The following is a 47,810-nucleotide window of genomic DNA, read 5'->3' as shown; positions in this document are numbered from 1 at the left end:
GGGACTTTTTGTATATACTTAAAAAGGCTCCATAATCTCCACGGTGGTTTTACCCACTACAGAAATTATAGAGCCAAAATATCTATGCCCCTCTCCGCTTATTCCACACTCTTAATCCGTTTCTTAATCTTCTGACCAAACTCCATCATTCTCCGCTTTTCTTCCGGCCAGATTTTAGTCACGCGGTCCACGGCTATGATAAAAATTACCACTACTCCGTAATCTTTGGCACTGGCAATCACACCTAGGTTTTCCAAAATCGTCAAAAGCAGGTAAAAACTAAACAAGATGGTCCGTTTGGGCAGAGCCATCAGGAATTCAATGCCAGCCTTATAGCCCAGATAAATCTGCCGATTAAGTCCCTTGGCACGTTCCAACCGCCGATTGAGAAAGGCACGAATGCGGCTATAAAACCAGTCAGAAGTAAAAAATAAAGACTGGATGGCTATGGCAATTAGGGATAAATTGTTGGCATGCTTCTCCGTCATACCAGACACTCTGGCAATGATGTAGGTCCAATCCCCATTATCAACCCACATCCAAATCGAAAAATAAACAACTGCTCCCGCCACTACAATCAAGGGAAGGGCACGAAAAATTTTTTCAATATTTCTCATAATTCCACACCAAAGACTTCTAATTGCTTTAATTCGGCAGCAGTCAACCTGCGGTATTCCCCAAGCGCTAATTTTGGATCTAAGCGAAGAGGCCCCATGGTCAATCGTTGCAAGTCTGTCACCGTCTTTCCACAGGCCTGCACCATGCGTTTGACCTGGTGAAATTTCCCTTCTCGGATGGTGATGTCAACGAGTGAGATCTGCTTAGCTTCATCTGTAGAGAGGATGGTCAACTGGGCTGGCTGACAGGTAAAGTCTTTCAACTCAATTCCTGCCGCAAATCGTTCGACATCCTCTTGGGTCATAATCCCGTCAACCTGTGCACGGTAGAGTTTATCAACATGTTTTTTCGGAGAAAGCATGGCATGAGCCAGCTGACCGTTGTTGGTCAAGAGGAGCAAGCCATGGGTATCGATGTCCAAGCGCCCAACTGGAAAAACTTCCTTATGGTGAGCTGTATCGTCTAGCAAGTCCAAGACAGTCCGATGACGGTCATCCTCGGTTGCTGAAATAACTCCCTTGGGTTTGTTCAATACATAATAAACAAAGGTCTCATGGCTCAAGACCTGGCCTGCTACTGTAATCTGGTCCGTCTTTTCGTCAATCTGTTGCTTTGGGGACGTCTCTACTTGACCATTGACTGTGACTTGCTTGTTTTTCAGGACTTTCTTGACTTCTGTTCGACTGCCGACACCACAATCCACTAAAAATTTATCTAATCGCATACGAGTTTCTTTTCCATTTTGATATAGTCTGCTTGCTGTTCTCTTTCTGTAAATCCAAGAGCATGAAAGAGGGTTTGAGCTGCTTGATGAAAGGTGGCAACTGTCAGTGTGATACTAGCTGGCTGAACATGTTCCACTATGTAGTCTTCAATAGTCTGATAGAAAGCTCTGCCATTTCCCTGACCTGTCAAAGACGGTTTCATGCCCAAACGGATGTCAACGGTCTCGCCATCTTGGTCAATACAGAAATAGCCCATGAGGGCGGCATTGCGGATGACTGCAAAAAAGCGATCCCCACGCGCCTCTGGTGAAATCATCTCAGCATAATCCTCGGGGTTTGCACTGATTGTATAGGCATCCAAAGGTGGTTGATAGCGCCATTGGTTAGCAATGTCCAATGCCAGATCCTGGGGCAGGGGCATGATGTAAAAGTAATCCATCCTCCGAAAATTTTTTGCCAAATTTTTAATCCGACGGTTTTGGGTGGCGTAGTTATCTGTCTGATAGACATAATCCACATAGCCCAACTGATAGGAGGGAATCATGTCCTTAAAAATCAACTGAACATCCTCGGGAAAACGTAGTATTAATTCATTTAAGCGGTTGTTTTCTAACATAAAACCATTATAGCAAAAAAGAAACGGAAATCTGCTTCTATTTCTTCATTTGTTGGTAAATCAAGCCAGCGCTTATCAAGGCACAGCCGATGGCGTAAATACCAAAGGCACCTGTTGGGGTTGGGTTGAGTTTTTCCAGATAAGTCGGCAAGATGGCAGATGTCGCACCGCCGATATTGCAGCCCATAAGGACGATTGTCATGACCGCATTGAGCAAGGCCTTGGGTGCACGGTCTGTTACCTGACTAAAGACAATGGTTAGAATGATGCTGTAGAAAAATCCTGACACCATACCACCGAGCCCCAGCACCCAGAGATTATCCGCAAAGGCAATGCCGACAACCGCGAGGCCAAAGACCACGTAGGAAACAGCTAAAAGCCAGTCCTTCAAACGACCAACCAAGCTACTAAAGACCGTCCCTGCCACAATCCCCATGACCTGCATAAGACTGAGAATGAGACTGGCTTGCTGAGCAGTACCGATGCCCTTGGCTAAAACAATCTGAGGAATGCGAATGGTCAGGAAGGTATTGACATTGATAACAAAGAAGGCTAGAAAGGCTAGGTAAATCCCCATCATCCACATGGTCTTGTCCAGTTTGACCTTGGGCGCGTTCTCCTCAACCTTTACCTCCATGCGAGCCAGCAATTCTTCCTTGGGTACGAAAATAAGGAAGAGAACCAAGATGACCAAGGCAAAAAGGTAGACCAAGAAGGCAGGTTGCCAACCAAACTGGGTCAACCAACCGACAAGGAGGGTAAGCCCTGCGCTTCCCAAAACTTCTGCTGAACCACGCAAGCCCATCATCTGCACCCGTTCCTGACCGGTGAAAAAATTACCGATGATATTAATAGCACGCGCATTGATTAAGCCAATCCCTAAACCAAGCAAGATACGAGCCAATAAAATCAGAGGATAAGCAGTTAGAAACACAGGCAAAGCTCCGCCGATGGCCATAAGAAAAAGCCCTGCAATGATAATGTTTCGTTCAGACAAAAAACGGACAACTAGACCATTTGCCAATAGAGCAACCATAATAGCAAAAGAGGTCACCGTAATCAAATTTTCCACCTGAGCTGCGGCAATTCCCTGTTGAGCAAAATGCTCAATCATCTGTGGAATAGCTGGCGAGACAGCAAATGTCGAAACCAGCATGGTGGATAGGGCCAGCAAACTGGCTTTTTCTAAAATTCTTTTCATTTTTCTCCCTTTCAACGTTCGTCTTTTACTAGTATAACAGATTTGAAAGCGAATGGATAGAAAAGTCCGACTTTTATTCTCTCCCATTTCATGCTATACTTATCTTAACTATATTCAAAGGAGAGAATCATGTCTGTTATTGAACGATTGACAAAAGCTGCCCATTTGATTGACATGGATGACATCATCCGTGAAGGGCATCCAACCCTACGCCAAGTTGCCGAAGAAGTTGCATTTCCTCTATCTGATCAGGAAATTATTTTAGGCGAAAAAATGTTGCAATTCCTCAAACATTCGCAGGATCCTGTCATGGCTGAAAAAATGAAACTCCGTGGCGGAGTTGGTCTAGCAGCACCTCAGATTGACGTTTCCAAACGTATCATTGCTGTCTTAGTCCCAAATCCAGAAGATGAGGAAGGCAATCCACCTGCCCAAGCCTACTCCCTTCAAGAAGTCATGTACAACCCTAAAATCGTGGCACATTCTGTCCAAGAAGCGGCTTTGGAAGGGGGCGAAGGTTGCCTATCTGTTGACCGCGAAGTCCAAGGCTACGTAGTCCGCCACGCGCGTGTGACTGTTGATTACATGGACAAAAACGGAGAAAAACACCGTATCAAACTCAAAGGATATAATGCCATCGTGGTCCAACACGAAATCGACCACCTCAACGGTGTCATGTTCTACGACCGCATTGACCCAGAACACCCATTTGCCGTTAAAGAAGGCATGTTGGTAATTGAATAAACACAAGAAACTGACTGAAAAATTTTCAGCCAGTTTTTCTTTTTTTATGAAAATAGCAGAGCTAACTGCCTAAAAATTTCCTGCCCATCCAAGACTAGATCTTGAAAGAGGAGGTAGTCCAGCAGAGACAGCAAACCAGCTAGTAGGATGAATACCACTAAACGGTTTGAAAATCGAACTTGCAAAAGATGGTTGAGGCTGACTAGAACAATTTCCAAAACAAGCAAGCCAAGCACCATCCACAAGAGATAAGGAGCATTGGGCAGGAACCAAGCCCAGAGTTCTTGCCCTCTCAATAGTTCAAGAAAAATACCCCTCTCCGAATGCGAAAGCAAGATAAGTCCATCTTCCAGATAACCGATTCCTCCGACCAGGCTATTGACTAGGAAAAGGCTAACGAGAAAGAACACTGTAAAACCTAGTGCCTGGCCCAGTCCCAGCAACCATTTGGTAAATAGAACCTGACGCAAATCCACAGGCTGGGTCTGATAGAGACGCCAGTTTTTTCCAGCAACTTCCACCGCCTTGCCCCGACTGCCAATCCAAACCGCCAGCAATAGCACCACCAAATAGGCCGGACCATCAAAAAGAGAGCGCAGGCTGCCGATACCTGACAGATCTCTGGAACGGTCCCAAGAGGGATCGTCTACCGGAACAAAGGCATCATTGATGTCAAAACGATTTTCCAAGCTGGGCAAAATGACATCCTTGCCCCGCTTAGTTGCTGGCACCCCAGCCTCCATCAGCTGCTTCCAGTAATACTGACTGACCTGATTGCGGGTCTGGTAACGGCGAAGATTATCCACCGTCTGGCTGGCCCCAATATCACCATTGGCAAAAGCTTTCTCCTCTCTAGCCCATAGATAGACCTGCTCTGCCTCCAGCATAGCAAGGTGACTAGTCGGCAGGGCCTGAGGTTTTTCCTGATAAACCTGCCACTGCTTGACATAGAGGTCCTTATAGATATGGTATTCCTGCAGAAGCTCCACTCTCAGCTCCAACTCCTCCTGATAACTTCTATCCTCCTTGACCAACTGCCTCAGACGGCTGATTTCCGACTGCAAAATCTCCACATAGGCCCCATCCTGCTCATAGGACTGGGCAACCAACTCCATCGAAACCCTCTCCTCCTGGGCAACCTCTTGCTTTTGTAGGCCTGTTACTAGGGAAAATAGCAGAGCTAGGAGCAAGTTTACTAAGACGAGCCCTTTCCAAGTCTTGAGCCGACTAAGGATGAGTATTTCAAAAGACCAAACCTTGTCCAAAGGACCGGTTTCCCATTCTTTCTGATGACCAACTGACAAGACCAGCCTTTTCTTTTCTGTCAGCACATAATAAGCAAAGAAAAGTCCAATAGTCAGCAGGAGAAAGACATCCACCGCTACAAAGACCTGTGAAAATGCAGCTGTGTCTAAAAAACTCGGAAAAGCTAGCAAAGGCAAAACTTGACCTGACCAACCAGCTACTGCACCTGCCTGATAGGAAAGCCCCAGAGCCAATAGTAACCCCGTCACTACAAAAATCAGCCGACTGGCTAACAAGTGGTCCAAAAATCCAAAAAGTAGGCGAACAGCTAGAAGCAAGACCAGCCAAAAACCAAGCAAGATAAGCCCGTAAAGCCAAGAGCCTATCAACTGACTCTGACCCAAAATCTCAAGAGGAGCTTGAAAACTAGATAAAGCCAACTGACCTGTCAGCCCATCATAGACCAGGATAAAGAGCAAGCCCAGCCCAACTGCAAAGAGTAGCGATAGCATGGAGGCACACAAACGCCTGATCCCCTGCAAACTCAGACTATCCCATTGCCGCAACTGCCAAACTTGATGAGCCAGTGTCTTTTCCGCCAGCTGATTGGCAAGCAGAAAACCAAGCACTAAAAATACAGGAAGAAAACCAAACAAACTTTCTAAGTAGGCTTGAACAATAGGCCCTGTTGACCAAGCCTTATTTTCAGGACCATCAGGCAGTTGATACTCAATCAGCCAGTCATTCCATCTGGCCAAACGTTCGACTTCCGTTTGCGTCAAGGATTGTCGCGTTTGAAAGAGCTGTCGATTGCGACTGATAAAATAGTCCAAATCCTGATACATGAGTTTGCGATAGTTGGGGATAGCTTCAAACTTTCCCTCATCTAAGGCCTGACCGACACTTTCTATGTCGGATTTCAAGCCCAGCATCCGCGGTGCTTCTTCTGAGCCCTCCTCAATTTTTATCTCTGCCAAGACACTGGCCAAGGCATTCAGTTCTTCTTTATAGGTTTCTACATAGGTCACTTGGTGGACTTGGCGCTGAGAAATAGGAAGATAGGCCAGACCTAGAAAACCCAGCACGAGCAGGCAATAGAGAGGCGACCAGAGAATTTTCTTGATTTCAAAGTTCAGCCTCATGTTCCCTCACCACCTTCCTCCACATAGAGATCACGGTAGAGAGACTCCATATAGTCGCTGGCTTTTGTAATCCCAGCCACCTGCTGGATTGGAATACAATCCAAACAGTCTAGTAAATCTCGCTCGGGCAAGAAGATTTCCACCAGACCCTGCTCTGCCTTTTTCCACAAGAGTTGAGGATAATCCCGTAAAAATTCCTGAACCTGCTTGGAGTTTTCCACAGCAAGATGGTAATCATAATCCGCCGTCAACTCCACTTCTGTGGCAATCAACTTGCTGGCCTTGAGGAAATAAACCTGATTGGTCAGCTTCTCAATCTCCGACAAATGGTGGGAAGAAAGCAAAATCGCAACCCCTTCTGCCTGTAAATTCAGAAGAAATTCCCGTTGCTGGATGATATTTGTCGGGTCTAAGCCGATATGGGGTTCATCCAGCAACAAGAGCTTGGGCTTGGGAAGGACAGCCATGGCAAAGAGCAGCTTCTGCTTCATACCCATGGAATAACCAGCCACTCGCTTTTTGACATAGTAGCCCATCCCCAATTCTTCCACCAACGCATCCACTTCCTTTTTCCCCAGCTTGTGGGTGGCAGCCACATAGGTCAGATGGTCATAACCCGTCAACTGTGGATAAAGGGCTTGGGCATCCAACATAACAGACATGTCCTGAAAAATCGCTCGGTCACTATTGGGCCGACCATTAATGGTTACCGACCCTCGCTCAGCGGTTTCTGTATTGCTGATGATATTCAACAGAGTGGATTTCCCCACACCATTGGGACCTACTAGGGCAACCAAGTCCCCCGCTTGCAACTCAAAGGACACATAGGATAAGACCTGGTGGGCACCGTATCGCTTGCAGATATCGACTACTTTCAGCATAGAAACTCCTTTCTTGGGGAAATGGCAGAGCGGAACAAGAGCCTTTCATCAGCTTATTATTAGCTAGACTACTTCTTGAAAGCCTTGTATAGCAGATAAAGCCCCATAAGAAAACCTAGACTAGCAGCAGGTTTTAAAAATAGCACATGAATAAATGAATGTAGCCAGAGCCAAACCTCTCTATCTACAATCCGAATCGGGTCCATATGAAATAATAGGACACTACACGAAAGAACAATAACTGCACTTAAAAATAAGGTATTTTTATCAAGCTGTTTCATTAGGTTACTCCTTTTCATAACTGACTAATTCCAATTCAACTCTACACTCTAGTTAATCATTCAATATAATAATAACATTTTTTGTTTATGCAAACAAGTAAAAATAGGTATTGCTTTGACAAAAAGAGAAGACTGTAACAATCTTCTCTATCTGGGTATTGCATTTTCTATTCTTATTAAAACTACATTCCTTTTACAGGTCTTCCATGCGAACTACTACATCTGCTTTTTCCCAAACAGCAGGATTATGTGTAGCGATAATAATGATCTTATCCTCTGTTTTGAGTGAAGTCAAGAGTTCTATAACTTCTTGAGAATTGACAGGATCTAAGGAGGCCGTGGGTTCGTCTGCCAAGATTAAAGGAGGATTTTTTAGAAAAATTTTCGCCAAGGCAACTCGTTGAGCTTCGCCACCTGACAGTTCATATATTTTCTGATCTAGGGTTAGATGTGAGAGGTTTACCTTCTCTAAAACTTCCAATTTGCGAACTAGCTTATCCTTTTTGGATAGCTTTTGTCCAATAAATCCTAATTCTAAATTCTGGCCAATTGATTCATTTTCAATTAGACCAAAATGTTGAAATAAATAACCTAAGTAATCACGATAAAACATATGCTCGTTGATCTTTTTGATATCTTTTCCACCATATTCAACCACTCCATCCTCGTAAGGGATTAGCTTGGCAATGATATTCAGTAGTGTTGACTTCCCACTCCCGCTTTTGCCAATAAGAGCGTAAATTTTTCCGTCCTCAAAGGTCAAGTTGATTTTCTCCAATATCATTCTATTGGAAAATTGCTTCTGTAAATTTCTAATTTCAATCATACTATCCTCCTTGTAAGACTGTATAGGCTATCTTACTTTCTTTTCTTTCTTGTAGAAACAAAATCAGGAATAAATTGCTGAGGAAAATTGCTCCGGTCCCTGCACTCAATCCCAGCTCATTCGTTACGAAAAGTAAAACCAGCATTCCTACCCCAAGCACTAAGAGTTGGGTAATTAGATAGATAAAATGAAGTTCTATGAATGTCATACCAGCTAGACGACGAATAAAAATTTCTCTACGAAATTGTTCAAAATAAACCAAATTCATTGTATTAAATAACAGTATGGAGGTTGCAATGCCAATTAAAGCTCCCAACAAAAGAAAGAGAAACTGATTCCGAATAGTATTCAAGTTTTCATAGTAAGTAGCCTTACTATTTAGCAAATAGGAAACCCACTGATAAACCCCCTGCTCTTTCAGTAACTGGATACTCTGCTGATAATCTACCAAGAAAAGAGATTGAAGGGAAGTCCCCCACAGTATTTGCGATGCTGGAGTATCCCCGGTTGATTCTGGCGTTACGACTACAATAATCGGGTCTATCAGATGTTGTTCTAGTACATAGGGTACTGTATTGTAGAGAAATCTACTCTGATTACTCTCTACATAGCTTGTATAAGGTTTAAACTCAAACAATTGCGGACTATCTATATCAAGCCCCTCACGACCAAATGTATCCAAGTAGTCTATATAGATGTGAACAAGTGTTTCTTCTTGTCCTTTCAATTTATCAGGAATAATCAGCCCAAACTCCCCTTTTTGTAAGGAGTACATTTTACTCCTAAATTCTTCTGAAACCTGTATATTCTGAATATCTAGATAGTTGGGAGTTACAAAGATAGTATGACCAGAAGGAGCGTAATCATACTTGCTGATTCCATCCGATTCATCACCTTGTAAATACCTATTCAAATTATTCTTAACAAATAAGGCACCCTGGTTTTGTATAGCCGCCTTGGTAAACTGATACCAACGACTATTTTGCTCTTCTTTACTCATTTCTCCACTAAAAGCAGCGCCATAACTGTAAGAAGCTTGGTAGTAGTCCTTATTCCTATCCCATCCTTCAACACCTTTCTCTACCATTTGCAATTCATTAAACTGCACTATCGTTCGATTAACTGTCCAGCCAACCACCAATATCGAAGCTAATTGACCTAACAACATGAGAGCCAGCAAGCGTTTTAACGGAAGTTTCCCTTTTAAAACTTCAATCATAGAAGTTGCTTTCAAACCCACCATATATATGAACGTTAGAAAGACAGAGAAAATCAGTAAACTCAACAAGTAGAGAAAAAGTCCTGCCAGCAAGAGACTGAAGGTCAAACTCTGAAATAAGTTTAAAATGAGAAGTGTGAGACTACCTAGTAAAAGGTTAACTGCATAAACCCCTATAAAGAAGAGAATATCATCCACTATAGGGGAGAATAAAATTTCTAAATAAGACTTTCCAGCTACCCGCCTTATGCCTGCACTTCTCAAATCCTTGATACGGTAAATTAATGTTAAACAAATAAACGTCAAGAAACAGAGAGACATGTTTATACGAAACTGTTCACTAAATAGGAGAGAGTAAAGCAAATAGGGCAGAGAGTACGCCGACATAATTACAGTTCTATAACCCAACTTCTTCAACGTTTGTGAAAGTTCTTCCCCTGTTAGATTACCAGAAGTGATGATATAGCTATTGACCAAATCGCTAGCTTGGGCACTCTCAATAGAAGCCTGTTCCAAATCTGAGGGTAATTTTCCTTTCCCATAGCAGTCATAGACAAACTTAACTTTCCCACTTTTTTGAGGCTCGACAATCCTTCGGGCAATGACACTGTTTGTACGGATAGCTAAATTACTTAAGGAAGTTGTAAATTCCTCTCGATTCGCCACTTTAACCGCTTCTTCTGTCCCAATTAAATCTACCGCTTCATAACTGAGAAATTGAAGCTGTTGATTTTCATTTTGAATATTTACAATCATAAATCCCGTTAACAGTAGTGTTGACAAAAATACGAACCACTTTCTCATCTTACACCTCCTTAAATGTTTATCTATATTTATTCAGGTTTCTACCATAAATATAATTACAGTATTTTGCGTATTGATATTAGATAAAATGAGAGGATTTGAGCTCCTCTCATTGTTAAATTACCAACTTAATCATAGTCATAGTAGAAAGCTGCTTTCTCATCCTTTACGATTTTAATAGTTGCATAGGATGTTTTAGTAGCTTCCGCTTCACCTCTTGAAGAATCAGCATCTTTACGACTAATTACAGAGGAATAATGATATTTTTTTCCATGGTAGTAGTTTGAATATGCCTCTCCACTTCTATAACCATAAGCCCAAACGCCTCCATCAGGATATTGTGTCCAAGCCGCTACTGTTGGAATCACTGTAAACATTGTTAAAATAGCACCGAGTAAAGCGAATGATTTTTTCATGATATTTTCCTTCTTTCTATTTCTACTAACCAAAAGTACATCCTACCCCACCAGATGAGTTGCCGGTTGGGTTTCGTAGATATCTTCTTCCGGCAGACCAAAAGTGCGAATGATCGAGATAAGTAAGACCAATATAACGATTGTCAAGTATGCAACCTTCTTTTTCATCCTTCCCTTCCTCCTCTCTGACGGGATTTTTCTTGTATACCTCAATTCCTACCAAGAATATCGTTTCCGTTCTTCCTTTTCTCCTTTCTACCTGATAGAAATCTCTGTATATTTTCTATTATTATGATATACTATTTTTATAAAGTTAATTCGTTTTGTTGCAAATAATCACATTTTACAAGGAGTAGGTTATGCGGTGGGATTACGGAAGCGTTTATAAGAGCATTCGGGAAAGTAAACGTTTGAGTCAGGAGCAGATTTGTGGGGATTATCTCAATCGGGCGACCTTGTCACGTTTTGAGAAAAATCAGAACATTCCTAGCTATGAGCTCATGCGGTTCTTGCTCAAGCAAGTGGATATGACCTTCGAGGAGTTTGAATACCTCTGTAACTACTATCAGCCCAGCCAACGCCAACAGTTACTCTATGATATTGATAATCTCAGAAATCCGACCACGAAGACCTTGGAGGATTTGATAAAGCGTTGCCAAGACCACTTAAATAAAGAACCAGATGATGTTCCTATCCGTCGAAAATGTCAACTTTTAGAAACTGTAGTAGCAGTTCGAAACAGTATTTCTTTCAATCAACTTTCCGACGAGGCTGAAACCCTGTCCAAACTCCTCTGGTCCCAACTAGAAAGATACGATAACTGGTATCATAACGATATTATCTTGGTCGGCACTCTTCTGTCTAAGATTTCTTCCCTTGATAGCCTTGAAGAAACTGCCAATCTTCTTCTTAAACGATTGGAAAAATACAAGGATTACAAGAAAATTCAACCCACTATACTGTCACATTATCGATCACTTTCTTATTTTTTCTTGGAACAAAAACAGTACAGCAAGTCTACTTTTTTTGCTACCAAACTCATGGAACTAGCCAAGCAAGAAAAACGCTATGACCAACTAGCCCGTGCCTATGTCTATCTAGGTATAACCCAAAACAAGCAGGAACTAATTGACAAAGGGTTACAAATCTTAGAACTGACAGACGAGAAAAGGATAGTCGACAACCTCAAATCACTTATCAAACAGCACCAAACTGACTGAAATCTCGGTCAGTTTTTTATGTACGAAAAAACGACCCTTTCGGATCGTTCTACTTTATATCTTAATAGTATTCACCTTGTCTATAGTCCCAAGAGTTGAAATGGTCAGACAAGTGCATCATGATTTTATCGATGTCCAGACCCTTACGGATGACAACTGGGCATGGGCTGATAGAACGGCTATCTGCACCTTGTTCTGGAATCAGTTTACCATCTTTGTCTACCATTGACACCATAACCCCTTGCTCATATCGGGTTTCAACGGTCTTATCTGGCTGGATAGAAGCCACATAATCATCCGCCTCGATGATCAAGTCCACCTTAGAAGCGATTCGCTCACCGATACCTTCTACCTTACCACGATTTCCCTTTCCTGACGGGTTAGCAGATGAAGCGTAGACCATACGGCCTTCTTTTTCCCACATTTCCTTGGCAATCTGCTCGCCAGCCACGCCAAACTTGATAACAAAGCAAGAAGTACCACGAACGTCGGTCATCAACTCTTCACGACCATCGCCGTAAGCTTGCAACTTGGCATATGCCTCTGGTTTCCACGGCAGGATACAACCTAACAAAATGTCCTCATCCCAATGTTTTTGGTAGAAGGCATCAATCTCAGGAGTCAACTGCGCCAACTCACGAAGCTCCTCCATGCTACCACAAAGGACCACGCCCGGCTTATTACGCTTACGCTCTTTGGCATCAAATTTCCGTTCCAAACCAGCCTTGTCAGATGTCATGATGATGTAACCAACCTTAGTCGGGCAGACAATCACGCCCCCCTCACCCTTGATAATGTCAAAACCTTCTTGTGAAAGTGCTCCATCCCAGTGAATTTGTTTCGTCATAATAGTTTCCTCTTTTCTTTTGTTTCATAGCAGAGCGAACTGCTTGTTTTCTAATATTTCGTAGAAGTCTTTCAGTTTACTTTTAGTACTAGCTCTAACTGTCTGGGAGACAGTTAGAGGTTGGAGATAAAACGAACATTGTTCGTATCAACGAGCTGCAGACAGCTTCAACAGTCAGAGTAGTGACTGTTGAAGTTTAGAAATCATACTTACGATAGTAAGTAACGCTTGTAAAGTACGGCAAAGCGAGTTCAAATAATGATGAAATTATTTGAAGTTGGAAATAGGGAAACGGAGTTTCCTCGTTCGTCGCAGTAATAAAAGATAAAATGAAAGACTCTAGTTTTGCCAGTAGCTTGGGCGATTCCCCTCATACTCAGCAATCAAATCCTGATACTGTAAGGTAATACCAATATCATCCAAGCCATTGAGCAACTTATGTTTCCAGTCCTGTTCGATGTCAAATGGGAATTCCCCAAAAGGCGTCCGTATCAACTGATCTGCCAAGTCAACCGTGATTTCTTGGTCAGGAGCCAGCTGAGCTAGTTGGTCCCTGACTTCTTTGGGCTGGATAATAGGCAGAATCCCATTGTTGAGGTCATTGTTGTAATGAATATCCCCAAAGGAGCCTGCAATGATGACCTTGAAGCCATAATCTGCCAGAGCCCAAGCAGCGTGTTCCCTAGAAGAACCTGCTCCGAAGTTATCCCCAGATATGAGGATACTAGCGCCTTGATACTCAGGCTGATTGAGAATGAAATCAGGATTGTCCGTGTAGTTATCATCCAAGTACCGCCAAGCATAGAGCAGATACTTGCCGAAGCCCTTTTTGTCAATCAGCTTGAGAAACTGCTTGGGCAGGAGCTGGTCGGTGTCAATATTATCATTCATGAGCGGAACAGTCGTCCCTGTCCATGTGGTAAATTGGTGCATTAGACTCCCTCCTTGAGAATATCTAGCTGTCTAGTGTCAACAAATCGTCCATAAAGCGCAGCTGCGGCAGCCATAGCAGGACTACACAAGTGGGTCTTGGCCCCAAAGCCCTGTCGGTCTTCAAAGTTTCGATTACTTGTAGAGGCGCAGTGGACACCCGCAGGGACCTTGTCTGGATTCATACCCAGACACATGGAGCAACCTGGATCCCGCCACTCAAAACCAGCCTCCATAAAAATCTTGTCTAGACCAAGCTTTTCTGCAGCTCGCTTGACAGGGCGACTGCCTGGTACGACAATAGCCGTAACCTGCTCTGCTATTTTCCGCCCCTTAACAATCCTAGCTGCCAGCTGCAAATCGCTGAGGCGAGCATTGGTACAGGAGCCTAGGAAGACATAGCCAACGGGAATGTCCGCAGCCTTTTGGCCTGGAGCCAAATCCATGTAGGCGTAGGCCCGCTCGTCGTTGTGGTCACGGATGGCTGGGAAGATTTCGTCAAAGCTAACCCCCATAGCAGGTGTGGTCCCCCAAGTGACCATGGGTGCCAAGTCTGACACATCAAGGACCAGGTGCTTGTCATAGACGGTGTCCGCATCCGAGTAGAGCTCCTTCCAGTCTGCCACCGCCGCATCGAAGTCCGCTGGTGCACACTCCCGACCTCGCAGGTAGTCAAAGGTGGTCTGGTCTGGAGCCATGATGCCCATTTTGGAGCCGAACTCAATGGACATATTGCAGATGGTCATCCGCTCTTCCATACTGAGTCGGTCGATGACTGGACCAGCAAACTCCACCACATGACCCAGACCACAATCCACGCCGTAGCGGGCAATCAGAGCCAGGATAAAGTCCTTGGCATAGACGCCTCTTTGCGCCTGACCGACAAACTCCACTAGGAGTCGCTTAGGTTTGACCTGCCAAATGGTCTGGGTAGCCAGGACATGCTCCACTTCGGAAGTACCAATCCCAAAGGCAATAGCTCCAAATGCTCCGTGAGTCGCTGTATGGCTATCTCCGCAGACAATGAACTTACCTGGCTGGGTCCTGCCTGTTTCTGGTCCAACCATGTGGACAATCCCCTGATGTTCCGAACCGTGGGCTGCGTGGGGAATGCCGAAATCTTCTATATTCTTAGCCAAGGCATCCATCTGAGCCTTGGAAATGACATCACGGATATTGTGAATATCAACGGTTGGCACGTTGTGGTCAAAAGTCGCAAAGGTCAAGTCTGGCCGCCGAACAGGTCGCCCTGTATCCCTCAATCCTTGAAAGGCCTGGGGACTGGTCACCTCGTGGACATAATGTTGATCAACATAGAGGAGCTGAGGCTGTCCTTCCTGACCTGTAATCACATGGCGATCCCAGAGCTTATCGAAAATGGATTTGCCACTCATGGTGACCTCCTTTCAAGCTGTTCAATAATAGCCGCTGTCATTTCTTTGGTAGAGGCAGTACCACCTAGATCTTTAGTAAAAATCCCCTGTGTAAAGACCGCTTCAACGGCTTGGCGAATGGTTTGACCAGCTTGGACCAAATCAAAACTTTCTTCCAGCATCATGGCAACAGATAGAATCATACTGACAGGATTGGCAATGCCCAAACTGGCAATATCTGGTGCCGAACCGTGAATAGGTTCATAAAGACTGGGACCTGCTACCGCATGACTAGCAGAAGGCAGAACCCCTAGCGTCCCTGTTAATACGCTGGCCTCATCCGACAAAATATCTCCGAAAAGATTTTCCGTCACCAAGACGTCAAATCGACTAGGATTGGTAATCAAGAGCATGGCTGCGCTATCCACCAACTGGTGCTCCAAGACCACATCTGGGTAGTCCTTAGCCACCTCATCCGCTACCTTACGCCATAATTTTGACGTCGCCAGTACATTTTGTTTATCAATGCTGGTGACTTTTTTTCGTCTTTTTTGGGCTAGGTCAAAGGCAGAGCGGACAACCCGTTCAATCTCTTCTGCCTGATAGGTATTGCTATCGCTGGCTTGGTCTGTCTCCAGAATGTGCTCTCCAAAATAAATCCCGCCTGTCAACTCCCGTACCATGACCAAATCCACACCATCCAGCCGGTCGGCCTTCAGAGGAGAATAGTCTTTCAGGCTATTAAAAATTTTCACCGGACGGATATTGGCAAAGAGACCCAATTCCTTCCGAAGTTGAAGAAGACCTTGTTCTGGACGGACCGCCGCATCATCATATTGAGGGCTACCGATAGCTGCTAACAAAATCGCATCCGCCTGACGGCAGGCTTGTAAGGTAGCATCTGGTAGAGGATGGCCAGCCGCATCAATACCAGCGCCACCAAAAGCTCTCTCCTCAATCTCATAATCAAATCCTACTTGCCCAGCAACAGCTTCGAGGACTGCTAGGCTAGCCTCCATAATTTCAGGACCGATTCCATCACCAGCCAAGGCTACAATTTTTTTCGTCATATTTCCTCCTAGATGTGGGGCATGTCCTTCTCAGATAGTTTCTTATCCATCTGACCACTATTTTCTTTTTGCACCATGATATTGGCATGAATATAGGCAATTGCAGAAGCTTTCAATACGTCAAAGTCAATACCAGAGGCGTTAAAGACGGTTTCCGTTGCCTTGTTTTCTACGGCGACAAGCACACGCGCTTGGGCATCAATTCCATCGGTAATGGCGTCGATATGGTAGCGTTCCAAGCTAATTTCTTGGTGGAAGAATTGGTCAATAGCATTAAAGACAGCCTCAACCGAACCCTTGCCTGACTCCACAACAACCACTTCTTCCCCATCCTGATTGATAAAGATGACCTGAGCCTGAATACTTCCGTCAGACTGACTATCCAAACGCAAATCTTTAAATTGGAAACCATCACGATTGCTAATTTCAGTCCCAGCTACCAAGGCACGAATATCTGCGTCCGTAATTTTTTCTTTCTTGTCCGCCAGATTTTTAAAGCGAGCAAAGAGACCAGCGATATCACTTTCTTCAAAATACAAATCCAATTCCTTTAGTTTTTCCACAAAGGCATGGCGACCAGATAGTTTACCCAGTGGCAGAGAATTTTTCTTGACCCCTACCAACTCAGGTGTAATGATTTCATAAGTCAATGGATTTTTCAAGACACCATCTTGGTGGATACCTGACTCGTGAGAGAAAGCATTGCCACCAACCACCGCCTTATTGCGCGGAATGGCAATCCCAGAAAAGCGAGATACTAATTCCGAAGTATTGAGCGTTTCCTTTAGGACAATCGGACTGGTCACATCGTAAAAATCTTTCCGAATTTCAAGGGCAACAGCTACTTCTTCAAGGGCCGCATTCCCTGCTCGCTCACCGATACCGTTGATGGTTCCCTCTACCCGACCAGCTCCATTTTTAATGGCCGATAGGGTATTGGCAACAGCCATACCTAGGTCATTATGGCAATGGGGACTGAAAATAATCTCACGATCCGATTTAACATTGGTCGTTAGATAACGGAATATTTCTCCGTAATGCTGAGGAGTTGTAAAGCCGACTGTATCTGGAATGTTGATGTAGGTCGCACCAGCATCTACCGCTGTCTGCACAACTTCTAGCAAGTAATCCAACTCCGTCCGTGTCGCATCCTCTGGAGAAAACTCGACTACGTCAAATCGCTCACGCGCATAGCTGACATGTTCAGTGATTTGCGCCAAAATTTCTTCTTTGGACTTTTGCAGTTTAAATTCACGGTGAATGGGACTGGTAGCAATGAAAACATGAATCTGCGGATACTTGGCATCTTTAAGAGCCTCATAACAAGCATCAATGTCTGATTTGACTGACCGTGCCAAACCTGTCACAGCCGTCTTGGTCATCGCCGCTGCAATCTGACGAACCGCTTCAAAAGAATCAGGACTAGCCGCTGGGAAACCCGCTTCAATGGCAGAAATTCCCCATTTTTCCAACTGCTTGGCAATGGTCACTTTTTCCTTGATAGAAAAATTCACACCTGGCGTCTGTTCACCATCTCGCAAAGTTGTATCTAAAAATTCAATCACACGCATAAGAATACCTTTCTAAATAAGCCTAACGTAAATATTTAGTTCTCTTTCTTAGTTTTCTAAGCAAACCAAATAAAAGAAAACACCTCGAGGATTACTACCCGCGAGATGTTGTCAACAGCGCCCGCTTGGTAAGCCAAACAGGACTAATGCTACCTAGTGCACTAGCCCGACCGTCGCAACAACAAAGCAAAGAATTTTGTAGTGACAGGTTTCATTTGACTTTTCCTCTCTGTGTTTTACTTGTTTTCCATGATAACGTACTTTTTTTCACTTGTCAACAGAAAAATGGAAATTTTCTGAAAAATCCGAACAATAGAGCAATTTACGCAAATTCCTCCACAAATAAAACCAAACCTCATCAGAAGTCTGGTCTTACAATTCATATTAATTCCGTCTAGAACTTGAAAAAATAGCCACTAGCAATACTGCTCCAAAGACTGACGGTACCAGAGCCATACCAGCAAATTGTGGTCCCCAATCACCAAAGAGTAACTGTCCAATCCATGAACCTGCAAGTCCAAGGATGATATTTCCCAGACAGCCACGACGGTCATCTGATGAGGTCAAGGCTCCGGCAATCAAGCCAATAATGGCTCCCGCGATAATACTTGCTAACATCTTATATTCCTCCTTATTTACAAAATGGGAGTGGGAAAGAACTCGACTAGGTCAAAAAGAGTTCATCAACAAGTCCATATTTCCAGTTGTTGACCTGAAACAGTCTATCCCCAGACTGTTTCACTCCCACCCCCACACAGCTCAAAAGGTTCAGTGAACCTTTTGAGGTTGGAAATAGAGCGAACTTTGTTCGCAATAGTCGTAATGGTCAGATTGGGAGTGCAAAACACGAATTGCTGAGATTTGCTTCGCAAATCTTATCTCCAACCTTTAACAGTCCACTGGACTGTTAAAGCCAATCAACCACTGCGCTGAGATGTTGACACTAACGTTGAGAAGCGATGCTGGACTTTTTGCCCAGATTCATTCAAATATCATTAGATTGCCCACTCACCGTCACGGAAGATTGGCACACGAGTGCCGTCTTCACGGATACCGTCAATGTTCATCTTGTTTGAACCAATCATGAAGTCCACATGGACATCAGAACGGTTAAGGCCTGCTTCTTTGAGCTCTTCTTGGCTCATTTCTGTACCACCTTCGATAGAGAAGGCATAAGCTTGACCAATCGCCAAGTGGTTTGAGGCATTTTCATCGAAGAGGGTGTTGAAGAAAGTTACACCTGATTGAGAGATTGGGCTCTTGTCTGGAACAAGGGCAACTTCACCAAGACCACGTGCACCAGCATTATCAAATACTAATTTCTTCATGACTTCATCGCCTTTTTCAGCCGTCACGTCCACGATTTCACCATCTTTAAAGGTTACTTTGATGCCTTCGATGATGTTACCGTTGTAGCTGAGTGGTTTTGTTGAAGTCACATAGCCATCTGCCACACGGTAGTCAGGTGCTGTGAAGACCTCTTCTGTTGGCATGTTGGCAATAAAGTGCTCACCTTGGGCATTGATCGATCCAGCCGCTTCCCACAAGTGATTTTTCGGCATACCAAGCACCAAGTCCGTGCCAGGAGCTGTGTAGTGCAATTTGACAAACTGCTCGTCGTTAAGGACCTTAGCCTTAGCCACCAAGCGTGCTTCGTGCTCTTCCCAAGCCTTGATTGGATCTTCCTCGTAGATACGGCAAGTCTTGAAGATTTGATCCCAAAGGAGGTCCACTGCCTCTTCGTCAGACGCTGCATTCGGAAAGACTTTTTTAGCCCATTCCAAACCAGAGGCTGCACCGAGTGTCCAGCTGATTTTGTTAGCTTGAGATGCTTGCCGCATTGGGTTCAAAGCCTGGCTGAGTGCACGAGCGTTGCGAGACAATTTCTCTGGATCAACGCCATCGTAAGCACCTGGATCTTCTGACAAGACAACCAAACGGCTGGCCTTACGCTCCAAGAGGTAGTTCATTTCAGTGATGCGTTGTGGATGAACTTGTTCCAAGAGTTCCACATCAACATTGACCAAACGCTCACGAGCAATCACATCGTCCAACCAATTGACCAAGACTTCCTTAGCACCGTGAGCGTAAGCTTCTTTGACAATCAAACGAGCCAACTCAGCCTGTTCCACACTGATTGTCAACTGCACCGTGTGACCAGGTTGCACATTGATACCTGTTGAAACCAAGAGTTTAGCATATTTAGCGAGATTTTCTTTAAAATTTGGTAATACCATATTCTTCTCCTTTGAAATGTAATACTAGATTATTGTATCATATTTTGAAGCTGGGCTGACAAAAAAACTTCCTGCACAAACAGGAAGTTTCAGATTCTATCCAACAGTCTTACACTCACCAAGGTAAGCTGATAACGGATATTTCCAATTTTTGCAGGGTAAAGTTTTCAGTTTGCATTTAGTACTAGCTCTAACTGTCTGGGAGACAGTTGAAGCTTGGGGATGAAACGAACGAAGTTCGTGTCAACAGCTGTAGGCTGCTTCAACAGTCAGAGTAGTGACTGTTGAAGGTTGGAAATCTTACTTACGATAGTAAGTAACGCTCGTAACGTACGCCGAAGCGAGTTCAAACAATCCAGTGGAGTGTTTGAAGCTGGAAATAGGGAGTGAGAAAGAACTCGACTGGTCTAAAAAAGAGTTCGTCTTCTCACCCCCGCACAGTTGATTAGGTCAGATTTGGAGTGTAAGACACGAACAAATCTGCCAATCAACCACTGCGCTGAGATGTTGGTACGAACTCTGAGAAGTGGCGCCGGGCTTTTTGCCCAGCCCTCAACCGCCGACGTAATAAAGCAAACTGTAAACTTTACTAGTTACCAAAAACCTTTACACGGTCACTATCCGCCATATAGTCTTTGTCAGCTGCTGGAGCTGCGATGCTACCGAATGGTGCTTGGGCACGGAGTTTCCAGTTAGCTGGAATGCCGTATTTTTCAGCCACTTGTGCGTCAACCAATGGGTTGTAGTGTTGTACGTTCATGCCGATATTTTTCTCAGCAAAAGCCAACCATACTGCGTACAAGTTGATACCGTGAGCTTGCTCAGACCAGATTGGGAAGTTTTCAGCATAAAGTGGGAAGCTTTCTTGCAAGCCTTTGACCACATCTTGGTCTTCGAAGAACAAGATAGTACCAGCACCAGCTGCAAAACCAGCCAAGCGACCTTTTGTGCCTTCAAAAGCCTCTGCAGGTGTTACTTTTTCCAATTCGCTGCAGGCAATTTCGTTCCAGAAAGCATCTGATTCAGCACCGAAAAGTACAACTGCACGGCTTGATTGTGAGTTGAAAGCTGATGGAGATTCTTTCATGGCCTTTTCTACAAGTGCTACTACTTCTTCGTTTGATACTGGCAATTCTTTACCAAGTGCATAGATAGAACGACGAGTTTCTTGAAGTTTTGCAAAGTTTGACATAGGATTTCCTCTTTTCTTATTGTTACTACATAGTAGTTTTTATCACTATGTAGAGATTATATACCTATCAAAAATATTAGTCAAGAGTTTTGATTTCTTTTTATAAAAAAAATTCACTGCTTCCAAAAGAAACAGTGAACAAGTTTAAAACAAATCATCAAAGAGACTGAGCTGGTTATCCTCTGGCATTTTACCGAGAATGCCCATTTCATCCATTTTTTCGACCAGCGTACCTGACAGTCCACCACGCTTACGGAGTTCTGTCTTAGAGAGGAATTCTCCCTCTGCACGCGCCGCCACAACCTGCTTGGCTACGTTCTCTCCCAGACCATCCATAGCGACAAATGGTGGGATGAGGGTGTCTTCTTCAATCAAGAAGTCAGTCGCATGGGACTTGTAAAGGTCCAATTTACCGAACTTGAAACCACGTTCCAGCATCTCATTGACCAACTCAAGCGTGGTATAAAGGTCCTGTTCGACGTTTGAGGCTTCGTTGTTTTTCTTCTTGAGGGCAATTTCTTCCATCTTGGCCTTGACTTTATCTAAACCACCAGACATGGTCGCCAAATCAAAGGCCTTGGCACGAATAGAGAAATAAGCACAATAGTAGTAAAGTGGGTGATGAACCTTGAAATAAGCAACCCGCAAGGCCATCATAACGTATGCAGCCGCGTGGGCTTTAGGGAACATGTACTTGATTTTTCCACAGGATTCGATGTACCAGTCTGGCACCTTGTTATCCTTCATGGCTTGGATATAGCCATTTCGCTCTTCCTCGGAAATCTTGAGCCACATGCCTTTCCGCACCCGTTCCATGATGTTAAAGGCCATCTTAGGTGGCAAACCTGCGTGCATGAGGTAAACCATGATGTCATCCCGACAACCGATAACGGTGGATAGGTCGGCAATTCCTGCCTTAATCAAGTCCTGGGCATTGCCCAACCATACGTCTGTACCGTGGGATAGACCAGACAGCTGCAAGAGTTCTGCAAAGGTGGTCGGTTTGGTCTCCTCCACCATCCCCCGTACAAAGTTGGTTCCGAATTCAGGAATACCCAACATACCTGTCGGTGTCCCAATCTGCTCTGGGGTAACTCCCAGAATTTCCGTACCAGAAAAGAGGGCCATCACTCCCTTGTCATCAGCAGGGATGGTCTGCGGATCAATGCCTGACAAATCCTGCAACTTGCGAACCATGGTCGGATCATCGTGTCCCAGAACATCAAGTTTCAAGACGTTCTCATCAATATCGTGGAAGTTAAAGTGGGTGGTCTGCCAATTGGCCGTCACATCATCGGCAGGATACTGAACAGGCGTAAAGTCATAGACATCCATGTAGTCAGGGAATACGATAATTCCCCCTGGGTGCTGACCAGTCGTCCGTTTGACACCTGCCGCGCCAGCAGCCAACCGCTCTACTTCCACATCTCGATAGAATTTGCCATAATCCCGCTCATAGCCTCGGACAAAACCATAGGCAGTCTTAGCAGCTACCGTACCTACCGTTCCTGCACGGAAGGCATTTTCCTCCCCGAAAATATCCCGAACATCCAAATGGGCAGACGGTTGGTCATCCCCTGAGAAGTTCAAGTCAATATCAGGAACCTTGTCTCCATCGAAACCAAGGAAGGTTTCGAAAGGAATGTCCTGTCCATCTTTTTTATACTTGGTCCCACACTTTTCACAATCCTTGTCTGGCAGGTCAAAACCTGAACCATAGGAACCATCTGTGATAAATTCACTGTGCTGGCAATTTGGACAGACATAGTGAGGAGGTATAGGGTTTACTTCGGTAATCCCAATCATGGTGGCAACGAAACTGGAGCCGACAGACCCCCGTGAACCAACTAGGTAGCCCCGCTCATTTGACCGTTGCACCAACATCTGCGAAGCCAGATAAATCACGGCGAAGCCATTACCCAGAATGGAGGTCAATTCCTTCTCAATTCGCAGGTCAATAATATCAGGCAGAGGATTGCCATAAATTTCAAAGGCTTTTTGATAGGTCAATTCCGCAACCGTTTCCTCGGCTTTCTCAATATAAGGCGTGTAGAGGTCGGTCTTGACTACCTGAACATCTTCAAAACGGTCGAGCATGGCATTGGGATTGGTAATGACAATCTCACGCGCCAGACTTTCTCCCAAGAAGGCAAATTCGTCCAACATCTCGCTGGTCGTTCTAAAGTGAGCCTTAGGCAGTGGAGCTGGCTGGGCATTCTCCCCATTTCCGATGGTCCAGTTAATTGGTGCCCCTTGACCTAGGGCACGAACAATAATTTCCCGATAAATCTCTTCTTCTGGGTCAATATAGTGGACATTTCCTGTCGCCAGAACTGGCAGACCTGCCCTGCGCCCGACCTCAATCAACTGCTTGATCGTCTCTTCAATCTCTGCCATGTCCTTAAACTGCTCCTTGGCAATCATGGGAGCATAGAGGGCAGGTGGCATAACTTCGATAAAATCATAATAAGCTGCCGTTTTAACCGCTTCATCTATCCCTTTGGAGAGCAAGTCATCGAAGACCTCGCCCTCTTGACAGGCTGTTCCCAATATTAAGCCTTCACGATGGGCATTGAGAACGGTCCGTGGAATACGTGGAACTCCCTCAAAATACTTGGTATTAGAAAGAGAGACCAGTTTGAACATATTTTTCAAACCAACCTGATTGATCACATAGAGCGTGGCATGCTTGACACGAGCCTTCTTATAGGAATCCTCCGCAATCAGCTCCGTATTTAGCTGGTTGAGATTGGTCAAATTGTGCTTCTCCAGAGCATCTTTTAGGAAGATGAAGAGCAGGCGACCCGTTGCCTCCGCATCGTAATTGGCCATGTGGTGGTGCTCCAGCGCAACGCCAAATCGCTTGGTCAAGGCCGCCAAACCGTGCCGTTTGTAATCAGGATAGAGATTGCGTGCAAATTCCAGAGTATCAATGACTGGCTGACTGATAGTCGGCAGGCCGGCACGTTCATAGTTGACATCCATGAAACCAACGTCGAAGGTCGCATTGTGGGCAACCATGACGGAATCCTGACAGAAATCTTGAAACTCACGCAGGACTTGTTCCAGAGGTTTAGAACCACGCACATGCTCATCTGTAATCCCCGTCAACTCGGTCGTAAACTGACTCAGAGGATGACCTGGATCGATAAATTCATCAAATTCCGCAATGATATTACCCTTGTGCATCTTAGACGCCGCAATCTGAATCAGAGAGTTATTAACCGCAGAAAGACCGGTCGTTTCCACGTCAAAGACCACATAGGTCGCATCGGACAAGACCACATCTGCCTCATTATAGACAATCGGCACCGAGTCCTCAACGATATTAGCCTCCATCCCGAAGAGCGGCTTAATCCCAGCTTTACGGGCAGCATGATAGCCATGGGGGAAGGACTGGACATTGCCGTGGTCGGTAATGGCTACCGCCTTGTGTCCCCAGGCAGCCGCACGCGCCACCAAGTCTTCAACGGCAGGCAGGGCATCCATAGTAGACATATTGGTATGGGCATGGAACTCCACCCGTTTCTCACCCTCCGGCATGAGGTCCTTACGAATTTCCTTCTTGACCTCTTGGACTTCCTGCACGTTCATAGTCAAATCACGAGTGAAATTATTGGTCTCCACATTCCCTCGCACCCGCAACCAGTTGCCCTTTTTGACCATATCAAACTTCTGGGCCTCTTCCTCATTCTTAGCCCACTTCTGCAAGGTGAAGGACGAAGTATAGTCGGTCATCTTAAAGTTGATAATGACCCGTCCCGTCTTGGTCGTCTTCTGCTCGACCTCAAAGACCAGTCCCTCAAAGACAATCCGGTTCTCCTCGCTATCCACCTCAATCATAGGCGTAATCTCAGCCTTTTCGATATTGACCTTGGCAGGACGATTTTTCTTATATTCAGGGACAAATGGCTGAGCTGCCTCTGGTGGCGGTGCCATTTGAGCTAGTTGTTCAAGGGCCGCCAGATTTTCCTCATTAGCCTGCTGGTAAATTTCCTCATTCTGCGCATGGAAGGCCGCAGCCTGCTGCTGCGTCATCTCCTGGCAAACTTCAATGTCCACCGCAAGAGTGCCAAAACCAAATCGCTTGTATTGCTCCACAAGATTTGGCAGATGATTCTTCCGAAAATGATCTGTGTCAATGGTTTCAGGACCTTTTATCCACAAAACACCATCTCTATAAGTCACCTCTAATGGCTGAAAAAGAGCCTTGAAGCCTGCACTCTGGCACAAATCTTCCGTAAAGGCTTCTGGATAATAGGCTTCTACCAAACCAGCTTCAAAGGCTTCCGCATCACTGACAATAGAAAATTGAATCTTATTGCCCACCTTTTCAAACTCCGTCGCCAAACGAGCCTTGAAGAGTTGATAGTCCATGAGCGGCAAGGGGGTTTCAAAACGGAAGGTAAATTCCCAGAGTTTGCTGACCTTGTGCAAGACCACTTTCTCAATCGTTGCAGTCGAAAAAGCCCCTGATTGCTGGGCATCAAGAGGCATCCCGATTTGTTGAAGCAAGAGTTGAAACTTATCTGACATGACCATTTCCTTTGTAGTTTGTTAGAAACATTTTACCATAAATGGAAGATTTTTTCTTGGACTAGATGAGGTTTTATACTCAATGAAAATCAAAAACAGACTAGGCGACGCAGATGCAGATAGAACTGAAGTTCATCAAATCAAGTCAACAACGACTGATTTTGATTTTCGAAGAGTATTAGTTTATGATTATGCCGACAAATCAAGGTAGGAATTGAAAGGAATTGCCTATTTATGATACAATCAGTTTAAAAATACATGGAGACAATCAGTATGTGGGAAACAATTTTCATTGAGTACGGCATCTTTTTCCTCAAAGTAGTGACCTTCCTCCTTGCCATCCTCCTCTTTCTAGTCCTTTCAACAAAAATAAAGTCTAAAAAGCCGGATGGACAAGTCACTATCACAGACCTGTCTGAAAAGCTATTGGAACAACAGGAACAGTTTGAAAAGGAACTATTGGACAAAAAGGCTTATAAAAAGCTACAAGAAGAGCGAGATCAAGAAAGCTCAGAACAAGAAACGGAGGACCCTGTCAAACGCTTGTTTGTCTTGGACTTTGAAGGAGATATCCAAGCCAAGCAAGTCGACAACCTCCGCGAAGAAATCACTGCCATCCTGACCTTGGCTAGTCAAGGAGATGAGGTCTTGCTCCGCTTAGAGAGTCCAGGTGGCTCCGTCTACGGTTACGGCCTTGGTGCCTCTCAACTCCTCCGACTAAAAGATAAGCAAATTCCTCTGACCATCGCAGTCGATAAGGTTGCGGCTAGTGGAGGCTATCTCATGGCTTCTGTCGCTGACACAATCGTTGCCGCTCCCTTTGCCCTCGTCGGCTCTATCGGTGTCGTCGCAGAAATCCCTAATATCCATCGCCTACTGAAAAAACATGAGATTGATGTAGATGTCATGACTGCTGGTAAGTACAAACGAACCCTTACCGTTATAGGAGAGAATACACCAGAAGGCAAAGAAAAATTCCAAGAAGAACTAAACGATGTTCACGCTCTATTCAAAGAATTTGTCTCAGAAAATCGTCCTATCCTAGATATCGAACAGGTTAGCACTGGCGAAACTTGGTACGGCACAAGTGCCAAAAAAGTCCACCTAGTTGATGAAATCACTACTAGTGATGATTTGATTTTAGGTCAGATTCACGAAAAACAGGTCCTCTTGGTCAAATACGAAGAAAAGAAATCACTGATCAACCAAATCGGTGTCCAAGTCGAAACCAGCCTGTCCAACCTCCTCCTAAAACTAGTCAACAAATCTAGTGACATCCGTTAATGCTCTTAGAAAACGCAACTTTCTTTTGATATTAATTGAGTGTAGGGACTAGTCAACCCCCAAAAATACATAGAAAAAGAGTCTGCAGGAACTGTACTCTTCATCCTGGATATCACATCTAAGACGAAACAGTTCACATTGCAAACTCTTTTTATTTTCTAATTTTCTTTTGTAAGGATTTGAAGGGTTTCAAGGAGTTGGTCCACATGGACTTCCACAGTATCACCTGTACCCTTGATTTTCACTTCAACGATGCCATCAGCTGCTTTCTTACCAACAGTCACGCGGATTGGCAAGCCAATCAAGTCACTGTCAGAGAACTTAACGCCGACACGCTCGTTACGGTCGTCAGTTAATACTTCATAACCTGCACCGACCAAGCTCGCTTCGATTGATTGGGTCAAGGCCATTGCTTCTTCATCTTTGACATTGACTGGAATCAAATGCACATCAAACGGTGCCAATTCTTTAGGGAAGTTGATGCCCCAGGCGTAACGGTATTCGCCTTTTGGTGTCTTGTTAACAAAGAGACGAGCGTGTTGCTCAAGAACGGCTGACAAGAGGCGGCTAACACCGATTCCGTAGCATCCCATGATAATCGGCATAGAACGACCATTCTCATCCAAGATGTTGGCATTCATGCTGTCAGAATAGCGTGTACCGAGTTTGAAGATGTGACCAATCTCGATACCACGGGCAAAGTTGAGAACCCCGTGTCCATCTGGAGAAGGCTCCCCTTCCTTGACTTCACGAATATCCACATACTCAGTCACTTGGAAATCACGTCCCGCATTGGCACCTGTGTAGTGGAAACCGTCTTCGTTGGCACCGACAACAGCATTTTTCACATCTTGCACCTTGCGGTCTGCAATAATCTTGATGTTTTCTGGCAAGCCGACTGGTCCAAGGGAACCAAAACCTGCACCGAAGATTTTTTCAGCATCCGTTTGGCCCGCTACATCAAAGAAATCTGCTCCGAGGTGGTTTTTCAATTTGACATCGTTCACTTGGTCATTGCCAACAAGGAGGGCAACAACTGGCTCACCGTCTGCCATAAAGAGCATGGTTTTGATGGTTTGCTCTTCCGCAACATTCAAGAAGGCAGCAACTTCGTCGATGGTTTTGGCATCTGGCGTCGCTACTTTAACCAATTCTTCTTCGACGACAACTGCTGTACTTGGTTTGTATTCGCTAGTTGCCATTTCTAGGTTGGCAGCGTAGCCTGATTCGCTAGAGTAGGCGATGGTGTCTTCACCAGACACAGACCAAGCCAAGAGTTCTGCCTTGATCGCTTCAAGAACATCCTCTGGGATTTCTTCAAAAGAAGCAACCGATTTGTCCAAGACAACCCAACGGTCCAGGTCAGTACGGTCTGGTGTAATAGCCATAAACTCCTGGCTATCCTTACCACCCATGGCACCACCGTCACCGATGATAGCCTTGAACTCCAAGCCTGCACGGGTGAAAATCGCCTCGTAAGCCGCCTTGTAGTCATCGTAGGTCTGGTCCAAGCTCTCATAGCTAGCATGGAAGCTGTAGCCATCTTTCATGATGAACTCACGACCACGGAGAAGACCGTTACGAGGACGTTTTTCATCACGGTATTTTGGCTGGATTTGGTAGATGTTGAGCGGCAACTGCTTGTAAGACTGGACTGCATCACGCGCCAAAAGAGTCACCGTTTCTTCGTGGGTTGGACCCAAGATAAAGTCAGAACCTTCGCGGTTTTTGAGCTTGTAGAGGTCGTCGCCATATGTTTCGTAACGACCTGACTCACGCCAAATGTCCGCTGACAAGAGAGCTGGTGCCAAAAATTCAATAGCATCAATCTTATCAAACTCCTCACGCATGATATTTTTTGCTTTTTCAATCACACGGTTAGCCAATGGCAAGTAGCTGTAAATACCAGCAGAAATCTGACGGACATAACCCGCACGCAACATCAAAGCGTGGCTAATCACCGACGCATCCGAAGGCATCTCCCGCAAAGTAGGGATAATCATTTTAGACTGTTTCATAATTTAAGATACAAAAGCGTCAAGAAAACCGTATAAAAATAGGCAATCAACGCAGTGCCTATCGGCACAAGGCGATTGGTCTTTTTTACTAGGTTTTTAGCTTTTGTTCAATTCCTTTCGTAGTTTCATCATCAGGAAATCCAGAGGTGTAGTCCTCGAACTATTTTCCGAGTTTTTAGACCGAGTTCAATTACGAACCTCCTTAATTCCTTTCATCATTTGTTTGACAGGAAGACACGGTTTCAGCCCGTGTTCAATTCCTTTCATAGTTTTCAGAACGTCCTGCGTTTAGCACGCATTCAATTCCTTTCGTAGTTTACTTGATTAGGAATCACAGAAGTCGCTTTTCAAAACCCTCGCTGACGCTCGAGTTCAAATCTAAAAACTCTCTGTTCCTTTCTTTTTCGTATTTTTCAGAACATCCTGCATTTAGCACGCATTCAATTCCTTTCGTAGTTTTTATTTAGAAGAAGACACGCATAATGTCATTCCATGTCACGACTAGCATGAGAACGACCATGATGGCAACGCCTGCTAGAGTGATATAGGATTCTGTTTCTGGTTTGAGCGGCTTTCTGCGAATGCCTTCTAAAATATTCATGACAATCTTACCACCATCCAGAGCTGGAATTGGGATAAGATTGAAAATACCAATATTGATTGACAACATGGCCATCAGGTTAAAGACAGAGAACCAACCATTTGCCGCAGCTTGGTTGCTGACAGAGTAAATAGCAACTGGGCCTCCTAATTGCTGCACATCAAAGTTAGCAATCAAGTTTTTCAAAGCTGTCACAATCAAAATAGCCGTCGCACCAGCTTCCTGGAATCCCCCAATAATCTTATCAACGAAGCCTGTTTTTAAAATCGGTGAAACCCCAATTCGATAGCTATTGTCAACCTTTTCTGCGGTAACTGTCAGATTTTTTTCAGTTCCATCATGTTCAACAACCAAATCAAAACTTGGAGCTGAGCTAGCGTCTGTCGCTGCCTGACTGATGATGCTAGCAATTTCTGTATAAGTATCCGTCGCTTCACCATTGACCGACAAGATTTTATCACCTGTAACCAGACCTGCAGCCTGCAAAGCACCACCTTCAGTAATACTTACTGCATTGCTTGATGGGTTGGCAACCCCGCCTTGCATGAAGAACAAAATAATAAATACTAGAATCCCTAAAATAAAGTTATTCATGGGACCCGCAAAGTTGGTCATCAACCGTCCCCAGACTGTCGCATTTTGATACTGAACATCAAGTGGAGCAATCCGAACTTCTGTTCCATCTTCCTCTACAATCGTGGCATCGTGATCAACCGTATAGGTCTTGCTTTCTTCCAAGACCAAGCCTGTGATTTCCAATTTTTCCTCGAAGTCAAAACTGGTTACATTCATTGGCAAACTGAGACTATCCAGTTGCTTACCAGACAAATTAATCCGCGTCACAACACCAGCTTCATTCAAGCTGAGGCTGGCAGGACTACCTGTCTTAATCTCTGTCTTATCTTCACCCCATCCAGCCATTCGAACATAGCCACCTAGGGGAAGGATACGGATGGTGTAAAGTGTCCCATCCTTACCTGTATGAGCGAAAATTTTGGGACCCATCCCAATCGCAAATTCCCTCACAAGGATACCAGCTTTCTTGGCGAAGTAGAAATGACCAAATTCATGGACAACCACAATCACACTAAATATAAATATAAATGCTAAAATTCCCTTCATAGTACCTCCTTAAAACAGTCCAAAGAAGTGCATGATTGGGAAAACAAAAATCATACCATCGAAACGATCTAGGATACCACCGTGTCCTGGAATAATTTTTCCAGAATCCTTCACACCAAAATGGCGTTTAATAGCACTTTCTACTAAGTCTCCGAATTGTGAGAATATCGAGAAAATCACAACCAACAACAACATCATGCCAAATGAATAGCCCGCCAACAAGGACTTATCGACAATCAAGAAAATGATAGCAACTACCACCGCAGAAAGAATACCGCCTACAAAGCCTTCAACCGTTTTATTCGGTGAAACCTTCGGCAATAATTTTCTCCGACCAATCTGACGACCGATTAAGTAGGCACCAATGTCTGTTGCCCAGACTAAACAGAGGGCAAAGAAGACTTTATTGAGCCCAGCCATACGAGCCAGTATCAAACTATGAAAGCCGATACCAACATAGAAACTTGATGCAATTGGAAAGACTACATCGGAATAGTTGTAATGACCGATATTAAAAACCGTCGAACCAAGCAGTAAAAATACTACAATGGCGTAGGCTGTGTAATTTCCATCCGTCGGTAAAAATGTCAGATAATTCTGGAGCGGAAGAGCCAAGACTAAACTGGCCAACATAGCTAAGACACCCTCGATAGAATTAGGTGCTAGGCGGTGCATTTTAATCAATTCAGCCGTAGCAATGATGGCTAACAGGCCTACAAAAAATTGAAATGCCATCCCACCAGCCAACAAAAAGGGAATGAAAATAGCTAGAGCAATGCCGCCAAATATCACTCGTTTCTGTAAATCGTTTGTCATACCTTCTCCTTATACACCGCCAAAACGTCTGTGGCGACGGTTGTATTCTTTAATCGCTAATTTAAGTGCTTCTCCATCAAAATCAGGCCACGCAATATCTGTAAAGTACAGCTCGCTGTAGGCTGTTTGCCACGGCAGGAAGTTGCTAAGACGAAGTTCACCACTTGTACGAATAACTAGATCGGGATCGCGTAACGTTGGTGATAAGGTTCCTGTATAGAGGTAATCCGCTATTAATTTCTCATCAATATCTCCAGGATTGAACTTGGCATCCAAGACATCTTGCGCAATAGCCTTGACTGCGCGAGTCACCTCATCACGACCGCCATAGTTAAGAGCGAAATTGAGAATCAAACCAGTGTTACTCTTTGTCTTTTGTTCGGCTTTATAAAGCGCATTGAGAGTCGGGACAGGAAGTTTTGAATGGTCACCAATCATCTGAATTTTGACATTATTGGCATGGAGTTCAGGAACATACTTATCATAAAACTCCACAGGTAGATTCATGATAAACTTCACTTCTTTTTCCGGTCGAGACCAGTTTTCTGTAGAAAAGGCATAGACAGTTAACACCTTTACTCCCAAATCAGAAGCCGTCTTGGTAACCTTTTGCAGTGCATCCATACCAGCCTTATGCCCCATAATACGTGGCTGCATCCGCTTTTTCGCCCAACGGCCATTGCCATCCATAATCACAGCGATATGCTTAGGGACTTCAATTGCTGTTTCAATGCTTTCTTTCTTTTTAAAATTAAATTTAAACATGGTATTTTCCTTATTGTATAATCGTTTCATTATACCATATTTTTACCTAGGATAGCAAAAATCAGGCAGGGCTAAAACAAGAGAAAACCAAGGTTTCCCTCGGTTTTTCATCCTTATTCTTCAATTGCAGCTTCTGGAGTTGCTTCTGTCGTTTCAACTGCCACTTCTTCAACAACTGCCGATGTAGTATCTGAACTTGCTACACGATTACGAATAGCACCACGTTCAAATGTCAAGTAAACACCATCAACATCGAGAACAACCTTTTTATCATCGATTTCATCGACAATACCAAATAGCCCACCAATGGTCACAATTTCATCACCTTTTTTGATTTGATTTAGTGCTTCTTGACGTTGTTTTTGTTGTTTACGTTGCGAATAGAACATAAAACCAATCATGGCAACCATGACAAGCGGCAAAAATAAACCTTCCATTTGTTTACCTCTTTTATTGTTTGATAAGCATGATTATATCAAATTCTGGCCAAGAAAGCAAAGTTCGACCAAACAGAAAAAGACCGAACTTTTGTTCAGTCTTCGCACACTATTTTGCGCTCCATACACTCTCAAGGATATTGGTCTGTTCACGACCTGGTCCAACTGAGAAGGTTGAGATACGCACTCCAACCAATTCGCTGATACGACGAACATAGTTGCGAGCCGCTTCTGGCAATTCATCCAGGCTACGTACACCTGTGATGTCTTCTGACCAACCTGGCATCTCTTCGTAGATTGGTTTGCAGCGTTTGAGTTGTTCCAAGCTTGCTGGGTAGTGGTCAATCCGCTCACCATCCAAATCGTAAGCCACGCAGATTTTCAAGGTCTCAAGACCTGACAAGACGTCAATCGAGTTGAGGGACAAGTTGGTAATACCTGACACACGGCGGCTATGGCGCATCACCACTGAGTCAAACCAACCGACACGGCGTGGACGGCCAGTTGTCGTACCGTATTCCTTACCGATTTCTCGAATGCGGTCACCGATTTCATCGTGCAATTCAGTCGGGAATGGTCCGTCACCAACACGGCTAGTGTAGGCCTTACATACACCAACAACCTTATCAATCTTGCTTGGGCCGACTCCGCTACCGATCGTCACACCACCAGCAACTGGGTTCGAAGAAGTAACGAATGGATAAGTACCTTGGTCAATATCCAACATAACCCCTTGGGCACCTTCAAATAAGACACGTTTGCCTTGGTCCAAAGCATCGTTCAAAATAACAGATGTATCTGTTACATACTTTTTGATTTCCTGACCATAAGCGTAGTATTCTTCAAAGATTTCGTCGAATTCGATTGGAGTTGACTCATACATTTTCTCAAACAAACGGTTTTTCTCAGCCAAGTTTGTCTTCAAACGCTCTGCAAAAATCTCCTTGTCCAAGAGGTCTGCAATTCGGATACCGACACGAGCTGCCTTGTCCATGTAAGCAGGACCGATGCCCTTGTTGGTTGTACCAATCTTGTTCTCACCTTTAGACTCTTCTTGCAACTGGTCCAATTTGATGTGATAAGGCAAGATGACATGTGCGCGGTCTGAAATCCGCAAATTATCTGTCGTCACACCTGAATCATGGAGATAGTTGATTTCCTTCACCAAAGATTTTGGATTGACAACCACACCATTACCGATAACAGAAATCTTTTCTGGGAAGAAGATTCCTGACGGAATCAAGTGCAATTTATACTTCGTGCCATCGATAACGATAGTGTGTCCAGCGTTATCACCACCTTGATAACGTGCGATTACTTCAGCATTAGCAGACAAGAAGTCTGTAATTTTACCCTTACCTTCGTCGCCCCACTGGGTTCCTACAACAACTACTGATGTCATATTCACTCTTTCTCTGAACTGGCTAACCAGCCCAGCCTTTCTTCTACTTCTGGCAGGAATCTCACCTGCAAGTTTCGTTTTACAATCTATTCTACCAAAAAACGAACATTTTTTCAAGAATTTCCAATAATTTCATATATAGCGAATGTTTTTATTTTTTTAAAAGTATATTTCATAAAAATCCGATTAAATACACGAGGTAGACATGTGTAAATATGCTTTTAACAGAGAAATCCGAAGTCTTTGTTTGCTTTCAGTGATTTTTAGTACATTTTTCACCAGAAACGTAGCAGAAATTTGTATTTACCCTCCAATCTAGATAAAATTGGAATAAGACTTTGACAGAAATATAAAGGACTTAGTATGTTACAAAAATTATCACCAAACAGCCCCATTCTTCAGGCTACTTTTGGAATTGAGCGCGAATCACTTCGCATCAATTCAAACCACAGAGTTGCACAAACTCCCCATCCTCATAAACTGGGTTCTCGTAGCTTCCACCCCTATATCCAGACAGACTACAGCGAGCCACAGTTAGAGTTGATTACACCGATCGCTCAGTCGACGAAGGAAGCCCGTCGTTTCCTCGGAGCTATCACAGATGTAGCGGTGCGGTCTATGGAAAAAACGGAATACCTCTGGCCCCTATCCATGCCTCCTGTGATTTCAGAAGAAGAAATCCAAATTGCCCAACTAGATAGCGACTATGAGTACCAATATCGTGTCGGTTTGGGGGAACGCTATGGCAAGCTCGTCCAGTCTATGTCTGGCATCCATTATAATTTTGAATTAGGAAAAGACTTAACCCAACAACTTTTTGAATTAAGCAAGGAAACAGACTTTATCGCATTCAAAAATACCCTCTACCTCAAATTAGCACAAAATTTCCTCAACTATCGTTGGCTCTTAACCTACCTATATGGAGCAAGTAGCCTAGCCGAAAAAGGATTCCTAACCACGGAAGTCGGTTGCGTCCGTTCCATTCGTAATTCCAAGTACGGCTATGTCAACTCCGATGATGTTCATATTTCCTTTTCTTCTCTCCAACAGTACGTGGCCGACATCGAACAAGCTGTCCAATCTGGTCAACTATCCGCTGAGAAGGAATTTTACTCTTCCGTCCGACTACGTGGAGCAAAGACTAGCCGTGACTACCTCAGCAAGGGGATTTCTTATTTAGAATTCCGTTCCTTCGACCTTAACCCCTATGACCCGCTTGCTATTAGTCAAGAAACCCTTGATACAGTCCACCTCTTTATCTTATCTCTTCTTTGGCTAGACCAACTGACAGATGTTGATAACACCTTAGCAAAAGCAGATAAACTTAACAATCTCATCGCCCTTAGCCATCCCCACACACCTCTACCTAGCGATGCCGATGCCACGCCAATCTTGACAGCCATGAAAGCCATAGTTCTACACTTTGGACTGGATGACTACTATGGCCAGCTCATTGCACATGTGGAGGCAGCACTTCAAGACCCTCGTTTGACCCTTTCTGGAAAAATAGCAGAGCAGGTTGAAGATGGGTCTTTGGAACGATTTGGCCAGCAACAAGGCAAGACTTTCCATGACTATGCTTGGACAGCCCCATACGCCCTCAAGGGCTATGAAAACATGGAACTCTCCACCCAGATGATTCTCTTTGACGCCATTCAGCTGGGCTTGAACGTGGAGATTTTGGATGAAGAAGACCAATTTCTCAAACTATGGCATGGTGACCATGTCGAGTACATCAAAAATGGCAACATGACCTCCAAGGACAACTACGTCATTCCTCTAGCCATGGCCAACAAGGTCGTGACCAAGGAAATCTTGGACCAGGCTGGTTTTCCAGTACCTGCGGGAGCTGAATTTGCAAACAAGACAGATGCCCTGCGGTACTACGGGCAGGTAGCCAGCTCTGCTATTGTTGTCAAACCAAAATCTACCAACTTCGGCCTAGGCATCTCTATCTTCCAGGAGCCAGCCAGCCTTGCGGACTATGAAAAAGCCCTGGACATCGCCTTTTCGGAAGATAGCCATGTGCTCGTGGAGGAGTTCGTAGCGGGAACTGAGTACCGCTTCTTTATCCTTGATGGCAAGTGCGAGGCTGTCCTGCTCCGCGTCGCGGCCAATGTCGTGGGGGACGGTAGCTCAACCATCCATGAATTAGTAGAGCAAAAAAACCAAGATCCACTGCGAGGGCGTGACCATCGTTCGCCACTTGAAATCATCAATCTAGGCGATATCGAACTGCTCATGTTGGAGCAACAGGGCTACACACCTGATACGGTCTTGCCAGAGGGCGTTCAAGCCTTTCTGCGTGGCAATTCCAATATCTCAACGGGTGGTGACTCCATTGATATGACCGATCAGATGGACGAGTCCTACAAGCAACTGGCTGCCGCTATGGCGACTGCTATGGGAGCTTGGGTCTGTGGTGTGGACTTGATTATCCCCGACCGCACCAAGCCAGCAAGCAAGGAAGATCCAAACTGCACCTGTATTGAGCTCAACTTCAACCCTGCCATGTACCTGCACACCTATACTTACGCAGGACCTGGACAGAGCATTACGCCGAAGATTTTGAAAAAATTGTTTCCAGAGCTATAGTTTTCCACTTTCCTTACTTTGTTAATGCTTACTTCAGAGGTTCGTGGAACTTTTGAAGGCTGGAGATAAGGTAAAGCACATTCGCCTCAATAGCTGCAGGTTGCTAGGAGTGGGAAAGAACTCGACCAAGATAAAAAGAGTTCGTCAACAAGTCTTTATTTCTAGTTGTTGAGCTGAAACAGTCTATTCCCAGACATCAATTTATGTGAGCTGACTGCCGTCAGCTTATATCTCCCACTTTAAAAGGTCTCCCAGACCTTTTAAACTCCCAACTAATGTTAAGTAAAATGAATATGGCACCAAGATAATCATTTATATCTGGGTGCTTTTTATGAACCAATTTCCAGCATCTCACTATATCGTTCGTTATTTATTTTGTTTTCTAATGTATTTTTACTATTTCATTTGAATTTTTAAAAATATCCGTATTATATCTAAAAAAAGTATTCCAAACAACTCATTTTTTGTTAAACTATATATATAACAACTGCAGACGTTTTGATAACGTCCATATATAACAAAAAGGAGTTTTATATGAAAATTAGAAACCGTTCTCTCTTCTATACCGTAGGGTCTGTAGCGGTAACAGCCGGACTCTTGCTTAGTCTTGCCACTTCGCCCATACCATCTGTGCACGCTACTGAAGTGGCGATAGAGAATTATCCGTCACTTGCAATAACCAAGTCGGAGGTCACGATACAAGGCTATCTTATTGCACCACTTAATAGTAGAGGAACCGCTTTTGACGCCACTAACAAAACAAATCTAGCCCTTGGTGCAAGCATGGATACTGCGGCCGCCGACACTATCCCTATTCAACTAAAAGAACCTCTTCGCAGCCAATTCAACCTCGTTGATCATCCCGAACTAGTCGGAAAATTGGTTCGCATCACAGGAACTAGCGATACATACATGAAGCGAGCTGGAATCAAACCAGCTACAGCGATTGAAATCGTAGATTCATCTTCTACTAATGTTCAGCCACCAACCAGTGAAAATACGACTACCGAGTCAAGCGACCTTGTTTCTACACCGATTGCTACTGTTCGCTCTGGTGCACAAGGAACAGAGTACACCGTTTCTGGTAAAATCATTAGCCTAGTAAACGGTTGGGGAGGAAATGGTTTTTACCTCCAGGGTTCTGACGGTGCTGGTATCTATATCTACCCAGGGGCTGCCTTGGGCTATCAGCCTGGTGATACCGTTCAATTAACAGGAACATTGGATGAGTATAAAGGCGAACTCCAACTAACCACAGTTAGCAACCACAAGGCTATATCTGAGCATTTCAACGCTCCCATTACAGAAACAAATATCGCTCAGTTAGCAACGCAAGCACAGGCAACACTAGTTTCTCTAAAAAACTTGACTGTCGGAGATATTCAAAGCGATAGCTATCAAAATGCTACCTTTACCGTAACTGATTCCGAAGGACAAACTGTGGATGTGCGTTTAGATAGTCGAACAGGTATCAAAACGGCTGATCTTTTGAACCATATCAACAAGGGAGATAAGATTAATCTAACCGCTATTTTATCCACCTATAACGGAAAAATACAATTAAAACCATTTGACCTCTCTCATTTTGAAGTCATTGAAAAGGCAACAACAGAAACAGCACCTGGAAAGACCGAAACTGTAACAGTCGGTCGCATTCAAGGTGCAAGTCACCAGTCACCTCTGGTGAATCAATCTGTTATGCTTAAAAATGTCGTAGTAACCTACGTTACCTCTGCCAATAACTTCTACGTGCAAGATGTCACACCAGATGGAGACGTCAAAACATCTGACGGTATTAATATTTTTACTGACAAATTAAAAACAAATGTCAAGATAGGAGATCTTGTCACTATCGCAGGACGTGTAGAAGAATACCTCGGAAAAGGTTATACAGAACGTGGGGAAACAGACTTAACCATCACACAAATTCGAGCTACTGAAGTAACTGTGGATGGGACTGCACCTGTACCATCTCCTATAGTCCTTGGTCTTGATCGGACCATCCCAGCAGATATTATTGACAACGACGGTTTGGCTCAATTTGATCCAGAACAAGATGCGCTCGATTTCTGGGAATCCGTTGAAGGCATGGTGGTTGCCGTGGATGATGCAAAAATCCTTGGCCCACTAAAAAACAAGGAAATCTATGTCACTCCTGCCACTAGTCAACTTCCTTTAAATAATGTTGGAGGCGTCAACCTTCGCCCTGAAGGGAATAATACCAATATCATTCCACTCCTTTTGAAAAATGGAAAACAAATCGTCAAATCAGGAGACTATTTCACCGGTCGTATCGCTGGACCAGTCACCTACTCTTACACCAATTATAAAGTCTATGTAGATGATAGCACCCTTCCAACCTTGCACGAAGGAGCTACAAAACCAGAAACAACAACCATTATCCCAAATGATGACAAGCTGACTATCGCTTCTTATAACATTGAAAACTTTTCTGCTGACAGTAAGTCAACATCAGACGCTAAAGTCCGACGCATTGCCAAATCCTTTGTTTCAGACCTACATTCTCCAGATATTATCGGATTGATTGAAGTGCAGGACAACAACGGTGCTACAAATGATGGCACAACTGATGCTAGTAAGAGTGCTGAGCGCCTAATTGCAGCCATTCAAGCAGCTGGCGGACCAACCTATACCTATGTGGATATTGCTCCTGAAAACAACAAAGACGGCGGACAGGAAGGAGGCAATATTCGCGTCGGCTTCCTCTACAACTCAAAACGTGTCAACCTATCTGACAAACCAATCGGTACCGCAACACAGGCAGTTGCATGGGAAAACGGCGAACTCAATCTCAGCCTGGGCCGAATCGACCCAACCAACCCTGCTTGGGCAGCTGTCCGCAAAACACTTGCAGCTGAATTCGTCTTCAAAGGCGAGAAAGTCGTTGTCCTTGCCAACCATCTCAACTCAAAACGCGGTGACAATGGTCTCTACGGAAAAATCCAACCTGTCAGCTTCAAGTCCGAAGAAAAACGCCACATACTAGCACAAACTATCGCTGACTTTACAAAAGCAGGCTTAGCTCAAAATCCAAATGCTAATATCGTTATGCTAGGCGACTTCAATGACTATGAATTTACTAAAACCATAGAAATTTTAGAAACAGGAGGAATGGCTAACCTCGTTAGTCGTCATGATGCATCCGATCGCTTCTCTTACTTCTATAACGGAAACAATCAGTCTCTTGACAATATGCTAGTATCAACTAACTTGTTGGACCGCTATGCCTTTGATATGGTCCATGTCAATTCAGCCTTTATGGAAGAACATGGCAGAGCTTCTGACCACGATCCACTATTGGTACAACTGGATGTGACAAAGGCACAAGAACCAACTCAACCAGAACCAAGCGACAAGCAGACAGATGACTCAGGAACAGTCAATAATAGTGATGACAATGGTACGACCAACAATAACAAGCCAACAAATCTTTCAACTTCTAATCAAACAGCTGTAAATGCTGATGACCGTTCTGGCGCTACAGACAAGGGACAAACAACCGTGACCCCTACTGCCAAAAACAGTCAAAAGAAAATCCTTCCAAAGACAGGAGGAGAAACAAGCTTTGTACTTATCACAATCGGTCTCGTAATCTTGAGCGCCTGCCTTGTCAAAAAACAAAAAGAATCCTAATCATTTTTTGAGCTTGAAAGCATGACTTTCAGGCTCATTTTTCTACTGCTCCACCTCCACTTGTGCTATAATTAAAGTTATGGATAAAATTATTAAAACACTATCAAAAAGCGGGCATTTCCGTGCCTTTGTGCTAGATAGCACAGAAACCGTAAAAACGGCTCAAGAAAAACACGACACTATGGCGTCGTCCACCGTCGCTCTGGGCCGCACCCTCATTGCCAATCAGATCTTGGCTGCCAATGAAAAAGGCGACACCAAGATCACCCTGAAAATCTTAGCCAGCGGTGCTGTTGGGGCTATCATCTCCGTTGCTAATACCAAAGGTCAGGTCAAGGGCTACATTCAAAATCCAGACTTGGACTACAAACGGACCTCAACTGGGGAAGTCATCGTTGGACCTCTCGTGGGCAATGGGCAATTCCTAGTCATCACAGACTACGGAACAGGTCATCCTTACAACTCCATGACGCCTTTGATTTCTGGTGAAATCGGTGAAGACTTTGCTTATTTCTTAACAGACAGCCAGCAGACACCGTCTGCGGTGGGACTTAATGTCTTGTTGGACGAGGAAGACAAGGCCAAGGTAGCTGGCGGATTCTTACTGCAAGTTTTACCAGGTGCGACCGAGGCTGAAATTGCCCGTTTCGAAAAACGCATCCAAGAAATGCCTGCCATTTCGAGCTTGCTGGCTTCTGAAAACCATATAGAAGCTCTGCTATCCGCCATTTATGGCGACGACGACTTCAAACGCCTGTCAGAAGAGGAAATCGGCTTTGTCTGCGACTGCTCTAAGGACCGCTTCCTCGATGCTCTAGCCAGCCTGCCAAAAGCGGACCTGCAAGAGATGAAAGACGAGGACAAAGGCGTAGACATCACCTGTCAATTCTGCCAGACCCATTACCACTTTGACGAAAACGATTTGGAGGAACTCATCAATGGCTAATCTCAACACCCCTTTCATGATTGGTGATGTGGAAATCCCCAATCGCTGCGTGCTGGCCCCAATGGCTGGCGTGACCAACTCGGCCTTCCGCACCATTGCCAAGGAAATGGGCGCTGGTCTGGTCGTTATGGAAATGATTTCTGAAAAAGGCCTTCTCTACAACAACGAGAAGACCCTCCACATGCTCCATATTGACGACAACGAATACCCTATGTCCATCCAGCTTTTTGGTGGCGACGCCGAAGGATTGAAACGGGCTGCTGACTTCATCCAAACCAACACCAAGGCCAATATCGTCGATATTAACATGGGCTGCCCTGTCAACAAGGTCGTTAAAAACGAAGCTGGTGCCAAGTGGCTCAAGGATCCCGACAAGATTTACCACATCATCAAGGAAGTGACCTCGGTTCTCGACATTCCCTTGACCGTTAAGATGCGGACCGGTTGGAACAATACCGACCTGGCGGTCGAAAATGCCCTAGCCGCAGAAAGTGCCGGTGTGGCTGCCCTGGCCATGCACGGGCGGACCCGTGAGCAGATGTACACAGGAACCGTTGACCTGGAAACCTTGACCAAGGTGGCTGGCAGCCTAACCAAGATTCCCTTCATCGCAAACGGCGACATCCGTAATGTCCAAGATGCCCGTCAGCGAATCGAGGAAGTCGGAGCTGATGCCGTCATGGTCGGACGAACTGCCATGGGCAATCCTTACATCTTCAACCAAATCAACCACTATCTTGAAACTGGAGAAGTCCTACCCGACCTATCCTTTGAAGATAAACTCAATGTCGCCTTCGACCACCTGACCCGATTGACCAACCTCAAAGGCGAATCCATTGCCGTACGTGAATTCCGTGGCCTTGCTCCTCACTACCTCCGTGGTTCAGCTGGCGCTGCCAAGATCCGTGGTGCCGTTGCCCGAGCAGAGACTATCGAGCAGGTCCAAGAACTCTTTGACCAAGCTAGAGAAGCCTATCAGGAACGGATTGCTAAATAAAAAATCTGAATAAATCAACACTCACTAATACAAAAACGCATAAAACCTAGGTTATAACCTGATTTTATGCGTTTTTTCTGTATGATTACATTATTCCTACTCAGCAAAAAAAGTCAACAAAGGCAGGGGCAATGTAGTCTCGATACTTCTCTGGATTCTCGCGAATGAGAGTCGCTGAAATGCCAAATTTTCTAGGACTAAAATAAGCTTGATAGCCTCGACTGTGCAGTTCCTGAGCGTATTCTTCCTCGGATACATAGAAGACTGGCACTTGATGTTCAGACAAGTCCAACAAAGCAAGCAAGCGGTCTAGCCAAAGATCCCAGCCATCTGGATAGGGAGGCAAATCCGTTTCATCCAGGGCACGAACTTCGACAAAATCATCTTCCTTAAACTGCTCTTGAGCAAATTGAAATCGTTTGGTCAGGTCTAAACCTATCCTATCCCCACGATCCCTATCATAGCCTGAAACCACCACACAAACCTGACCGCAAGCCAACTTTGCTCGCTCGATCAAATCCAAATGTCCCTTGTGCATGGGAGCAAAGGTTCCGAAAACAACAGCTATGGGTTGATTCATAGATTTCCTTTCTACTTGCTAAAGAGGCGAGCAAGCTCACCTCTTCAACTATGTCATCCTTTTTTCAAAACGGAAGAACAATTCTACATCTGGAAAGGATAGCAACAACAAGCACTCCTTATCCCTTTACCACATCAAACTTGAGCTCTTCACCCTTGACCCCAACCTTCAAGGTCGAACCAGTAGTCAAGTCACCACGGAGCAACATTTCTGCCAACGGATCTTCCAATTTGGTTTGTAAGAGCCTACGAAGAGGACGAGCTCCCATTTCTGGGTCATAACCTTGTTTAGCCAATAACTTAAGGGCTGACGGTTGCAGTTTAAGAGTAATTCCTTTCTCAGCTGTTACAGCCAACAAAGGTTTAATCATGACCTTGACAACATCCTGCATATGAGTTTCCGTTAGGCTATGGAAGACAACTTTCTCGTCAATACGGTTGATAAATTCTGGACGATAGGCTTTTTTCAATTCCTCAAAAATGCGTTTCTCCACTTCCTTGTGATCCTTAGATAAATCAAGGGCACCAAAACCAACTGTCTTATCATCCCGAAGGGCTGTTGCTCCAAGGTTTGACGTCATGATAATAATAGTATTTGAGAAATCAACCTTACGCCCTTTACTGTCCGTCAGAACACCATCATCCAAGACCTGCAAGAGAACATTGAAAATATCTGGATGAGCCTTTTCAACCTCATCAAAAAGAAGAACAGAATAAGGTTTGTTACGAACTTTTTCTGTCAATTCGCCACCTTCTTCATAGCCCACGTAGCCTGGAGGCGCTCCATTGAGACGGCTTGCCGCAAATTTCTCCATGTACTCAGACATGTCAAAACGAATAAGAGCCGATTCATCATCAAAGAGAACTTCTGCCAAAGCCTTGGCAAGCTCTGTTTTACCAACACCAGTTGGTCCTAAGAACATGAAGGAACCAATTGGTCTGCGACCTGTCCGAATACCTGACTGATTCCGACGAATGGCCCTGCTAACTGCAGAAATGGCTTCTTCCTGACCAATCACACGCTTGTGTAATTCTGCTTCCAGATTCAGATACTTCTTGGTATCTGACTGACTGAGCTTGGCCACAGGAATACCAGACAAGCGACTTAGGGTTTCTAAAATATCTTCTTCCGTCACTTCTAAGTCATAGTTTTGACTAGCTTTCGTTGTTTCTTTAGCTTCAAGCAAGAGCTTGCTGACGGTCTTGTACTTTTTAGCCATCAAGGCCTTGTCTATGCTGGTCAGACCTGTTTCCTCAGCTTGCCCTTTCACACGATTTTGTACAGTCGCACTGGCTTCATCCAGCAAGTCAATAGCTGAATCTGGCAGATTTTTGCTGGTCAAATACCGCTTAGCGTAGGTCACAGCAGTCTCTACAGCTGCTTGTCCAATACGGACCCTGTGGTATTTCTCAAAAGTACCTTTTAAACCAGTCAAAATGGCAATGCTATCTTCCACTGTCGGCTCTTCAATGGTCACTTTGGCAAAACGACGAACCAGGGCTGCGTCTTTCTCAATATGCTTTTGGTACTCTGTCTGAGTCGTCGCTCCGACCGTACGGAGGGTGCCACGAGCAAGAGCTGGTTTGAGGATATTGGCTGCATCCAAGGTCGAATCAATCCCCGAGCCAGAACCCATAATGGTATGCAACTCATCGATGAAAAGGATGACCTGACCATCTTCCTCGATGTCGTTGATGATATTATTCATCCGCTCTTCGAAATCACCACGGAAACGAGTTCCAGCGATCACATTCATCAAGTCAAGTTCCAAAACCCGCATCTTAGCCAAGCTGACAGGAACATCACCTGCAGCAACACGTTGAGCAAGACCCAAAGCAAGCGCAGTTTTTCCGACACCAGCATCACCAACTAGAACTGGGTTATTCTTGGTTTTACGTGATAGAATTTGGATCATCCGTGCAATCTCAGCATCTCGACCGATGACAGGTTCAATCTTCCCTTCACGCGCCAAAGCTGTCAAATCACGAGTGTAGTCTTCTAATCCACCACTTTGAGGTGCTGGGGGCATTCCCATCATCTGTCCCGCATTGGTTGGCTTGTTTTTCCCACCCTTCATGATACTGCGGATAGATTTCAAGTCTTCCTTTGTAAAGCCTGCACGTGTTTCCAAGGTTTTACGTAGATCTAAAAAACGAATCTTATCATCTGAGTCTTCAAAATGAAAACCGACTTTATCCAAAATCTGACTAGCAGTCGAACGCTTATCCAAGAGCATAGCCATAAACAAATGTTCCGTTCCCAGCTCCTTAGCCTTGACGACTTCTGCAATTTTCTTGGCAAAACTAGCTGTTTCATCCAAACGTTTAGAAGATGGTAAAATACGAAAACTATCCAACTCTTCACGATAGACCTTGTCGGTCACAACAAAAGTTGCATGTTCATAGTCAGAAATTGAAATAGGATATTCTGCCAAAACAGCGCCGGCGACTGTATCATGGTTGATAACGAAAGACAAGAGAACATGCCAGGTTTCCAAGTAATCACAGGCATAACGTTGGGCCACTAACTGGGCATCTTCAAAAACCCGCTGTAAACCAGTTGAAATTTTCATGAATCAATCCTCTTTCCTATCTAAGCGTCGTAAGACTTGACGCATCATGCGAGCGCGAATGACACTTGCATCTTTTCCTAATATTTCATCAGAGCCTGTGGACAAAAAGAGATTGCCTTCTCGTTCTGTCATCAAACCTTCATCAAAAAGGAGTTGTAAAATATCCGCATATACCGTAGCAGATAGTTGTTCGCCCATATTGTTCAATAAATCATGAACCAATTCGTGCTTGTCCGAAAAGGTAATCCGACCAATACGAATGTAGCCACCGCCACCACGCTTGCTTTCCACTATGTAGCCTCGACTGGCTGTAAAACGGGTTTTTATCACGTAGTTTATCTGACTTGGCACCACTTCAAACCGACTGGCCAATTCACTTCGACGCAACTCAGCTACACTGACTTGGTCCAAGATGGCTTTGATATGCTCTTCTATATAATCCGATGTATTCTTCATCGCCATAGTATCGCCTCTTTCTTTGACTATCTTTGACCATTATACCCTAAAATGACGAATTTTGAAAGCAAAAGCCCAGTCCCTTCCGTAGCAGAATTTTGAAATCTGCTCTGTTTTTTTCTATAATAAAAGAAAAAAAAGGAGAACATTATGAACTTCCAAGACTACATCCAAGATTTTACTAGCGTAACCGTGGAGCAGGCACAGGGCCTTCTAGCTACAAAAGAGGGGGCTGTTCTCTTCATCGGACGAGCAACCTGCCCTTACTGCAACCGCTTTGCACCAAAACTCCACAAGGTCGCCCAAAACAAGGAATTGACCGTCCACTTCCTTGACTCCAGCCAAGTCAGTCCTGAACTCCAGGCCCTCCGCGATCACTATCAAGTCCCTACAGTTCCTGGTCTTTTGGTCGCTAAATCGACTGGTGTCCAAGTCCGCTGCGACTCCAGCATGACGGAAGAAGAAATTGTAGCTTTTATACAAGACTAATGCTAGACATTTCCTACCAAGCCAACACCTTCCACGTCTCTTATCAAGGAAGACCAGTAGGCAAGATTCACAGCTACCAAAATCCCTACCACCAGACCAATACCTATCTGCGACTGGATTTAGTTGATTTCGATTGTACCATAGCAGAGCAGCTCTTCCAGTCCCTACAGACTTCCTTAGGCGGAAAACCTCTTCAGGTTATGCTCTCCTCTGCAGAGCAGGAAAGAATCCATTTCCTCACCGCAGCAGGCTTTGTCTGCAAGCGAAAATGTTATGAGTTTGAAGTGACCAAACAAGACTATCTCAGTCAAACAGGCGCTACCAACCTAAACATAGTCCACAAAGGCACCGCACTCTACCAAAGAGCTAGCCAGCGAGTCTTTGACCACTATCAGACAGTTCATCAAGACATCAACCCTTGGACTGCCAGTCAAGAAGAATTCGAAAAGGATTTACCTGAACTAGTTTATACAGACTCAGAAAACTGGGCCTTCATAGATACCGATGAAATTGCCTACGTATGCGGAAAAGATGAACAAAGCTTTGATTCCTTCATCCAAGCAGTTATTTGTCAATTATTTGAACAATATGAGCAAATTAGCTTTGAGGCTGATGACTGCGATCCTATCGCCATGCGTTTAGCTGACCAATTCCGACAACCAAACAAGCCCAGCTGGGATACTTATATTTTAGAAATCTAACAAAAAAGCACCGACCACAAGGCCGGTGCTTTTTAAGGAGATTATGAAAAATATTTAGGATTGATACTAGTATAACCGAATCAAGCACATCCGACATCCGCCCTAAGACCGATTTATCAAAAAAGAACCTCCTTTCGGAAGTTCTTGAATTATCAGGTAGTCTTTCAGTTTGCTTTTAGTACTCGCTTCAAAGGTTTGGGGAACCTTTGAAGGCTGGAGATAGTGCGAACCACGTTCGCCTCAAAAGAGCCGCACAGCTTGTACATGTATAAGATTGGAGATCGAACTTGCGAAGTAAGTCATATTCGTGAAGTAATACCCTCAATACAAAAAGAACCCCCTTTCGGAAGTTCTTGAGTTGTCGAGTAGTCTTTCAGTTTGCTTTTAGTACTCGCTTCAAAGGTTTGGGAAACCTTTGAAGGCTGGAGATAGTACGAACCACGTTCGCCTCAAAAGAGCCGTAGGCTGTACTGAAGTACGGAAAGGCGAGTTCAAATACTCCAGTGGAGTATTTGAAGTTGGAAATATGGAAACAACGTTTCCTCGCTCGTCGAAGTAATAAAAGATAAAATGAAGACTACCAATTATTTACCAAGAGCTGCTGCCATCGTAGCTGCAACTTCTGCTTCAAAGTCGTTTGAAGCTTTCTCGATACCTTCACCTACTTCGAAACGAGCGAAT

40 protein-coding genes (1 of these 40 only partly in view) are annotated in these 47,810 nt (G+C 44.5%); 10 read left to right on the top strand and 30 right to left on the bottom strand.

The window, feature by feature from the left end; genetic code table 11:
* Positions 1-98: 98 nt before the first annotated feature.
* The 4 genes from P7J49_RS03925 to P7J49_RS03910 are packed head-to-tail and all read right to left on the bottom strand — an operon-like array spanning position 99 to position 3,160.
* A complete protein-coding gene (locus P7J49_RS03925; protein WP_408569519.1) occupies positions 99-608 on the bottom strand; it encodes a hypothetical protein in 510 nt (169 codons plus the stop codon).
* A gap of 5 nt (positions 609-613) precedes the next feature.
* Complete coding sequence (locus P7J49_RS03920) at positions 614-1,342, bottom strand: pseudouridine synthase (protein WP_408569515.1); 729 nt, start codon at positions 1,340-1,342, stop codon at positions 614-616.
* Positions 1,333-1,959 (bottom strand): GNAT family N-acetyltransferase, encoded by a 627-nt coding sequence (locus P7J49_RS03915; protein WP_408569513.1) that lies wholly within the window; start codon positions 1,957-1,959, stop codon positions 1,333-1,335. The genes P7J49_RS03920 and P7J49_RS03915 overlap by 10 nt, the downstream gene beginning before the upstream one ends.
* 37 nt (positions 1,960-1,996) lie before the next feature.
* Complete coding sequence (locus P7J49_RS03910; protein WP_408569511.1) at positions 1,997-3,160, bottom strand: MFS transporter; 1,164 nt, start codon at positions 3,158-3,160, stop codon at positions 1,997-1,999.
* Between the two features lie 129 nt (positions 3,161-3,289).
* Here P7J49_RS03910 and def point away from each other — a divergent pair, with 129 nt between their 5' ends.
* Positions 3,290-3,904 (top strand): peptide deformylase, encoded by a 615-nt coding sequence (gene def, locus P7J49_RS03905; RefSeq protein WP_099877576.1) that lies wholly within the window; start codon positions 3,290-3,292, stop codon positions 3,902-3,904.
* A 44-nt stretch (positions 3,905-3,948) separates the two neighbouring features.
* Here the strand turns inward: def and P7J49_RS03900 are convergent, their stop codons facing one another.
* The 7 genes from P7J49_RS03900 to P7J49_RS03870 form a co-directional block, all read right to left on the bottom strand.
* On the bottom strand, positions 3,949-6,291 hold the full coding sequence (locus P7J49_RS03900; protein WP_408569509.1) for a hypothetical protein: 2,343 nt from the start codon (positions 6,289-6,291) through the stop codon (positions 3,949-3,951).
* Positions 6,288-7,172, bottom strand: coding sequence for an ABC transporter ATP-binding protein (locus tag P7J49_RS03895; protein WP_408569507.1), 885 nt, complete (start codon positions 7,170-7,172; stop codon positions 6,288-6,290). The genes P7J49_RS03900 and P7J49_RS03895 overlap by 4 nt, the downstream gene beginning before the upstream one ends.
* Positions 7,173-7,240: 68 nt before the next feature.
* The gene (locus P7J49_RS03890) at positions 7,241-7,453 is read right to left on the bottom strand and encodes a hypothetical protein (protein ID WP_408569505.1); all 213 of its coding nucleotides are present in this window, start codon (positions 7,451-7,453) and stop codon (positions 7,241-7,243) included.
* Positions 7,454-7,646: 193 nt separating this feature from the next.
* Positions 7,647-8,279: a putative bacteriocin export ABC transporter gene (locus P7J49_RS03885; protein WP_332422454.1), complete on the bottom strand. Its 633-nt coding sequence runs from the start codon at positions 8,277-8,279 to the stop codon at positions 7,647-7,649.
* Position 8,280: 1 nt separating this feature from the next.
* Positions 8,281-10,302 carry a DUF1430 domain-containing protein gene (locus P7J49_RS03880; RefSeq protein WP_408569503.1) on the bottom strand — a complete coding sequence of 674 codons (2,022 nt, stop codon included), beginning with the start codon at positions 10,300-10,302 and terminating at the stop codon, positions 8,281-8,283.
* 128 nt (positions 10,303-10,430) lie between these two features.
* Positions 10,431-10,718: a lactococcin 972 family bacteriocin gene (locus P7J49_RS03875; RefSeq protein ID WP_044673292.1), complete on the bottom strand. Its 288-nt coding sequence runs from the start codon at positions 10,716-10,718 to the stop codon at positions 10,431-10,433.
* Between the two features lie 42 nt (positions 10,719-10,760).
* A complete protein-coding gene (locus P7J49_RS03870; RefSeq protein ID WP_332412592.1) occupies positions 10,761-10,886 on the bottom strand; it encodes a hypothetical protein in 126 nt (41 codons plus the stop codon).
* 191 nt (positions 10,887-11,077) lie between these two features.
* Between P7J49_RS03870 and P7J49_RS03865 the strand changes: the two genes are divergently transcribed.
* Positions 11,078-11,938: a helix-turn-helix domain-containing protein gene (locus P7J49_RS03865; RefSeq protein WP_408569501.1), complete on the top strand. Its 861-nt coding sequence runs from the start codon at positions 11,078-11,080 to the stop codon at positions 11,936-11,938.
* Between the two features lie 61 nt (positions 11,939-11,999).
* Here P7J49_RS03865 and P7J49_RS03860 read toward each other — a convergent pair whose 3' ends face one another.
* The 9 genes from P7J49_RS03860 to P7J49_RS03820 form a co-directional block, all read right to left on the bottom strand.
* On the bottom strand, positions 12,000-12,785 hold the full coding sequence (locus P7J49_RS03860; protein WP_044690305.1) for an L-threonylcarbamoyladenylate synthase: 786 nt from the start codon (positions 12,783-12,785) through the stop codon (positions 12,000-12,002).
* Between the two features lie 339 nt (positions 12,786-13,124).
* The gene (gene leuD / locus P7J49_RS03855; RefSeq protein ID WP_002942096.1) at positions 13,125-13,718 is read right to left on the bottom strand and encodes a 3-isopropylmalate dehydratase small subunit; all 594 of its coding nucleotides are present in this window, start codon (positions 13,716-13,718) and stop codon (positions 13,125-13,127) included.
* Positions 13,718-15,109: a 3-isopropylmalate dehydratase large subunit gene (gene leuC, locus P7J49_RS03850; protein WP_105104734.1), complete on the bottom strand. Its 1,392-nt coding sequence runs from the start codon at positions 15,107-15,109 to the stop codon at positions 13,718-13,720. Before leuC ends, leuD begins: the two co-directional genes overlap by 1 nt.
* Complete coding sequence (leuB, locus tag P7J49_RS03845; protein ID WP_408569499.1) at positions 15,106-16,158, bottom strand: 3-isopropylmalate dehydrogenase; 1,053 nt, start codon at positions 16,156-16,158, stop codon at positions 15,106-15,108. Before leuB ends, leuC begins: the two co-directional genes overlap by 4 nt.
* Before the next feature lie 8 nt (positions 16,159-16,166).
* Entirely contained in the window at positions 16,167-17,729 is a 1,563-nt protein-coding gene (locus tag P7J49_RS03840; protein WP_408569498.1) for a 2-isopropylmalate synthase, read from the bottom strand.
* A 384-nt stretch (positions 17,730-18,113) separates the two neighbouring features.
* Complete coding sequence (locus P7J49_RS03835) at positions 18,114-18,347, bottom strand: GlsB/YeaQ/YmgE family stress response membrane protein (RefSeq protein ID WP_024377350.1); 234 nt, start codon at positions 18,345-18,347, stop codon at positions 18,114-18,116.
* 377 nt (positions 18,348-18,724) lie between these two features.
* Complete coding sequence (locus P7J49_RS03830) at positions 18,725-19,966, bottom strand: aminopeptidase (protein ID WP_408569496.1); 1,242 nt, start codon at positions 19,964-19,966, stop codon at positions 18,725-18,727.
* A 589-nt stretch (positions 19,967-20,555) separates the two neighbouring features.
* Positions 20,556-21,158 carry a nitroreductase family protein gene (locus P7J49_RS03825; RefSeq protein WP_408569494.1) on the bottom strand — a complete coding sequence of 201 codons (603 nt, stop codon included), beginning with the start codon at positions 21,156-21,158 and terminating at the stop codon, positions 20,556-20,558.
* A gap of 144 nt (positions 21,159-21,302) precedes the next feature.
* Complete coding sequence (locus P7J49_RS03820; protein ID WP_408569493.1) at positions 21,303-25,694, bottom strand: PolC-type DNA polymerase III; 4,392 nt, start codon at positions 25,692-25,694, stop codon at positions 21,303-21,305.
* 82 nt (positions 25,695-25,776) lie between these two features.
* On the opposite strand from P7J49_RS03820, the gene P7J49_RS03815 reads away from it, so the two are divergent.
* Both P7J49_RS03815 and sohB read left to right on the top strand, forming a co-directional pair.
* On the top strand, positions 25,777-25,905 hold the full coding sequence (locus P7J49_RS03815) for a hypothetical protein (RefSeq protein WP_032499340.1): 129 nt from the start codon (positions 25,777-25,779) through the stop codon (positions 25,903-25,905).
* A gap of 62 nt (positions 25,906-25,967) precedes the next feature.
* Entirely contained in the window at positions 25,968-26,978 is a 1,011-nt protein-coding gene (sohB, locus tag P7J49_RS03810) for a protease SohB (protein WP_408555126.1), read from the top strand.
* A 158-nt stretch (positions 26,979-27,136) separates the two neighbouring features.
* Here the strand turns inward: sohB and P7J49_RS03805 are convergent, their stop codons facing one another.
* The 6 genes from P7J49_RS03805 to P7J49_RS03780 form a co-directional block, all read right to left on the bottom strand.
* On the bottom strand, positions 27,137-28,996 hold the full coding sequence (locus P7J49_RS03805) for a proline--tRNA ligase (RefSeq protein ID WP_408569491.1): 1,860 nt from the start codon (positions 28,994-28,996) through the stop codon (positions 27,137-27,139).
* A 463-nt stretch (positions 28,997-29,459) separates the two neighbouring features.
* On the bottom strand, positions 29,460-30,719 hold the full coding sequence (gene rseP, locus P7J49_RS03800) for an RIP metalloprotease RseP (protein WP_408569489.1): 1,260 nt from the start codon (positions 30,717-30,719) through the stop codon (positions 29,460-29,462).
* 9 nt (positions 30,720-30,728) lie between these two features.
* Positions 30,729-31,535 (bottom strand): phosphatidate cytidylyltransferase, encoded by an 807-nt coding sequence (locus P7J49_RS03795; RefSeq protein ID WP_002940117.1) that lies wholly within the window; start codon positions 31,533-31,535, stop codon positions 30,729-30,731.
* A gap of 9 nt (positions 31,536-31,544) precedes the next feature.
* A complete protein-coding gene (locus P7J49_RS03790; protein WP_013730586.1) occupies positions 31,545-32,300 on the bottom strand; it encodes an isoprenyl transferase in 756 nt (251 codons plus the stop codon).
* A 113-nt stretch (positions 32,301-32,413) separates the two neighbouring features.
* Positions 32,414-32,737, bottom strand: a complete 324-nt coding sequence (gene yajC, locus P7J49_RS03785) for a preprotein translocase subunit YajC (RefSeq protein WP_002940126.1) — start codon at positions 32,735-32,737, stop codon at positions 32,414-32,416.
* Between the two features lie 109 nt (positions 32,738-32,846).
* Positions 32,847-34,139: an adenylosuccinate synthase gene (locus P7J49_RS03780; protein WP_002940128.1), complete on the bottom strand. Its 1,293-nt coding sequence runs from the start codon at positions 34,137-34,139 to the stop codon at positions 32,847-32,849.
* Positions 34,140-34,502: 363 nt separating this feature from the next.
* Here P7J49_RS03780 and gshAB point away from each other — a divergent pair, with 363 nt between their 5' ends.
* The 4 genes from gshAB (at position 34,503) to dusB (ending at position 42,331) form a co-directional block, all read left to right on the top strand.
* The gene (gene gshAB, locus P7J49_RS03775) at positions 34,503-36,734 is read left to right on the top strand and encodes a bifunctional glutamate--cysteine ligase GshA/glutathione synthetase GshB (protein ID WP_408569486.1); all 2,232 of its coding nucleotides are present in this window, start codon (positions 34,503-34,505) and stop codon (positions 36,732-36,734) included.
* A 534-nt stretch (positions 36,735-37,268) separates the two neighbouring features.
* Positions 37,269-40,388 carry a DUF6359 domain-containing protein gene (locus P7J49_RS03770; RefSeq protein ID WP_408569484.1) on the top strand — a complete coding sequence of 1,040 codons (3,120 nt, stop codon included), beginning with the start codon at positions 37,269-37,271 and terminating at the stop codon, positions 40,386-40,388.
* 79 nt (positions 40,389-40,467) lie between these two features.
* Positions 40,468-41,334 carry an Hsp33 family molecular chaperone HslO gene (gene hslO, locus P7J49_RS03765; protein ID WP_408569482.1) on the top strand — a complete coding sequence of 289 codons (867 nt, stop codon included), beginning with the start codon at positions 40,468-40,470 and terminating at the stop codon, positions 41,332-41,334.
* Positions 41,327-42,331 carry a tRNA dihydrouridine synthase DusB gene (dusB, locus tag P7J49_RS03760; RefSeq protein ID WP_408569480.1) on the top strand — a complete coding sequence of 335 codons (1,005 nt, stop codon included), beginning with the start codon at positions 41,327-41,329 and terminating at the stop codon, positions 42,329-42,331. The genes hslO and dusB overlap by 8 nt, the downstream gene beginning before the upstream one ends.
* 100 nt (positions 42,332-42,431) lie before the next feature.
* Here the strand turns inward: dusB and P7J49_RS03755 are convergent, their stop codons facing one another.
* From P7J49_RS03755 to P7J49_RS03745, 3 genes are all read right to left on the bottom strand, one after another.
* On the bottom strand, positions 42,432-42,911 hold the full coding sequence (locus P7J49_RS03755; protein ID WP_408569478.1) for an adenylyltransferase/cytidyltransferase family protein: 480 nt from the start codon (positions 42,909-42,911) through the stop codon (positions 42,432-42,434).
* Between the two features lie 118 nt (positions 42,912-43,029).
* Positions 43,030-45,483, bottom strand: a complete 2,454-nt coding sequence (locus P7J49_RS03750; protein WP_408569476.1) for an ATP-dependent Clp protease ATP-binding subunit — start codon at positions 45,481-45,483, stop codon at positions 43,030-43,032.
* 3 nt (positions 45,484-45,486) lie between these two features.
* A complete protein-coding gene (locus tag P7J49_RS03745) occupies positions 45,487-45,945 on the bottom strand; it encodes a CtsR family transcriptional regulator (protein ID WP_408569474.1) in 459 nt (152 codons plus the stop codon).
* A 144-nt stretch (positions 45,946-46,089) separates the two neighbouring features.
* On the opposite strand from P7J49_RS03745, the gene P7J49_RS03740 reads away from it, so the two are divergent.
* Entirely contained in the window at positions 46,090-46,428 is a 339-nt protein-coding gene (locus P7J49_RS03740) for a thioredoxin domain-containing protein (protein ID WP_408569472.1), read from the top strand.
* Positions 46,428-47,129 (top strand): GNAT family acetyltransferase, encoded by a 702-nt coding sequence (locus P7J49_RS03735; RefSeq protein WP_408569470.1) that lies wholly within the window; start codon positions 46,428-46,430, stop codon positions 47,127-47,129. Before P7J49_RS03740 ends, P7J49_RS03735 begins: the two co-directional genes overlap by 1 nt.
* A gap of 584 nt (positions 47,130-47,713) precedes the next feature.
* On the opposite strand, the gene tsf is transcribed toward P7J49_RS03735, so the two are convergent.
* Positions 47,714-47,810, bottom strand: partial view of a translation elongation factor Ts gene (tsf, locus tag P7J49_RS03730; RefSeq protein ID WP_408569468.1) — the 3' end only. Its footprint extends 944 nt past the window's final position; only the last 97 of its 1,041 coding nucleotides appear in the window; its start codon lies beyond the right edge, outside the window — the gene reads right to left on this strand; the stop codon is at positions 47,714-47,716.

This window comes from Streptococcus suis, from assembly GCF_046032515.1.
In the GTDB taxonomy this organism is placed as follows: Bacteria; Bacillota; Bacilli; order Lactobacillales; family Streptococcaceae; genus Streptococcus; species Streptococcus suis_AL.
The sequence above is the reverse complement of the archived record's forward strand: the minus strand, read 5'-3'. Positions and strand labels throughout refer to the sequence as shown.

Bases quoted from the DNA above. Each gene is read 5' to 3' on its own strand.
- P7J49_RS03920 (WP_408569515.1), bottom strand. From the start codon at position 1,342: ATGCGATTAGATAAATTTTTAGTGGATTGTGGTGTCGGCAGTCGAACA.
- P7J49_RS03915 (WP_408569513.1), bottom strand. From the start codon at position 1,959: ATGTTAGAAAACAACCGCTTAAATGAATTAATACTACGTTTTCCCGAG.
- P7J49_RS03910 (WP_408569511.1), bottom strand. From the start codon at position 3,160: ATGAAAAGAATTTTAGAAAAAGCCAGTTTGCTGGCCCTATCCACCATG.
- def (WP_099877576.1), top strand. From the start codon at position 3,290: ATGTCTGTTATTGAACGATTGACAAAAGCTGCCCATTTGATTGACATG.
- P7J49_RS03900 (WP_408569509.1), bottom strand. From the start codon at position 6,291: ATGAGGCTGAACTTTGAAATCAAGAAAATTCTCTGGTCGCCTCTCTAT.
- P7J49_RS03895 (WP_408569507.1), bottom strand. From the start codon at position 7,172: ATGCTGAAAGTAGTCGATATCTGCAAGCGATACGGTGCCCACCAGGTC.
- P7J49_RS03890 (WP_408569505.1), bottom strand. From the start codon at position 7,453: ATGAAACAGCTTGATAAAAATACCTTATTTTTAAGTGCAGTTATTGTT.
- P7J49_RS03885 (WP_332422454.1), bottom strand. From the start codon at position 8,279: ATGATTGAAATTAGAAATTTACAGAAGCAATTTTCCAATAGAATGATA.
- P7J49_RS03880 (WP_408569503.1), bottom strand. From the start codon at position 10,302: ATGAGAAAGTGGTTCGTATTTTTGTCAACACTACTGTTAACGGGATTT.
- P7J49_RS03875 (WP_044673292.1), bottom strand. From the start codon at position 10,718: ATGAAAAAATCATTCGCTTTACTCGGTGCTATTTTAACAATGTTTACA.
- P7J49_RS03870 (WP_332412592.1), bottom strand. From the start codon at position 10,886: ATGAAAAAGAAGGTTGCATACTTGACAATCGTTATATTGGTCTTACTT.
- P7J49_RS03865 (WP_408569501.1), top strand. From the start codon at position 11,078: ATGCGGTGGGATTACGGAAGCGTTTATAAGAGCATTCGGGAAAGTAAA.
- P7J49_RS03860 (WP_044690305.1), bottom strand. From the start codon at position 12,785: ATGACGAAACAAATTCACTGGGATGGAGCACTTTCACAAGAAGGTTTT.
- leuD (WP_002942096.1), bottom strand. From the start codon at position 13,718: ATGCACCAATTTACCACATGGACAGGGACGACTGTTCCGCTCATGAAT.
- leuC (WP_105104734.1), bottom strand. From the start codon at position 15,109: ATGAGTGGCAAATCCATTTTCGATAAGCTCTGGGATCGCCATGTGATT.
- leuB (WP_408569499.1), bottom strand. From the start codon at position 16,158: ATGACGAAAAAAATTGTAGCCTTGGCTGGTGATGGAATCGGTCCTGAA.
- P7J49_RS03840 (WP_408569498.1), bottom strand. From the start codon at position 17,729: ATGCGTGTGATTGAATTTTTAGATACAACTTTGCGAGATGGTGAACAG.
- P7J49_RS03835 (WP_024377350.1), bottom strand. From the start codon at position 18,347: ATGTTAGCAAGTATTATCGCGGGAGCCATTATTGGCTTGATTGCCGGA.
- P7J49_RS03830 (WP_408569496.1), bottom strand. From the start codon at position 19,966: ATGGTATTACCAAATTTTAAAGAAAATCTCGCTAAATATGCTAAACTC.
- P7J49_RS03825 (WP_408569494.1), bottom strand. From the start codon at position 21,158: ATGTCAAACTTTGCAAAACTTCAAGAAACTCGTCGTTCTATCTATGCA.
- P7J49_RS03820 (WP_408569493.1), bottom strand. From the start codon at position 25,694: ATGTCAGATAAGTTTCAACTCTTGCTTCAACAAATCGGGATGCCTCTT.
- P7J49_RS03815 (WP_032499340.1), top strand. From the start codon at position 25,777: ATGAAAATCAAAAACAGACTAGGCGACGCAGATGCAGATAGAACTGAA.
- sohB (WP_408555126.1), top strand. From the start codon at position 25,968: ATGTGGGAAACAATTTTCATTGAGTACGGCATCTTTTTCCTCAAAGTA.
- P7J49_RS03805 (WP_408569491.1), bottom strand. From the start codon at position 28,996: ATGAAACAGTCTAAAATGATTATCCCTACTTTGCGGGAGATGCCTTCG.
- rseP (WP_408569489.1), bottom strand. From the start codon at position 30,719: ATGAAGGGAATTTTAGCATTTATATTTATATTTAGTGTGATTGTGGTT.
- P7J49_RS03795 (WP_002940117.1), bottom strand. From the start codon at position 31,535: ATGACAAACGATTTACAGAAACGAGTGATATTTGGCGGCATTGCTCTA.
- P7J49_RS03790 (WP_013730586.1), bottom strand. From the start codon at position 32,300: ATGTTTAAATTTAATTTTAAAAAGAAAGAAAGCATTGAAACAGCAATT.
- yajC (WP_002940126.1), bottom strand. From the start codon at position 32,737: ATGGAAGGTTTATTTTTGCCGCTTGTCATGGTTGCCATGATTGGTTTT.
- P7J49_RS03780 (WP_002940128.1), bottom strand. From the start codon at position 34,139: ATGACATCAGTAGTTGTTGTAGGAACCCAGTGGGGCGACGAAGGTAAG.
- gshAB (WP_408569486.1), top strand. From the start codon at position 34,503: ATGTTACAAAAATTATCACCAAACAGCCCCATTCTTCAGGCTACTTTT.
- P7J49_RS03770 (WP_408569484.1), top strand. From the start codon at position 37,269: ATGAAAATTAGAAACCGTTCTCTCTTCTATACCGTAGGGTCTGTAGCG.
- hslO (WP_408569482.1), top strand. From the start codon at position 40,468: ATGGATAAAATTATTAAAACACTATCAAAAAGCGGGCATTTCCGTGCC.
- dusB (WP_408569480.1), top strand. From the start codon at position 41,327: ATGGCTAATCTCAACACCCCTTTCATGATTGGTGATGTGGAAATCCCC.
- P7J49_RS03755 (WP_408569478.1), bottom strand. From the start codon at position 42,911: ATGAATCAACCCATAGCTGTTGTTTTCGGAACCTTTGCTCCCATGCAC.
- P7J49_RS03750 (WP_408569476.1), bottom strand. From the start codon at position 45,483: ATGAAAATTTCAACTGGTTTACAGCGGGTTTTTGAAGATGCCCAGTTA.
- P7J49_RS03745 (WP_408569474.1), bottom strand. From the start codon at position 45,945: ATGGCGATGAAGAATACATCGGATTATATAGAAGAGCATATCAAAGCC.
- P7J49_RS03740 (WP_408569472.1), top strand. From the start codon at position 46,090: ATGAACTTCCAAGACTACATCCAAGATTTTACTAGCGTAACCGTGGAG.
- P7J49_RS03735 (WP_408569470.1), top strand. From the start codon at position 46,428: ATGCTAGACATTTCCTACCAAGCCAACACCTTCCACGTCTCTTATCAA.